The following is a 56257-nucleotide window of genomic DNA, read 5'->3' as shown; positions in this document are numbered from 1 at the left end:
GGTCGCTTGCAAAGCGATCGGCCGCAAGACCGGCGCCCGCGGGTTGCGCTCAATCCTCGAGGGCATATTGCTCGATACGATGTTCGACCTGCCGTCGATGGACGGGGTTGGCGAGGTCCATATCGATCGCGACGTCGTCGAAGGCCGCAAGGAGCCGGTCCGGGTCTACGCCAAGAAAGGCAAAGCCGGCGACGCCGCTTGACGCCTAACCGCGCTTAATTTCCCGCTACCGCCGCCAAGTCGCGCTCGCCGAAGTAGCGGGCGATGACCGCCGGATCGCGCCGATAGGGATCGAGCCGGAACGCGATGCCCTGCGGCGTTGCGGCCACCGTCAAATAGGTCACATAGACAGGTACCGGGTCGGGCAGGTCGACCCGGTCGGGCCGGTCGGGATCGTGGGGCTGGGGCAGGCCGCCGATCAGCCAGGCGCCGAGCCGCGGCGCATCTTCCAGCCGGATACAGCCGTTGCTGACCCACCGGTTATCGTCGGCGAACAGCTCCTTGTGCGGCGTATCGTGAAGATAGATGCCGAAGTCGTTGGGCATCATATATTTGACCTTGCCCATGGAGTTGGCCGGCCCGGGCAGCTGGCGCACGCGGATGATCTTGCGGCCATCGGCGGCGGCCTGCCAGTCGACCGTCGACGGGTCGAGCGCGGTGGCTTCGTCGCTCCAGTCGTTGAGGACTTCGTAGCGGCGGTCTTTCAAATAGGTGACCCCCTGCTTGATCACATTGGGCGCGATCAGCTTGATGACCAGCTCCGGCGGGACATTCCAATAAGGATTGACGCTGGCGTAGCGCAGCTGCGCGGCCATCATCGGCGTCGCCGTCTCCTCCTTGCCGACGATCACCTTCATGCTGTCGACGGGTCTGCCGTTCTCGTACATGTAGAGCCGGGCGGCGCCGACATCGACGAGGATGTAGCGATGGGTTTCGGTCGCCAGCGGCAAGCGCCGGGCGCGCTCGAGATTGACGATAATCAGCCGCTCATAATAGTTGGCGCCGAGGTTGAGCGAGGCGATGGTGCCGCCGCCCGCGATGCCGTCGGCCTTGAGGGCATGCGCCTGCTGATATTCCTTGACGACATTGGCCAGCGCGGGGTCGAAGCCGTTGCCCGGCGGCAGGCCAAGGCGGTCGCGCAACATGCTGGCGCGCTCGTCTTGCGACCCGGGTTTAAGCGTCGGCCCGGCTGGAATCTTGAGCTGGGGAAGGTCGCCCCAGCGCTGCTGGTAGCGCACCAGCCCGCGGCGCAAATCGGTATAAATCGGGTTGACTGGCAGGAATAAATCATATGGCGCGCCGGCCCATTCCTCGAAGGAAATCTGGTGCAAGGCGACGTCGTTTTCGCGCAGCTTCGGCGCGATTTCGGGGTCGATATAGATCATGTCCACGCCCTGCTCGACACTCGGCGGCAAGTCGATCGGCTCGATCGGCTGCTCGCGCTGGGCCAGCGCCGATCCCGAGACGCCAAGAGCGGCGACGGCAAGCAACACGCGAAAGCGTTTCATGGGACCCTGTGTCATGCCGGAATGCTTAGCATGCAAACCTGAACGGTAGCAGAATCAGTGATTAATTCGCCGTCCGGCGACTTGTCGCATATACAATGTGTTCCAAACGCGAGCGAACTCTGGGGATTGTTCTGGCGGATTTGTTGCGCCCGGCAGACCCGCCGCCCATATAGATCGCATGACACGCATGCTCCCCATTCTCCCGCTCCGCGATATCGTTGTCTTCCCGCAGCGGATTGTCCCGTTGTTCGTCGGCCGCGAGAAATCCGTGGCCGCGCTCGAAGCGGCGATGGCGACCGACAAGGAATTGTTCCTGGTCGCCCAGCTCGACCCGGGCGAGGACGATCCCGACCGCGACGCGCTGTACGACCTCGGCGTCGTGGCGACCGCGATGCAGCTGTTGAAGCTGCCCGACGGCACCGTGCGGGTGCTGGTCGAAGGGTTGCGGCGCGCCAAGCTGGTCGATCTGGTGCCGCGGGATGGTTATATGACAGCCGAGGTCGAGGACGTTGAAGAGCAGCCTGCCGAGGGTCCCGAATCGCAGGCGCTGATGCGCTCGGTCATCGACCAGTTCGAAAATTACGCCAAATTGAACAAGCGGCTGCCGCCCGAAACCGGGATTCAGCTGGCCGAAATCGAAAATCCGTCGGTGCTCGCCGACGCGGTCGCGTCCAACCTGTCGTTCAAGGTCGCCGACAAGCAGGCGCTGCTGAGCGAATTGAACCCGGTGCGGCGGATGGAAATGGTGTTCGCCTTTATGGAAGGCGAACTGGGCGTCCTCCAGGTCGAGAAGAAAATCCGCAGCCGGGTCAAGCGCCAGATGGAGAAGACCCAGCGCGAATATTATTTGAACGAGCAGTTGAAGGCGATTCAGCGCGAGCTTGGCAATGAGAGCGAGGAAGGCGGCGACGAACTCGTCGATCTGGCCGCCAAGATCCGCAAGACCCGTCTGTCCAAGGAAGCGCGTATCCGGGCCACGTCAGAGCTCAAGAAGTTGAAGGCGATGGCGCCGATGTCGGCCGAAGCCACCGTCGCCCGCAATTATCTCGACGTCTTGCTCGGCCTGCCGTGGGGCAAGAAATCGCGCATCAAGAAAGACATCGCCGAGGCCCAGGGGATTCTCGACGAGGACCATTACGGGCTGGAGAAGGTCAAGGACCGGATCGTCGAATATCTCGCGGTCCAGGCCCGCACCAACAAGTTGAAAGGGCCGATCCTGTGCCTGGTCGGGGCGCCGGGCGTCGGCAAGACGTCGCTCGGCCGCTCGATCGCGCGCGCCACGGGCCGCGAATTCGTCCGCCAGTCGCTGGGCGGCGTGCGCGACGAAGCCGAGATCCGCGGCCACCGCCGCACCTACATCGGCTCGTTGCCGGGCAAGGTTATCGCCAACCTCAAGAAGGCCGGGACCTCCAACCCGTTGTTCCTGCTCGATGAGATCGACAAGCTTGGCACCGATTTCCGCGGCGACCCAGCGGCGGCACTGCTCGAAGTGCTCGACCCCGAACAGAATTCGAAGTTCCAGGACCATTATCTCGAGATCGATTATGATCTGTCGGACGTGATGTTCGTGACGACCGCCAACTCGCTCGACATTCCGCAAGCGTTGCTCGACCGGATGGAAGTCATCCGCCTCGAAGGCTACACCGAGGATGAGAAGGTCGAGATCGCCAAGCGCCACCTGATCCCCAAGCAGATGGAAGCGCACGGCCTCAAGCCCGAAGAGCTCCAATATAGCGACGGCGCCTTGCGCGGGATCATGCGGCACTACACCCGCGAGGCCGGCGTCCGCACGCTCGAGCGCGAACTGGCCAAAGTGGCGCGCAAGTCGCTTCGCCAGATCCTTGAGGGCAAGGTCACGTCGGTTGCGCTGACCGAGGACAATCTCGGCGATTTCCTTGGGGTCATTCGCTACCGCTATGGCGTCGGCGAGGAAGAGGATCAGATCGGCGCGGTCACCGGACTGGCGTGGACCGAAGTCGGCGGCGAGCTGCTGACCATTGAAGCGGTGACCGTCCCCGGCAAGGGCCTGGTCAAGACCACTGGCAAGCTTGGCGAAGTGATGCAGGAATCGATCCAGGCGGCGATGAGCTTCGTCAAGGCGCGCTCGCCCAGTTATGGCGTCAAGCCGTCGATCTTCGCTCGCAAGGACATCCACGTCCATTTGCCCGAAGGCGCGGTGCCCAAGGATGGCCCGTCCGCAGGCGTCGGCATGGTCACGGCGATGATTTCAACACTGACCGGCATTGCTGTTCGCCGTGATGTGGCGATGACTGGCGAAGTGACGCTGCGCGGCCGGGTCTTGCCGATTGGCGGCCTGAAGGAAAAGCTGCTCGCGGCGCTGCGTGGCGGCATCACCACCGTGCTGATCCCGGCCGAGAATGAAAAGGATTTGGCCGAGATTCCGGCCTCCTTGAAGGAAGTGCTGAAAATCATTCCGGTCAGTCACGTTGACGAAGTTTTGGCCTTGGCTCTGACCGAACCGATGCGGCCGATCGAGTGGACCGACGCGGATGAGCATGCCGCCGAGCCTCCGGCGCCCCCTGCCGTGCCCGAATCCGGGACACCGATTCGCCACTAGCCTTTGACTTCGTCGCCGAGTCTTGCCTTAAAGACATTGGTCGGGCGCGTGCGAGTCTCACCAGTGTCCGGGGAGCAGCGAGCGTATGAACAAGCAGGAACTTATCGGTCACGTCGCGGATCGCGCGGGACTTAACCGCAATGATGCCGTGCGCGCGGTGGAAACCATGCTCGAAGTGATCACGTCGGCCCTGAAACGCGGCGATGAAGTGCGGCTGGTCGGTTTCGGCAATTTCACGGTCACGCGGCGCAAGCCGTCGACGGGCCGCAACCCGCGCACCGGCGAGCCCATCCAGATCAAGGCCAGCTCGCAGCCCAAGTTCCGCCCCGGCAAAGGGCTCAAGGACGCTGTCCAGTCGTAAACCGACGCTGATGTAGACAGCAGGCGAGGGCGGCTTTATGCGCCCCGTTCCGGCGTTAAATCTTTGGTCGGGAGCGTGGGCGCGTAGCTCAGTGGTAGAGCACTGTGTTCACACCGCAGGGGTCGCAAGTTCAATCCTTGCCGCGCCCACCACGCTCCGTCGTCGATCCATCGAACAAAGTTTTTGCCACCAGCGCAGCGCAGGCGGCGCCAAACAGCTGCGCGGCGATGAACAAGGGCACGTCGTGCGGCGCAATTCCGGCGAAGGTATTGGACAGGCTACGCACGATCGTGATCGCGGGGTTGGCAAAGCTGGTCGATGACGTGAACCAATAGGCTGCGGTGATGTACAGCGCGACGCTGGCCGCCACCGCCTGGGGCCGGAAGCGGACAGTGCCGAGGATGGTCAGGATCAGGCCGAAAGTTGCAATCGCTTCGCCAAGCCATTGGCCGCCGCCGGTGCGGGCTTTGACCGACAGCTGCAGCAACGGCAGCTCGAACATCCAATGCGCGGCCCAGGCGCCCAATATCCCGCACGCCAGCTGCATCGCGATATAGGCTGTCGCGTCCCGCCAGCTCAGCTCGCCCCGGGAAGCGGCGACCAGCGACACCGCCGGGTTCATGTGCGCGCCCGAGATCGGCCCGAGCATCGTGATCAGCACGAACAGCATCGCGCCAGTCGCCATGGTGTTGCCAAGCAGCGCGATCGCATCGTTCCCGGATGCCAGCTTTGCGGCCATGATGCCCGAGCCAATGACGGTCGCGAACAGGAAGAACGCGCCAAGCCCTTCCGCCGCAAGACGGCGCCCAAGCGGCGGTTGGTCAGGCTGCATTCTGGCCTTGGTCCGCGGTGTTTCCGATTTCGCGCAAGCGATGTTGCAGGCTCATTTCATCGATGCTGTCGAGGGGCAGAGCGAGGAACAGACCGATGCGGCGTTTAAGCGCGTGGAGCGCGGCCATAAATGCGCGCTCCTGGCTTTCACCTTCGACCGCGGCCGGGTCCTCAATGCCCCAGTGGGCGCTCATCGGCTGGCCCGGCCAAACCGGGCACACTTCGCCGGCGGCATTGTCACAGACGGTGAACACGAAATCGAGCGGCGGCGCTCCTGGCGCTGCAAACTCGCTCCAGTCCTTCGATCGATAGCCCTGGGTTGGGAGGCCGCCCTCGGCGAGGGCCGCCAACGCCATCGGGTGCACTTGACCCTTCGGATGACTACCGGCGGAGAAAGCGCGAAAGCGGCCTCCTCCGTCCTTGTTGAGAATGGCCTCGGCGAGGATTGAGCGCGCCGAGTTGCCGGTGCACAGAAAGAGGACGTTATAGACGCGGTCGCTCATGATACCTCCGTATGGGTCAGGCGCTGCCGTCGGCATCCAGCGAGTAGCCTTCGGACCGAACGGTCCGGATGAAGTCGAACTCCTCGCCCAAGGCGAGCGCGAGGCGCAGGCGGCGGACATGGACGTCGACCGTTCGCAATTCGATTTCCTCGCTGTGCGGCCAGACAGCTTCGAGCAGCTGTTGGCGGGAATAGACGCGCTGCGGATTTTCCAGCAGGTGCCGCAGCAATCGATATTCGGTCGGTCCGAGGGCAACCGGCTTGCCGTCGCGGCGGACGCGGTGGGCTACCAGGTCCATCTCGATGCCATGATAGGCGAGCTTCTTGGCCGACAGGTGCGGCCGCGAGCGGCGCAGCAATGCATTGGCGCGGGCGATCAGTTCTTTGGGGCTGAACGGCTTGGTGACGAAATCGTCGGCGCCGGTTTCGAGCCCGCGCACGCGGTCGTCTTCTTCGCCGCGCGCGGTCAGCATCATGATCGGCAGATTGGCGGTGGCCGGGCTACGCCGCAGGCGGCGGCAGACTTCGATGCCGCTGATCCCTTCGATCATCCAGTCGAGGATGACCAAATCGGGCTTGACCTCATCGATCAGGATTAGTGCTTCGTCGCCGACCGCGGTGCTGGTCACCGTGAAACCCTCACGTCCGAAATGATATTTGACTAGCTCGGCGAGCGCCCGATCATCCTCGACTAGCAGCAACCGTTTGGTGCCATTCTTGCCCATGTGTCAGGCGGCGCTTGTGTCGGTGCGGTTGCGGTCGGTCAGGTGCAGGCCGGTAGCTGCGTAATAAACCATCTCGGCGATGTTGGTCGCATGGTCGCCGACCCGCTCCAAATTCTTGGCGACGAACAGCAAATGCGTTGCGTGGCCGATGTTGTGAGGGTTTTCCATCATATGGGTCAGCAGGGCGCGAAAGATCGAATCGTAGAAGTCATCGACCGCGGCATCGCGTTCGACCACCTGGACCGCGACATCGGCGTCGCGCTGGACGAAAGCGTCGAGGACGTCGTGGACCATGGAAGTCGCGATCCGCGCCATCTCGGGGAGCAGCGAAATAGGCTCGATCTTGTTGGCGTTCTCGATCAGCGGGACGCGCTTGGCGATGTTCTTGCCATAGTCGCCGATGCGCTCGACGACGCCGGAGATCTTGAGCGCGGCGACGACGTCGCGAAGGTCGCCGGCCATCGGCGCCCGGAGCGCGATCAATTGCACCGCCCGGCGCTCGGTCTCGACTTCCAACGCGTCGAGCTTGCGGTCATTCTCGACCACTCGCAGCGCGCCTTCGGTGTCGCGCTGGATCAGGCAACGCATCGCCTCGCCGATCGCATGCTCGGCCAGCCCGCCCATCTGGCTGATGAGCGCGCGCAGCCGGTCGATGTCCTCATCAAACGCCTTGAGCGTATGTCCGCTGGTCTGTTCCATGGCTCTCGCTCCGATCAGCCGTAGCGGCCGGTGATGTAATCCTGCGTGCGTTTTTGCGTAGGATTGGTGAAAATTTCGCTGGTCTTGCCATACTCGATCATCTCGCCGAGGTGAAAGAACGCCGTGCGTTGCGACACGCGCGCCGCCTGCTGCATGTTGTGCGTAACGATAGCAATCGCATAGCGGCCGCGCAGTTCGTGGATCAGCTCTTCGATCTTGGCGGTGGCGATCGGATCGAGCGCCGAGCACGGTTCGTCCATCAGGATCACTTCGGGATCGACGGCGATGGCGCGGGCGATGCACAACCGTTGTTGCTGGCCGCCGGACAAGGAAATGCCGCTTTCGCTCAAGCGGTCCTTGACCTCATCCCAAAGCCCGGCCCGCTTCAATGATTTCTCGACGATCTGCTCGAGCTCCGCTTTCGAACTCCCGAGACCGTGGATGCGCGGTCCGTAAGCGACATTCTCGAAGATCGACTTGGGGAACGGGTTGGGTTTCTGGAACACCATGCCGACCCTAGCGCGCAGCTGAACCACGTCCATGTCGGCGCTGTTGATGTCTTCGCCGTCGAGCTCGATGTGCCCGGTCACTTTCGCCGTCGGGATAGTGTCGTTCATGCGGTTGAGGGTGCGCAGGAATGTCGACTTGCCGCAGCCCGACGGCCCGATGAAGGCGGTCACGCGGTCGTCGTGAATGTCGATCGAGACGTTATTCAGCGCCTGCTTGTCACCGTAGAAAACGCTGACGCCCTGCGCGCGCATCTTGGGCGTGCGTCCGGAATCCAGCTCGGGCGCTGTGACTGGCTCTTCGGCGGGCAGCGCTACACTGGGGACGCGCGGCACAGCGTCCTCACTCTCGTCGCCAGACAAAGTGACGGACGGGCTCGGCGGCGAAGTCGTCGATGTAAGGGGCATCTTGTCTTTCATCCTGGTCACCAGCGCTGCTCGAAGCGGTTGCGAAGATAGATGGCGAGGCCGTTCATCAACAGCATGAACAGCAATAGCACGATGATTGCAGCGCTGGTCTTCTCGACGAAGCCGCGGTCGACCTCGTCAGACCACAGGAAGATCTGCACCGGCAGCACGCTCGACGGGTCGGTAATGCCATTGGCCGGCGCGGCGATGAAGGCGCGCATGCCGATCATCAGCAGCGGCGCCGTCTCACCCAAAGCGCGGGCCATGCCGATAATCGTCCCGGTCAAGATGCCGGGGAGGGCGAGGGGGAGCACGTGATGGAACACAACCTGCATCTTGGACGCGCCGACGCCCAGCGCCGCATCGCGGATCGACGGCGGCACCGAGGTCATCGCGTTGCGCCCGGCGATGACGATCACCGGCATGGTCATCAGCGCCAGCGTCAGGCCGCCGACCAAGGGCGCCGAGCGCGGCAGGTGCATGATGTTGAGGAACACGGCGAGGCCGAGCAGCCCGAAGACGATCGACGGGACCGCGGCAAGATTGTTGATCGACACTTCGATGGCGTCGGTCCAGCGGTTGCGGCTGGCGAATTCCTCGAGATAGACGGCGGCCAGAACCCCGATCGGGAAGGCGAGCAGCATCGTCACCATGATGGTCAGGAACGTGCCTTTGAGCGCCCCCCAGATGCCGACCGCGGATGGGTCCGTCGCATCGGATTCAGTGAGGAAGTCGGTGTTGATGGTGCGGCGCAGCGCGTGCTTGGCCTGGAGCTGATGGACCAGGCTTTCGGTGGCGGCATTGCCGCCTTGCTTGGCCGCGACATCGACCTTGCTGCCGACCGGCAGCCACAAGGTCACGCTTCGGTTCAGCAGGTCGGGATCGCGAATCAGCTGGCGGCCCAGCGACCGCTCCGCCGCCGCGCCGAACATTTCCGCGGCGCCGGGCCCGAAGGCCCCGCTCGCGGCCTTCGACAAGGCGCCTTCGACGTCCGCGCCGGCAACGACTTCGCTGGCGTCGGGGCCCTTGAGCGCCGCGGGGTCGAGGATCAGGTCGGATCTTGGAAAATCGATCGGCAAGGCCGCTTCGTAATGGGTGAAGCCGCCGAGGCCTTTCCACGCCATGTTGGACAGCAGGAACGCCAGGAACAGCCCCGACAAGCCAACCGCGAACAGGCCGGCGAGGCGAAACCGGCGCTCGGCCGCATAGCGCCGCCGCAATCGCGCATCCTGGGCCGGTCCCGCCCGGCGCGGTGCTGGGGCCGCGCTACTCATACGCCTCCCGATACCGCCGGACGACGGTCAGCGCGATCAGGTTGAGGACCAAAGTAATCAGGAACAATGCCAGGCCGAGCGCGAACGCGGCGAGCGTCTTGGCGCTGTCGAACTCCTGGTCGCCGGTGAGCAATTGGACGATCTGGGTGGTGACCGTGGTCACGCTGGCGAACGGGTTGGCGGTCATGTTGGCGGCAAGGCCGGCGGCCATCACGACGATCATGGTTTCGCCGATCGCCCGGCTGACGGCCAGCAGCACGCCGCCGACGACGCCCGGCAAGGCCGCCGGGAGCACGACTTTGCGGATGGTCTCCGACTTGGTCGCGCCCATCGCCAGCGATCCGTCGCGCATCGCTTGCGGCACGGCGGCGATCGAATCATCGGCCATCGAGCTGATGAAGGGGATGATCATGATGCCCATGACGAGGCCAGCGGCGAGCGCGCTTTCGCTACTGGCCGACGAGATGCCGATCGCAATGCCGAAATCGCGAACGTGAGGAGCGACCGTCAGCGCTGCGAAATAGCCATAGACGACGGTCGGGATGCCGGCGAGAATCTCGAGCATCGGCTTCATCCAGGTGCGGACCCGCGGGTGGGCATATTGGGTGAGGTAGATGGCGCTCATCAGCCCCAGCGGGATGGCGACGATCATGGCGATGATGGCACCGATGAAGACCGTGCCCCAGAACAAGGGGATCGAGCCGAACGCGCCCGACGACCCGGCCTGGTCGGGGCGCAACGCCATTTGCGGGCTCCACTGGGTGCCGAACAGGAATTCGCTGACCGGCACCAGCTTGAAGAAGCGTAAGGATTCGAACATCAACGACAACAGGATGCCAAGCGTCGTCAGAATGGCGATCAAGGACGCGGCGATCAGCAATGCCATCAACCAGCGCTCGACCCCGGTGCGGGCGCGAAACTGCGGCGAGGCACGGCGCAAGGAAAACACCGCCGCCGCCAGCGCGAGCAGGATGGCGATGCCACCACCGATGGTCGCAAAGCGGGCTTCGGCTTCGGTGAAGCGCGGGACGAGTGCTGGGGATTCGGGATTGAACCCGGAATCGCGCTCGCCGCCGGCAATTTCGCGCGCTTCGGACATAATCGATTCGCGCTGCATATCGAACGCCGGCAAAGTGCGCCCTTCGGGGCTTGCCAGCACCGCTTGGTCGACGAAGTGCGACTGCACTGGCGACCAGACAGCGAGGAACAGCAAAGCGGGCAGGGCCGCCCACATCGCCGCATAAGCGGCGTGATAGATCGGCAGCGAATGGAGCCTGGTCGTGCCCCGCAGCCGACCGGCGCGCGAGAAGCCGAGCCAACCCGCAATGGCGGCGATGGCCAGCACTGCGGCAAGCGCAATGGTCAGCGACATTACGCCCCCCGGCCCGTGGCTTATTTCAGCGTCGTCGGATCGAGCGGGGTCAGCGCGGCGGCTTGTGCCGCGGCAGCACTGGCGTCGGCACCGCCGAACGGGACCAGGCCGATACGCTCAAGCGGTCCGCCTTTGGACCAGGCCTTGGCGTATGCCGCGACCAGATCCTTGAGCCGTGGCTTGGCCACCAGATGCTCGCCCTTGATGTAGATGTAGAGCTTGCGCGCGCCGGGGTAGGAGAGGTCGCTGATGGTCTGCTCGGACGGCGCGATGCCGGCGATCCGCACCGGGCGGACCTTGTCGGCATTTTCCTCAAGGTAAGAGAAGCCAAGCACGCCGAGCGTTCCCGGGTCGGCGGCGACCTTTTGGACCAGCAAATTGTCGTTCTCGCCGGCTTCGACATAGGCACCATCCTCGCGGATTTTGGTGCAAATGCCCTTGTGCTTGGCATCGTCCGACTTTTTCAGCTCTTTCATTGCCGGGTCGGTGTCGCAGCCCTTTTCGAGATAAAGGTCGGCCAGGCTGTCGCGAGTGCCCGACGTCGGCGGCGGGCCGAGCACCCGAATCTTGATCGCCGGCAGTGACGGATTGACGTCGTGCCAGGTCTGCGTGGTGTTGGCGCCCTTACCGAACGGATTGGCGGCAAGCGCCTGGTAGATATCCGCCTGAGTCAGGTTCATCGGGGTCGCGCCATTGGCTTCGATCAGCGTCAGGCCGTCGATCCCGATCGGGACTTCGATGATCGACTTGGCGCCGACTTTCGCGCACGCGTCATATTCGCTTTTCTTCATCGGCCGCGAGGCATCGACGATATCGGGAAAGGCTGCGCCTACGCCACCGCAGAACAATTTCATCCCCGCGCCGGTGCCGGTCGATTCGACAATCACCGTGGTGCCAGCGGTAGCCCGCTGAAAGCCTTCGGAGACGGCTTTGGTGAACGGATAGACGGTCGAGGAACCGACGATCTTGATCTGCTGGCCGGTGCCGCCGTCGGCGCCATTGCTACCGCACGCGGCGAGCAATCCAGTGACAGCGATCAGGGGGACGAATTTGGTCATTGCAATTCCTTGTTGAAGGGAAGCGATTGCCCGGCGCCTTAGCCGCGCCATCTGACGCCAGCGTGACAATCAGGTTACAGATTTATGACAGCCGCTATCGCCTAAGGCGCGATTGGCAGTCGCACCAGGACTTCGGTTCCCGCGCCGACGGTGCTGAGGATTTCGAGCGTCCCTTTATGGCGTTCGACGATGTGCTTGACGATCGCCAGGCCGAGCCCGGTCCCGCCCGATTCGCGGCTGCGCGCGGCGTCGACGCGATAGAAGCGCTCGGTCACCCGACGCAGATGCTCGCGCGGGATGCCCGGTCCGTTATCGGCGACCGACAGGCGGATCCAGCCGTCACCGCGACTCGCCGCGACGCGGATCACGCACTCGCCTTGCTCGCACCCATAACGGATCGCGTTGCTGAGCAGATTGTCGACCAATTGCAGCAATTGGGCCCGATCGCCGAGGACGGCCGGCAACTGTTGCTCAACGTCGAGCCGGATGCTGCAATGCTGGGCGCCCCGGCCAGCATTTTCGACTGCGCTGGCGGTCACTTCGGCAACCGAAACACGGTCGTCGGGGGTGACGAAACGAACCGCCTCGATCCGCGACAGGCTCATCAAATCCTCGATGATCCGCAGCATTCGTTTGGCTTCGCCGCGGATGATGGCACCGAACTTCGCGCGATGTTCGCTGTCGAGGTCGGCATCGTCGGCGAGCGATTCCGCATAACCCAATATAGTCGACAAGGGCGTGCGCAGCTCGTGGCTGGCGTTGGCGACGAAATCGACCCGCATTTTCTCCGCCGCGATCGCCGCCGAGCGGTCAATCAACCGAATGAGCAGCATGCCCTGGTCAATGGCGCGAATCGACAAGGTCCACGGCCGCCCGAACTGTCCGATGCCGGTGATTTCCACATCCCCGGCGGCGCCCGGCAGAATATGCTCGAGCGCCTGGGGGTGGCGGATCGCCAGTCGAACGTCCTTGCCATCGATGCCTACCCCCAACAGCTCTCGCGCCGCGGCATTCGAATGGCGAACGACACCATGGTCGATGGCCATCGCCGGTTCGTCGAGTGCATCAAGCAAGGATTGGGTATCGGCGGAAGCCATGGCTTGATCTGTAGCGTATCGGGCCATCGGAGCCATCCATATGAAGCGGAAAAAAAGACCCCCTCGCCCATTGGGACGAGGGGGCGCCTTTCGAGAGGGGAGTGGGACCGAAAGGCGTTAGAATTCGAGCTGAGCGCGAATGGCGGCGGTATCGACGCCATATTTGCGTTTGTTGACCGGCAGGGTTGAGGTCGGGTCGACCGCTGCCGCGCGCGGCCCGCCGGTGACGTCGACGTGGCCGAATTGGGCCATGAAGCGCAGATAATCCATCGGGTTCCAGATGACGCTGGCCTGAAAGCCGAGCTGCTTGCCACCGTTGACGTAGAATGGCGCCGCGACCGAGGACGAAGCGCTATCGACGTCATCGGACAGGTCCGTATAATCAACGCGGCCGTTGATCTGGATTGCGCCCCAGCCGCCATCCTGGAATGGCTTGAGCACCTTGGTCCGGTCCCATTTGCCGCCCTTGTAGCCGCGGGTTTCGCCGGTGAGATAATAACCAAGTTCGAAATAGCCGCCGGTGAAGCTCGGGTTGCCATTCAGCCCGACCGCGCCGGTCGGGATCGTGTCGTTGGTATTTGACACGAGATTGAACGCGGTGATTTGGGCCGGCGTGAACGTGCCCTTGGTCCACAGCTTTTGCGCTTCGGCGGCGACGTGCAGGCTTTTGTGGATGGCGGCAAATTCGAGGCCGATAGCGTTGTCGCTTTTGGCGGCGAGGTTGCCAGTATCGACGAAGCGCTGGTCGGTGATTTGGGTCAGCGGCCGTGAACGATATTGCTGGGCCAGCGATTCACGGGCATTTTCGCGGTGCTGGAAATTGGCCCCGAGGTGCAGGCGGGTGCTGCCGAGCATGGGCGAATAAACGCCGCGGATCGACGCTTGCCAACCGGTCCGATTGAAGTTGGTGTCGTTGATCGGCTGGCTGAACAGGCCGGCCTGGAGGATGTAGCTGTCGGCTTTCTTGTCCGATAGCTGGACGCCGATGCCGAGGCGCCGGTTGTAGTTGAACGCATCGGTGAACGAAGCGCGTTCAAGCATGCTGCCAAGACGCGAGCTCGTCATCGTTTCGAGGCTCGAATAAGGGTAGAAATTGCCGATGCTGACCTGGAGCGGGCTTTTCTTGAAGTCGTAAGTTAGGATGATGTCCTCATAATCGACCGTGCCCTGGGCGAAGTTGAATTCGGCCTTGTAACCGAAGCCGCCCGGGAGCGTACCCTCGGCGCCGAAGACGATGCGGCGGGCGCGGGTATTGAAGCCAAGGTTGGCGAAGTTCAATCCGCCCAGCGTGCCGCGACGTTCGCCATTCGGAAAGCCGACATAACCGGCATCGAATTGCATGAAGCCCTTGGGCTTGAAGCTGAAGCCGGCATCCTTGTCTTCGAGCTGCGGGCCGCCTTTCCAGGTCGGCGTGGCCTTGGCCATCTGCGTCTTTACGCCTTCCAGGGCTTCCTGAAGCGCTTCGACCTGGGCCTGGAGCAGCTCGATCTTGGCTTCGGCGTCGTCGGTCGGCGTGGCCGCGGCGATGGCGGCGTCAGCCGTCGCGTCGGACTGATCGGGCTCGGTCGGCTCCTGGGCGGCCGCCGGCGGCTCCTGGGCCGAAGCCGTCGTCGAAAACATGAGTGCGCTTCCCCCGAGGAGCGCGGCCAAAACTGTCTTGCGGATCATTGGAATTTCCTTTCCCCCGGCCTCTTTGTGGAGGCCTCCAGCGCCCGCCAAACATTGGCGGGCGCCCATTTTGTCATTGTGAACGGCGAGATTTATTTGAGGCTGGCGAGGTTGAGCGGCACCAGCGTGCGCGCCGCCGCCTGGCTACGCGCGCGGATTGCGTTAGGTGCCGCGATGAGTCCGGCGCGAAGCAGGTACCCGTTGGCGCCGAACGCGCTTTCCTTGGTGAATTCGGCAATGAATGCACGCACCGCCGGAATGGCGCCGACATGGGCGTTCTTGACATAGACGTAGAGCGGACGTGCGCCGGGATATTTGAACGAGCTAATTGCCTGATAGGTTGGCGAGACCCCGTTGATCTGGAGCCCCTTTAGCTTGTCGGCATTCTCTTCGAGGTAGGAGTAACCGAAGATGCCAATGGTGCCGGCGTTGGCCTCGAGCTTCTGGACGATGAGGTTGTCATTCTCGCCGGCCTCGATGAAGCCGCCATCCTCGCGCATTCCGGTGCAGACGGCCTTGTATTTGCTCTCGTCGCTTTTCTTCAAAGCGGTCATTCCCGGATTGCTCTCGCAGCCAGCGGACATGATCAACTCGCCCAAGGCGTCGCGCGTGCCGCTGGTTGGCGGCGGGCCATAAACGCGAATGGGAATGGCCGGATATTTGGCGCTGATATCTTTCCAGGTCTTGGCCCGGTTAGGCTTGCCGAACGGCGTTTTGGCCAACGCCATGTAGATTTCGCGCGTGGTAAGGTTTTGAAGCGGTGTGTTCTTCGCCGTCGCGAAGGCGATCCCGTCGATCCCCACCTGGATCTCGGTGATCTTGGTGACGCCATTGGCGGCACACAATTTCGCTTCGGAGGCTTTCATCCGGCGCGAAGCGTCCTCGACATCGGGGAAGCGCTCGCCGACGCCGGCGCAAAACAGCTTCATGCCGGCGCCGGTGCCGGTCGATTCGATAATCGGCGTGCCAAGGCGTGGATTGGCGCGGGCGACGCGCTCGGCGACCGCTTTCGCAAACGGATAAACGGTCGACGAGCCAACCGCGCGCATCTGGGTCCGGGCCTCGGCCGCGGTCGGCAGCGATACCGCCGCCAGCAGCGTCGCCGCGTAAGTGAATTTCTGGTTCATTTGAGTCCCCTGGTGGGCGGCCCAACGCCGTCCGACGACTCGCGATTTAGGGGGCAAAAGCTACGCGCGAATGACGCAGTCGTGACAGATTGGTGACAGGAAAGAGGGGTCTCGACTGGTTCGAAACTTACCCCAGATAGGTCGGCTGGAAGCCCGCCAGGCGCCGTATTTCGGCCCAGTCGCAGAACTGGATTTCGCGCCCCTTGCGCTCGATCAGGCCCTGGCGCTGCAGGTCGGCGAAGACGCGATTGACGTTGACCGACGTCTGCCCGGTAATGTCGGCGATCTGCTGCTGGGTGAAGGGATTGGTCATCCGGCGGAGCTCACCCCGCAAGCCACTTCGGGTCGCCGTTTCGCACAGCAAATGCGCCACCCGGGCGGTCGAATCTCGCCGTCCACAATTGACCAGCCATTCATAGCTGATCAGCTCGTTGCGCTGGATCAGGCGCCAGAAGAAACGGCACAGCTCGGGGTTGGTATTGACGATGCGATCGAAGTCCTCGGCTTTCCCGACCAGGATTTCGCTGCGGACGATGCCCTGGATGCCATAATCGGCAAGGCCTTCATGCGGCAGGATGCCTTCGCCCGGAAAACGCAACGCGACGATTTGGCGACGGCCGCTACCGTCGTTCTTATATTTGCACAGGATGCCCGAGCGCACGAAGATGACTTCGTCGCGCGATGCACCCGGGGCGCGAAACGGCCGGCGCGGGTCGATCTGCACGGCCTTTGCCGGGATTTCTTCGAGCAGCGCAACGAGGTGCGCGCCGAGTCCGGCGGCGCTCAACGCGTCGCGGAGTGAAACACCGGCAATCGCTGCCGTAGCGGAACGCCGACTGGCCGGCATCGCATTCTCCCACCAAGCTGATTCGCTCCTAGCCGTAACTTTACCGGATTGCGACTGGCAGCAGGCAGGGGCTAAATTAGCGTTCTTAGCTGGTCGGTCGTGCTCGAGCGCGTGCGAAGACCGATGGCCCCCCAGCTTGCCTTCGTTGACCCCCGACCTTAAGGACCGCGCGCGGCTTGGGGAACACTCACAGGCGCACCGTGGCGATCGTAGCTCAGCTGGTTAGAGCATCGGTTTGTGGTACCGAGGGTCGCGGGTTCAAGCCCCGTCGATCGCCCCATTTTTCGCCATTTCGGCAGCTCGTCTGAAGGTTGGAATTCACCCGCTTATGTCAACACCCTGGCGCTTCCCCGATTATGACGCGCACGAAATCCTGCATTTCGTCCATGACCAGGCATCGGGCCTGCGGGCGATCATCGCCATCCATTCGACCCATCTCGGCCCGGCGGCGGGTGGTGCGCGCTTCTGGCATTATGCCAAGGACGAGGATGCGATCACCGACGCGCTGCGACTGTCGCGCGGGATGAGTTACAAGAACGCCATGGCCGGGCTGCCATTGGGCGGCGGCAAGTCGGTCATTTTGGCCGACGACGCGCGGACCAAGACACCCGAGTTGCTGGCCGCGTTCGGGCGGGCCGTGGATAGCCTTGGCGGTCGCTACGTCACCGCCGAAGATGTCGGCATGAGCGTTAAGGACATGATCGAGGTCAACCGGCAGACCAAATATGTCGCCGGGCTGCCGGTCGAAGGCGGCGAAGTCGGCGGCGATCCCGGCCCGCACACCTCGCTCGGCGTGTTTCTCGGGCTAAAGGCGGCGGTCCGCTACAAGCTTGGCAAGGACAGCGTCGCCGGCCTGCACATCGCGCTTCAGGGCGCCGGTAGCGTCGCCAGCGGCGTCGCGCTGCACGCCGCGGCCGAAGGCGCAAAATTGTCGATCGCCGATATCGACCCGGCCAAGGTCAACAAACTCGCCGACATCACCGGCGGCAAGGTCGTGGAGACCAGCGATATCCTCGGGCTGGAAGCGGACGTGTTTAGTCCCAATGCGCTCGGCGGGATTTTCGACGCCGCGACGATCGCGGCGTTGCGGGTGCCGATCATCGCCGGCGGCGCCAATAACCAGCTGGCGACGCCCGATGACGGCGCCCGGCTGCACGCCCGCGGCATTCTCTACGCCCCCGATTATGTGATCAACGCCGGCGGTATCATCAACGTCTGCACTGAATATCTCGGCGACGGTGATGAGAGACTGGTGCGCGAGCGGGTTGAAGGCATCCCGACGCGGCTCGAGCATATCTGGGCGGAGAGCGAAACTTCGGGCCGCGACCCGGCGGCGGTCGCCGACGCCATGGCGCAGCGGCTGATCGGGCGAGGCTGACGCCGCCCGCCGCCATGCATTTCCTGGCTAATCCAGCGCGGTTTCTGAAATTCGCGCGGCCCGCGACCGCCTGGCTGCTGTGGCTTGGGCTGGCGTTGGCCGTCGGCGGGATCGCGGCGGGACTGACATTGACGCCGCCCGATTATTTGCAAGGCGAGACGGTGCGCATTCTCTACATCCACGTTCCCGCCGCCTGGCTGGGCATGGCGGGCTGGGCCGGGATTGCCGCCGCGTCGGTCAGCCAATTGGTCTGGCGCCATCCGCTGGCCGCGGTCGCCGGGCGCGCGATGGCGCCCGCCGGGGCGACGTTCGCTGTGATTTGCCTGATGACCGGATCGATCTGGGGCCGGCCGACCTGGGGCACCTGGTGGCAATGGGATGGGCGGCTGACGTCGATGCTGATCCTGTTCTTCCTCTATCTTGGCTATATCGCGCTGGCTTCGGCCGAGCGCGAGCGTGGCGGCGAAGGGCGGTTGGCGGCGATCTTTGGGCTGGTCGGCGCGATCAACCTGCCGATCATCCATTATTCGGTGCTGTGGTGGCGTACGCTCCACCAAGGCCAGAGCATCGGTCTTGGCGGGTCGAGCATCGATAGCTCGATCCTGTGGCCGTTGCCGCTGACGATGCTGGGTTTTACCGCGATTTTCGCCGCCGTGGTGCTGATGCTGATGCGGGCCGGTCTCGCCGAAGCCAAGGTCGAAGCGCGCCTGCGCCGGGCGGCCGCGCCATGAACCCGTGGCCGTTCGTCATCGCCGCTTATAGCGTCGCCATCGGTGCGACGGCCGCGCTGATCCTGTGGGCCTACGCCGCGATGCGCCGCGCCGAAGCCGCGGCCGACAAGCTGCGGCGATGAAGCCAAAGAACCAACGGCTGGCCTTGGTGGTCGCGGCGATGGTCGCGGTGCTGGCCGCGGTGGTGCTGGCGATGTGGGGGTTGAAGGATCGCGCCGCTTATTTCTACACGCCCGCCGACATCGCCGCTGGCCGCGCCGTCGACGGCAAGGCGATGCGGCTGGGCGGGATGGTCGAGCAAGGCTCGGTCCGGCGCGCGGGCGACGGCGTGACCATTCGCTTCGTCGTTGGTGATGGCGAAGCGCGCACGCCGGTCACCTATCGTGGCATCGTCCCCGATTTGTTTCGCGAAGGCAGCGGCGTCGTTGCCGAGGGTCGGATGGCGCGCGGGATCTTCATCGCCGACACCATCCTCGCCAAGCACGACGAACGCTATATGCCGCCGCAATTGGGCGACCAGGCCGCCGAACACCAGGCCGCCAAGACGCTCAAGCGATGATGGCCGAGGCGGGCCTGGCGGCGCTGTGGCTGGCGGCGGCGCTGTCGCTGCTCCAACTGCTGCTGACGGTCGGGCACTTGCGTAAGTGGGTCGAGGCCGCGCGCGCCGTTCGCGCTGTCGCCATCATCCAGGGCGCGCTGACGCTCACGGCGTTTGCGATGTTGTTATTGGTGTTCGCGCGGACCGATCTGTCGGTCGCTTTGGTCGCCGAGAATAGCCACAGCGCCAAGCCCTATATTTACAAGATCGCGGCGACGTGGGGGAACCACGAAGGATCGATGCTGCTGTGGGTGACGGTGCTGGCGTTGGCGGGAGCATTGTTGGCGATCGGGTCGCGGCGCCTGAACCACAGCACCTTGGTCGCCGCCTTGGGGGCACAGGGTGCGTTGGCGCTCGGCTTCTACGCCTTTCTGCTGTTCGCTTCGAACCCGTTCGCGCGGCTCGATCCGGCACCGCTGGAAGGCAGGGGCCTCAATCCGTTGCTCCAGGACCCGGGTTTAGCCTTCCACCCGCCGACGCTTTATCTTGGTTATGTTGGGCTGTCGGTGGCGTTCAGCCTGGCCGTCGGCGCCTTGCTGACCAGCGATGTCGACCGCGCGATTGGTCGGGCGATGCGGCCGTGGGTGCTGGGCGCGTGGATTTTGCTGACGCTTGGCATTACCGCCGGCAGTTACTGGGCTTATTATGAATTGGGCTGGGGCGGCTGGTGGTTCTGGGACCCGGTCGAGAATGCTTCGCTGATGCCGTGGCTGGCGGCGACGGCGCTCCTCCATTCGGTCAACGTGCTCGCCACGCGCGGCGCCTTGCGGGCGTGGACGATGATGCTGGCGATGATCGCTTTCTCGATGTCGATGGTCGGCACGTTTTTGGTTCGCTCGGGCATCCTGACTTCGGTCCACAGCTTCGCCATCGATCCGTCGCGCGGCACCTTCCTGCTCGCTCTGCTGGGGCTTTACGTCGGCGCGGCGTTCGCCTTGTTCGCGCTGCGCGCCGGCAAGCTCAAGGAAGGCGCGCCGTTCGAGCTGGTCAGCCGCGAAAGCGCGCTGGTGGTCAATAATCTGTTGCTCACCGTGATCCTCGGCATCGTCTTCTTCGGCACGCTTTATCCCTTGTTCGTTGAGGCGTTGAGCGGCGAGAAATTGTCGGTCGGGCCGCCCTATTTCAACGCCGTCGCCGGACCGTTGGCGTTGATCCTGGCTGCGCTCGTAATGGCCGGGCCGTTGCTCAGCTGGCGGCGCGAGACGCGCCCGGTGCTGAAAAAGCTCACGGTCCCAGCATTGCTCGCGGCAACGGCGCTGGTCATCAGCTTGCTCGCCGCGCCGCAGATCGGCTGGCTGCCGCGGTTCGGCCTGACCGTCGCGGCGGGATTGGCGGTGGCGAGCTGGGTTCCGCTCATCGGCCGCAATCCGCTGCGGACACCGCTGTCGACCTGGGGGATGGCGCTCGCCCACTTTGGCGTCGCGGTGGCGATTGCCGGCATGGCGACCGACAGCGCCTTTTCGCAGGAGAAGCTGGCCGCGGTGCGCCCCGGCGAAACGCTGGTGGTCGGTCCGTGGCTGGTCCGGCTGCAAGGGCTGGCGCCCGCCGTTGGCCCCAATTGGACCGCGATCGAGGCGGAGCTGCGCGCGTCACGCGGTGATGGGGTCCTGATCTTGAAGCCGCAAACCCGGTTTTTCACCGACCCTCCAACCGAAACCAACGAAGCCGCCATTGCCACCTTGTTCGGCGGTCAGCTTTACACCGTGGTCGGCAAGCCGGACGGGGAAGGACGCTGGCAATTGCGGCTGTGGTGGAAGCCGTTTGTCACATTGATCTGGCTCGGCGGTGTGCTGATCGCCTTGGGCGGCGCGCTCGCGCTGGTCGGCCGCGCGTGGCGCCGCTGGCGCAAGGAGCGCGACCTGTGAGCCGCTGGCTGCGCCTGACGCCGGTGCTATTGCTCGGCCTGTTGGTCGCCGCGCTGGTGTGGCGCCTCAGCCATCCCGAGGACACGACCATCCGCTCGCGCCTTGCCGGCCAGCCGGTGCCGGCCTTCGCGCTTCCCGCCGCGCTGCCGGGGCAGCCGGGGCTCGCGTCGACCGATCTCACGGGCCGCCCGCGCCTGATCAATCTGTTCGCCAGCTGGTGCGTACCGTGCATCGCCGAAGCGCCGGTGCTCCAGCAATTGCAGCGTCGCGGCGTGCTCATCGACGGGATCGCGATTCGCGACCGGCCCGAGGATCTCGCCGCGTTCGTCGCCACCAACGGCAATCCGTTCGAGCGCATCGGCGCCGACAATGCCAGCCGCGTTCAGCTGGCTCTGGGATCGGCCGGCGTGCCCGAAAGCTTTGTCGTCGATGGCCAGGGCATCATCCGCTACCAGCACGTCGGGCCGATCGAGCCCGCTGACGTGGCGTTGATCCTCGCCCAGCTGGAGCAAGCGAAATGAGGGCGTGGCTCCTCCCGATCGCGCTGTTAGTTGCCCAGCCCGCGCTGGCGGACTCGTCGCTGCCGCCGGCGCCATGGGCCAACCGCCAGCTGCCCGACCCGCGTCAGGAGGCGAAAGCGGAGGCGCTGATGGAGGAATTGCGCTGCCTCGTTTGCCAGGGCCAGTCGATTGCCGACAGCGATGCCGAGCTCGCCGGCGACATGCGCAATTTGGTCCGCACCCGCATCGCCGCCGGCGAAAGTCCCGGCGCGATCCGCGCCTGGCTGGTCGAACGCTACGGCAATTGGATCAGCTATCGCCCGCCGGCGAAGCCAATTGCCTGGCCACTGTGGGGCGCGCCGCTCATCTTGCTGCTGCTGGGGCTATTGCTGGCCCGCAAGCGCATCCGGCTGAAGCGTGCATGAGCAGCTGGGTCGTCCTTGCCTCGCTCGCCGCGCTGAGTCTGGCGGCTTTCTGGCTGCTCGGTTTGCGGGGGCCGATGTTCAAACTGATGACGGCGGCGATGCTGGTCGGCGCGTCGGGTTATGCTGTGCAGGGCCGGCCTGGTCTGGCCGGCTCCCCACGCACCGCCACTGCGGCAAACCAAGTCACCCAGCTGACCGGTGCCCGCCACGCCTTCTTTGGTGATTTTAGCGGGTCGGAGCATTGGCTGCTGATGTCGGAATCGATGGCCCGGCGCGGTAACACGGTCGACGCCGCGGGCATCCTTCGCTCGGCGGTGCGCGAGCATCCCGGCGATCCGCAGTTGTGGATCGGCCTTGGCAATGCGCTGGTCGATCATGCCGGGGTCCTGACGCCGGCGGCCGAATTCGCTTACCAGCAGGCTGAGCAACTGGCGCCCGGCCATCCGGCGCCGTCGTTCTTCCTCGGCCTGGCGCTGGCCCGATCGGGCGACCGCGAGGGCGCGGTTAGACTGTGGCAACAAACGCTTGCCGCCGCGCCCGCCGACGCCAGCTGGCGGCCGATGGTCGAAGATGCGATCGCCGCGCTCGGCGTGCCGCGCTAGGCGGGGTCGAACGGCAAATCGAGCGCTTCGGCCACCGCCTGGTGCCGAATTTTTCCGCCCGACACGTTGAGCCCGTTGGCGAGGTGCGGGTCCGCTTTCATCGCCTTGTCGGCGCCCAATTTGGCGATCTTGAGCGCGAATGGCAGGGTCGCGTTGTTGAGCGCGAAAGCGCTGGTCCGCGACACCGCGCCGGGCATGTTGGCGACGCAATAATGGATGATTCCTTCGACGACATAGACCGGGTCGTCGAAGGTCGTCGCGTGGCTGGTTTCGAAGCAACCGCCCTGGTCGATGGCGATGTCGACCAGCACCGAGCCGCGCTTCATCGTCTTGAGCATTTCGCGCGTGACAAGCTTGGGCGCGGCGGCGCCGGGGACCAGCACCGCGCCGATCACCAGTTCGGCCTTTTCGACCGCATTGGCGATCGCTGCCCGCGACGCGAAGGCGGTCTTGATCTGGCTCGAGAAGAACATGTCGAGCTCGGCCAGGCGGTCGTTGTTGATGTCGTAGATCGTCACGTCGGCGCGCATCCCGACCGCCATTTGCGCCGCGTTGACGCCGGCGACTCCGCCGCCGAGGATCGCAACCTTGGCTGGCGCGACACCGGGTACGCCGCCTAAGAGAACGCCGCGACCGCCTTGCTCTTTCTCGAGATAATGGGCGCCGACCTGAACCGACATCCGCCCCGCGACTTCGCTCATCGGCTTCAGCAGCGGCAGCGCGCCCGACGGGCTGGTGACCGTTTCATAGGCGATGCAAGTCGCACCCGATTGCATCAGGCCCAGCGCCTGATCCTTGTCGGCGGCGAGGTGGAGGTAAGTGAACAGGATGTGCCGCTTCTCGAGCAGCGCGATCTCCTGTGGTTGCGGCTCCTTGACCTTGACGATCATGTCGGCCGCCTTGAACACCGCCGGGGCATCGGCAAGGATCGTCGCGCCGGCTTTCTTATAGGCGGCATCGGGGCAATCGATGCCGGTGCCAGCGTGGGTTTCGACCACCACTTCATGGCCGGCGGCGACCAGTTCGGCGACCGATGCGGGCGTCAACCCGACACGATATTCGTGGTTCTTGATTTCCTTGGGCACGCCAATCCGCATCACTCGTTCGCTCCGTCAGTGGTATTCGGCGGCGCTATAGACGGGCGTCGCGCCCTTGTCCTCGCAAGATTGCAGCCCCCAACTGGCAGTGCTAGTGCGGCGCACCGCCTTCCAGCTCAACATGCTGGGACGGTGCGCGCTCGCGGACGGTCAAGGCTGAACTTCACGGAATGAACATTACCGCGACTGGAGGCGCCGAGGCTGACGCGCCGCACGACGCATCGCACGGCCACGCCAAGGGTCCGCTGTGGAAGCTGGCCGCGGGCGCGGTCGGCATCGTTTTTGGCGATATCGGCACGTCGCCAATCTATGCGTTCCGGGAGACTTTCTCCGGGCGCCACCTGCTCGCGCCCGATTTGCTCCACGTCTACGGCGTCCTCAGCCTAATTTTCTGGTCGATGATGATCATCGTGACCCTGAAATATGTCACCATCATCATGCGCGCCGACAATAAGGGGGAGGGCGGCAGTCTGGCCTTGCTGGCGCTGATCAACCGCAGCACCAGCGGCAAGAAACGCTGGACCGGCGGGATCGTATTGCTCGGCGTGTTCGCCTGCGCCCTGTTTTACGGTGATTCGATGATCACGCCGGCGATCTCGGTACTCTCGGCGGTTGAGGGCCTGACGACCGTCCAAGCGAGCTTTGCGCCGTTCGTCATCCCGGTCTCGATCGGCATCCTGGTTGGATTATTCTGGATCCAGTCGCGTGGCACGGCCCGGGTCGGGCTGATGTTTGGGCCGGTGATGGTGCTCTATTTCATAACCATTGCCGTGCTCGGAGTAATGCACATTCTCGACCATCCAGCGGTGATCATGGCGTCGATCAACCCGCTCAATGCGTTCTATTTTTTCGCGCAGGATCCGTTTCGCGCGTTCGTTGCGATGGGCTCCGTCGTGCTGGCGGTGACCGGCGCCGAAGCGCTTTACGCCGATATGGGCCACTTCGGGCGCAACCCGATCAAAATTGCCTGGATCTATTTTGTGCTGCCGGCCTTGCTGCTCAATTATATGGGGCAGGCGGCGATGCTGCTGTCGTTACCAGCATCCGAGGCGATCGAAACGGTCAAGAACCCGTTCTTTTACCTGGCGCCGGAATTCCTCCGCCTGCCGCTGGTCCTGCTGGCCACGGCCGCTACCATCATTGCCAGCCAGGCGGTCATCTCAGGCGCTTTTTCGGTTACCCAGCAAGCGATCCAATTGGGTTTCATGCCGCGTTTGCGGATCGCCCACACCAGCGAAAGCGCCGCCGGCCAGATCTACATTCCGGTGATCAACTGGGCGCTGATGATCATGGTCATCATCCTGGTCCTGACCTTCCGCAGCTCGTCCAACCTCGCCGCCGCTTATGGCATCGCGGTGACTGGGGCGATGATGATCGACACGGTGCTGATCGCCGTCGTCTTGCTCACCATGTGGAAGTGGAACCGCTACGTCGTTGCCGGGCTGCTGCTGCTCTTCGCCACCGTCGACCTTGGCTATCTGTCGGCCAATTTGCTCAAGGTTCCCCAAGGCGGCTGGTTTCCGTTGCTGGTTGGCGCCATCGCTTTCACTTTGCTCACCACCTGGGCCAAGGGCCGCCAGCTGATGATCGACCGGATGCAGGAAGCAAGCCTGCCGATGGAGATTTTCATCAAGTCGGCGGCGTCGAGCGCGGCCCGCGTGCCCGGCACCGCGGTGTTCATGACCAGTTCGGGGACCGGCGTCCCGCACGCGCTGCTGCACAATCTCAAGCACAATAAGGTGCTTCACCAGCGGGTGATCCTGCTGACCGTGCGGATCGAGGACGTGCCTTATGTCCCGGACGAAAAGCGTGTTGAATCGCAGGAATATGGCCAGGGCTTCTACCGGTTGAAGCTGCGTTATGGCTTCATGGAGGAAATCAACGTTCCCGAGGTGCTGTCGAACCTCAAGGCCTGTGGCCCGGTGTGCAAGATGATGGACACCAGCTTCTTCCTCGCGCGCCAGACGTTGATCGCCTCGGCTCGCCCGGGGATGGCGATCTGGCGCGAGAAATTGTTCGCCTGGATGCTGCGCAATGCGGAAAGCGCGATGGAATTCTTCAAGCTGCCGACCAATCGCGTGATCGAACTCGGCAGCCAGCTCGAAATCTGACGGCGCGATGAGCGGCGCGCTGATCGTTACCGCCGAGCTCGGCGGGGAAGACTTCGCCTGGCTCGACGGATTGCGCCGGCGAAATTTCCCGCTCGATCGCAACCAGGTCCCCGCGCACTTGACCGTATTTCATGCGGTTGCGCCGTCGGCCGAGCAGGAATTGCGCCGTCGGCTGGCCGAACAGGTGGGCGGTGTCGCGCCCAAAGCAAGCATCGCCGGCATCATGGACCTGGGCGGTGGCGTGGCCTTTCGCATCGTATCGGATGATCTTGACGAACTTCGGGCCGAGCTGGCCGACGCCCTTCGCGGTTTGCTGGGCGCGCAGGATGCGGGCGGCTGGCGACCGCACATCACCATCCAGAACAAGGTGGCGCCGAAGGTCGCGCGGGAGTTGGTCCTCGCGCTTGAGGGGGATTTTCAGCCGAGGCCGTTGCGCATCGCCGGGCTTGGCCTGCATCGCTACCTCGGTGGCCCGTGGGAAACGCTCGGCGTCTTCCCGTTCCGCAAGCCTAGCTGAGGTCGCCGATTCCGTCGCAGCTCAATTCGAACGCCGCCATGCCGGCTTCGAGGACCGAGGCGAGCATCGGCATGTCCATCAGCTCATCGATCGCCGCCGCGCTGCCGCCGCTGGACAGCGCCGACGCTTCTTCCATCGCCTCGTCCCAGTCGGCCGCCTCATAAGTGCCTTGCCCGACCCAGCAGAAGGCGACCACTTCGGCCAACTGATCCTCGCCGAGGTCGTCGAGGATCGCGCGCAATTCTTCCTCGACGCTGTCGTTGAGGGTGTCGTCGAGCACCGACAAGGTGCCGGCGTCCTCATCGTCGACATCGTCGGGCGTTTCGTTGCCGTCATAGTCGCTCGGTGTTTGCGCTTCATACTCGCGGCCCCGCAGAATGATTCGGCAGAGGGTGTCGAGCGGGGTCAACGGGTCCATTCGTGGGCACTCCAGTCTGATCGGTTTAACGAGGCCGGCGTTCAGCGGTTCCTCGCGTTGACCGGCTTGACGACGCCACCTATATCCGCCGCCGTTCCCGCTTGGGCGGTAGCAAGATATTGCCCTTGGTGAAATCCGCGGTTTTGCTCGGTTTGGACAAGAATGGGGCGGAGTAGCTCAGCTGGTTAGAGCAGCGGAATCATAATCCGCGTGTCGGGGGTTCAAGTCCCTCCTCCGCTACCACACCCTGGTCACACGCCACGGGTGGTTTACGAAAACCGCAACTCATTGCGCCCCTGAGTCGTTGCGGGCTCGGAAGGAATATTCCGGCACCCTATGGCCCTACCGCGCTTTTTGAATTTCGCGTCTCGCGCCCTCGCGATCGACCTTGGTACCGCTAATACCGTGGTCTACCTCGCCGGCCGTGGAATCGTGATTAGCGAGCCGTCGGTGGTGGCGATGGAAACGCACAATGGCGTCCGGCGAGTGCGCGCCGTCGGTGCTGGCGCCAAGCTGATGATGGGCAAGACGCCCGATTCCATTAACACCATCCGGCCCTTGCGCAACGGCGTCATCGCCGACCTCGAAGTCGCCGAGCAGATGATCAAATATTTCGTCGAGAAAGCGCAGGGTGGCCGCAGCCGCTTTTCGCGCGGGGTCGAGATTGTGCTGTGCGTGCCATCGGGGTCGACCTCGGTCGAGCGCCGCGCGATCCGCGATGCCGCCTCCCACGCCGGCGCCAGCCAGGTGTGGCTGATCGACGAGCCAATGGCGGCGGCGATCGGCGCCGGCTTGCCGGTGACCGAGCCGATCGGGTCGATGATCGTCGATATTGGCGGTGGCACCACCGAAGTCGGCGTGATTTCGTTGCGCGGCCTCGCCTACAGCCAGTCCGCCCGCGTCGGCGGTGACAAGATGGACGAAGCCATCACATCCTATGTGCGGCGCAACTATAATCTGCTGATCGGCGAAGCGACCGCCGAGCGGGTCAAGCATGAAATCGGCACGGTCAAAGCGCCGCCCGAAGGCACCGGCCTGATCGCGCACGTCCGCGGGCGTGATGTGGCGCGGGGCGTGCCGACCGAGATTAGCTTGAACCAGGCCGAGATCGCCGAGGCATTAGCCGAGCCAGTCGCGCGCATCGTTCACGTCGTTCGAGTCGCGCTCGAGCGCTGCCAGCCGGAAATCGCCGCCGACATCATCGATGAAGGCATCACCATGAGCGGCGGCGGATCATTGCTGCGCGATATCGCGACCTTGCTCGCCGACGAGACCGGCTTGCCGGTGAAAATCGCGGAAAACCCGATGAGCTGCGTCGCCTTGGGCGCCGGCAGCGCGCTCGAAGATCCGGATTACCGCGGCGCGCTGCACCCGGTTTGATCAAACTGGGTCGGGGCTGAGCGGGATCGAGCTGACGAAGCGCGCGCCGGCTCGGTTCATGAACGACCAGCGGATTTGCGCCGAGAGCATGCCGACGCGCGGGATCTTCAGCCGGATTTGCTCGCCGATCTTGAAAGCACCCGACAAGCAGCAGCCTTCGAGCGATAGATCGGTAACGCTGGACGTGACAACTTCGCCGCCGTCCCGAGTAACGGCGGCTTCGAGCCGCACAGCATGACGCGGCCGGCGTTCAGGCCAAATTCCACTTTTCATCGTCCACGCAGCACAAATTAACCTCCAGGAATTGACGGAAGTTTGACGCACATGGTTAAGGCGCTTGCGAAAATGCGCATTGAGGGTGCTTGCCGCATTTGCTCTTAGGGTGTGTGACCCGAGTCTGGACCTTTGCGATCGACCGCGGCGGCACCTTCACCGACATCGTCGCGTCGTCATCGGATGGTCGCCGCCGGGTCGAGAAATTGTTGTCCGAGAATCCTCATCATTATTCAGATGCCGCGGTCGAAGGGATTCGCCGGGTGCTCGAAGCCGAAGGCGGCACGATGGGCGAAGTCCGCATGGGGACCACGGTCGCAACCAACGCCTTGCTCGAACGCAAGGGTGAACGGCTGGCCCTGGCGATCACGCGGGGTTTCGGCGACGCGCTCAGGATCGGCTACCAGGCGCGACCGGAAATCTTCGCACGCCACATCGTGCTGCCTTCGATGCTCTACGAAACCGTGGTTGAAATCGACGAGCGGGTCGGCGCCGATGGCGACGTTTCGACGCCGCTTGACGAGACGGCTGCCCGGTCCGCGCTCGAACCAATCCGCGCCGACGGCATCGACGCGCTGGCCATCGTCCTGATGCACGGCTGGGCGTTTCCCGACCATGAGGCGAGACTGGCGCGGATCGCCCGCGACATCGGTTTCGCGCAGGTATCGGTCAGCCATGAAGTCGCGCCGCTGATCAAGCTCATCAGCCGCGGCGACACCACCGTGGTGGATGCGTACCTGTCGCCGGTTCTGCGTCGCTACGTCCAGCGGGTGGCGAGCGGGCTGGGAAGGGGCAACCGACTGCACTTCATGCAATCGAACGGCGGCCTGGCCGAGGCACGCTCGTTCCGCGGCAAGGACGCCATCCTGTCGGGACCAGCCGGCGGCGTGGTCGGCATGGTCGCGGGCAGCGCGGCGCACGGTGGCGAGAAGCTGATCGGCTTCGACATGGGTGGCACCTCGACCGACGTTTCGCACTTCGCCGGGCGTTTCGAGCTCATTGACGAGAGCGTCGTCGCCGGCGTGCGCATCCGCGCGCCGATGATGCAGATCCACACCGTCGCGGCAGGGGGCGGGTCGGTCTGCCGATTCGACGGCATGCGTTTCCGCGTCGGGCCGGAATCGGCGGGGGCGCAGCCGGGGCCGGCTTGTTATCGCAATGGGGGACCGCTGACGGTCACTGACTGTAACCTGTTCCTGGACCGGATCGTGCCCGAGCGGTTCCCAGCGGTATTCGGGCCGGGCGGTGACCAACCACTAGACCCAGACGCGTCACGGGCGAGGCTCGAAGAGGTGGCGACGGCGCTCGGCAGCGGGCTGACGCTAGCGAAGATCGCCGAGGGCTTCCTGGAAATCGCGGTCGACAATATGGCTGCCGCCATCCGCAAAATATCGATCGCGCGCGGCCATGACGTCAGCCGCTACGCGCTCGCCTGCTTCGGCGGTGCCGGAGGCCAGCACGCCTGCCGGGTAGCCGATGCTCTGGGCATGGAGCGCATCCTGATCCACCCGCTCGCCGGCGTGCTGTCGGCCTACGGTATCGGCCTCGCGGATGTGAAAGCAATCCGCGAGCAAAGCTGGCTCAAGCCGCTGGACGAGGATTTTGGCGAAGCACTCCGCATTCTTGAAGCGGCGGCGCGCGGCGCGCTCATCGAGCAAAGTATCGAGCCCGATCGCATCGGCATTCACCGCCGCGCCCGATTGCGCATGCCGGGGAGCGACATGACGATTGAGGTCGAGATCGAACCGATTGCAGCTATGCGAGCGAAGTTCCAGGCGGTGCACCGCCAGCGCTTCGGTTATGTCGAGGAACAAGCGGAACCAGTGATCGATGCGCTGGCGGTCGAAGCAGTCTCCTCCTCGGAACAGCGAGGGGGACCAGTGCAGCTGGTGGAGGGGGCTGGCCAGGTTACGGAAGGTCCGGCGCTGATCTTCGACGCAACCTCGACGATCGTCGTCGAGCCAGGCTGGAGCGCGGTCCGCGCCGGTGACGGCACACTGATTCTGACCCGCACCACGCCGCTCCAACGCAGTAAGGCGATCGGCACCGACGTCGATCCGGTCCGCCTCGAGATATTCAACAATCTCTTAATGGCGATTGCCGAGGAGATGGGTGTCGCGCTCCAGTCGACCGCGACCTCGGTCAATATCAAGGAGCGGTTCGATTTCTCCTGCGCTTTGTTCGACGCGGGCGGAGCGCTGATCGCCAACGCACCGCACATCCCGGTGCATTTGGGCTCGATGGGCGAAAGCATTCGGACGATTCTCGACAGTCGGGGCCCAGATAATCGTGGAAGGGGCCGGGACGGGCGCGGCATCCGGCGCGGCGACGCTTATGTGCTCAACGACCCCTATCGCGGCGGCACCCATCTGCCCGACATCACGGTGATTGTGCCGGTGTTCTACGCCGACTCAGACGAAGCGCCGTCGGCCTTCGTGGCCGCACGCGGTCATCATGCCGACATCGGCGGGATCGCGCCGGGATCGATGCCGCCCGACAGCCGCACGATCGAGGAAGAAGGCGTCCTGATCGACAATGCATTGCTGGTCGACGAGGGTCATTTCCGTGAGGCCGAGATTCGCGCGTTGCTTGCAGCGGCCCGTTTTCCGGCGCGCAATCCCGACCGCAACCTGTCCGACCTGCGCGCCCAACTGGCCGCCTGCGTCCACGGCGCCGGGGCGCTGGTTGGCACCGTCAAGGACTATGGCGCCGACGTCGTAGCGGCTTACATGGGCCATGTGCTCGCCAATGCCGAGGAGTCGGTGCGGCGGCTCCTGGACCGGCTCGACGATGGAGCGTTCGATTATGCGATGGACAATGGCGCCCACGTCTCGGTCGCGATTACGATCGACAAGCCGGCTCGCTCCGCGACTTTCGATTTCACCGGCACCAGCGCCCAGCTCCCCGACAATTTCAACGCGCCGTTCTCGATCGCCCGCGCCGCTTCGCTCTATGTCGTGCGCACCTTGATCGACGACGCCATCCCGATGAATGACGGCTGCCTGCGGCCGATCACGTTGGTCATTCCCGACGGATCGATGCTGAGCCCGGCTTTCCCCGCGGCCGTGGTCGCCGGCAATGTCGAGACCAGCCAGGTCGTCACCGACGCTTTGTTTGCCGCCACCGGCCGGCTCGCGCCAAGCCAGGGGACGATGAACAATTTCACCTTCGGCAACGACCAGCACCAATATTATGAGACTATCGCCGGCGGGTCGGGCGCCGGCCCTGACCATGACGGCACCGATGCCGTGCAGACCCACATGACCAACAGCCGCCTGACCGACCCTGAAATCCTCGAAACGCGGCTGCCGGTTCGGCTCGACACCTTCGCCATCCGCCGCGGCTCGGGCGGCGGGGGCGCGCATCGGGGTGGGGACGGGGTCATTCGCCGAGTGACCTTCCTCGAACCGATGCGCGCCAACATCCTTGCCAATCGCCGCCGGGTGGCGCCGCGCGGCCTCGCCGGTGGCGGCGATGCCGCAGCAGGCCGAAACTGGGTCGAGCGCGCCGACGGCAGCGTCGAAATGCTCAGCGCCACCGCCTCGGCCGACGTCGAGCCCGGTGACGCCTTCATCATCGAAACGCCCGGCGGCGGCGGTTACGGGAAAGCAGGCGCATGACCCATTACTGGCCGCTGCTCGGCATCGCTTTGGTCGTCCTAGGCTTCGCACTTAAGTTCAACCCGATGCTGGTTGTCACCGCCGCGGCGATCGTCACCGGCCTGTTGGGCGGCATGGACCTGGTCCATGTCATTGCGACCTTCGGCAAGGCGTTCAACGACAACCGCATCATCGCCATCGTCTGGATCGTGCTTCCGGTCATCGGCCTGCTCGAACGTTACGGCTTGCAGCAGCGCGCAGCGGCACTGATCCGCGGCTTCAAGAACGCCACGACCGGGCGATTGCTGATCCTCTATTTGCTCTACCGGCAGATCACTTCGGCAATTGGCTTGCAATCGACCGCCGGCCACCCGCAGACGGTGCGGCCCCTGGTCGCGCCGATGGCGCTTGCGGCGGCCGAAAAGCAGCACGGCGAGCTCGACGAGGAGACGGCGGAAACGGTCAAGGCCTACGCCGCCGCGACCGACAATGTCGGCCTGTTCTTCGGTGAGGACATCTTCATCGCCATCGGCTCGATCGTCCTCATCCAGCAGACCCTGGCGACTTACGGTTATAGCCTAGCGCCGCTCGAGCTCGCGGTGTGGTCGATCCCGACCGCGATCTGCGCGTTTCTGATCCATGGGCTCCGGCTGCTGCTGCTCGACCGCCGCCTCAGGAAGCCCGCGCCATGATCACGCTCCATTGGCTCTATGCGCTCGCCGGGGCGATGTTTGCGGCGTTTGCTGTGCTGTCCGCCTTCGACCGCACCAACCCCAAGCATTTCGGCAATGCCGCGTTCTGGGCGCTGATGGCGATGAGCTTGCTCGCCGGCGACTGGATCGGCGATTTCGCCAACGGCTTGCTGGTCCTCGGCCTCGCGGGTCTCGCCGGGCTCGGCTTGATCGGCCGCAGTCATCCCCCAACAACCTCTGACGCGGAGCGTCAAACATGGTCCAACCAGCTCGGCAACAAGCTTTTTCTGCCGGCGTTGATCATCCCGATCACCGCGCTGGTTGGCACATTGCTGTACAATTATACGCCGCTGGGCAGCCACGGCTGGATTGAGGCAAAACGCGAGACTTACGTCTTTCTTGGCCTCGGCGTCCTGCTGGCAGTGGCGACCATCTTCATCTGGCTCAGGCCGCCCATCCTGGCGCCGCTACAGGAAGGCCGCCGCTTGATCGACGCGATTGGCTGGGCGGCGGTCCTGCCGCAGATGCTCGCGGCGCTGGGCGTTGTTTTCGCCGCCGCCGGCGTCGGCACCATCATCGGCGAAATGGCGCAGGCGATCATCCCGCACGGCAACGTCTTTGTGACGGTCGTCGTGTTCGGGCTCGGCATGGCGATGTTCACGATCATCATGGGCAATGCCTTCGCTGCCTTCCCGGTGATGGCGGCGGCGATCGGCGTACCGCTCTTGATCCAGGGCTATGGCGGCAATCCCGCGGTGGTCGGCGCGGTGGGCATGCTGGCGGGCTTTTGCGGGACGCTGATGACGCCGATGGCCGCCAACTTCAATCTGGTCCCGGCGGCGCTGCTGGAATTGAAGGACCAATATGGCGTGATCCGGGTGCAAGTCGCTACCGCGCTGCCGTTGCTGGCGATTAACATTTTGATCATTTACTTCGCCGGCTTCCGGTGACGCTCGATCAGGCCATGGCCGAGCGGTTCGCCGGCATCGCGCTTGGTCACGTCACCAAGGAATATCCGCACAAGCTCGATCATGTCCTGCACAGCGACGCCTACGCGCAGACGCCGCGCGCCTTGCACCCAGTCTTCTACGGCAGTTTCGACTGGCATAGCTGCGTGCACGGTTGGTGGACGCTGCTCACCTTGCGGCGGCGGTTCCCGAACATGTCGATGGCGCAGGATATTTCCGCGCTCGCCGATGCCAGCTTCACGGCGGAAAAACTGGCCGCCGAACTCGCCTATCTCGACCGGCCGCTGTCGGCAGGGTTCGAGCGGCCGTATGGCTGGGCGTGGCTGCTATCGCTGCACCTCGAGGCGTCACGGCACGATTCGCCCTGGGCGGCGCAACTGGAGCCGCTCGCGGGCGCGTTCGCCGACCGGCTGCGCCATTATCTCGATATTCTGACTTACCCAATCCGCGTCGGCACCCATTTCAACACTACGTTCGCGCTGATCCTGTCGCTCGAATGGGCCGAGCAATTCGACATTCCACTCGCTGGGTTGATCCGCGACCGCGCCCGGCATTGGTTCGGCGCCGACCGCGATTGTCAGGCATGGGAGCCGGGCGGCGACGAGTTCCTGTCATCGGCGTTGACCGAGGCTCTGTGCATGGCGCGAGTGCTCCCGCCCGCCGAATTCGAGCGCTGGTTCGCGGCGTTCCTGCCGCGCCTGCTGGACCGGGAGCCCGCGACCCTATTCACGCCGGCCACGGTCAGCGACCGCAGCGACGGCAAGATCGCCCATCTCGACGGCCTGAACCTCAGCCGCGCTTGGGGCTGGCGAGCAATTGCTCCGTTGCTTTCACCTGGCAGCGCCGAGCTTGCCCGCGACGCCAGCCTTGAACATTTGGCCGCCGCCATGCCGCAAGTCGCCGGCGATTATGCCGGGGAGCATTGGCTGGCGACTTTTGCGCTGCTGGCGCTGCTGGCTTAGCCGCGGCGGCGGCCGAGCAGTCCGATCAGGCCGACCAAGCCGATGACGCCCCATGGGAACGGGCGGCTCGGCGGAGCCGGCGCCGGCATTGCAGCCGCATCATTGGCCATGGCGGTTTCGGCTGGCGGAGCCATGTCGCTGACCGCATTAGCATCGGCCGCCGCCATATTCGCGTCCGCCGGGGCGGGCGCCACGATATTGGCGGCATCGGCGGCCATCGCGGCGTTATTGTCCTGTGCCAGCGCCGGTATGGGCGCGGCCGCAACGCCTGCGGCAAGCATCATGGCGATGAAAATTCGCATATCCTGTTTCCTCCAGTTCGAAGCCGGGCTTAGTCGAGGTTGGATGGGTGATAGCTGTCGTCGGGATGGCTGGTGCGCAGCCCGAACAGGCCAATCAGCCCAAACAGCCCGAGCAGATCCCACGGCAGCGGGTCATCCTGATGCGCCATGCGTTGCTGGGTTTCGGTGGGTATCCCGCCTTTGTCCTGCGCTTTTTGGGCGAGGGCGGGGGTGCTTGTCGCAGAGACCATGAGCAAGGCCGCGACCATCAGCTTGGTGCGCATATCCAACCTCCTGTTCGCGATCGCGCGGGGTAAGGAAGGTGCGAAATCGCCAACGGAAATAGATGTCATCCATTCCGTCGCCGAACGCGTCTGCCACATTCAGGGCAATTGCAAGTCCGCAGCGATGCGCGCGCGGTTTGCCGGCACAAAAAACGCCCGGATCGACTGGCGACCCGGGCGTCTTGCCTGACAATGATTGGTCGGAACTAGGCCCGTTTGCGCCCCATCAGGCCGACCAGTCCGAGCAGTCCGAGCACGCCCCAGGGGAAGCCGCTTGGCTTGGCTGGCGCGGGCTCGGTTGCCATTTCGACCGGCTGATCCATGGCCGGTGCCGCGCCCATGTCGTTGGACATCATGGTGGGATCGGCCGCCATATTGTCGGTGGCGACCGCCATGTCGTTGCTCGCCGGCGCCGCGACCGCGGCCGCGTTCACAGTGTTATCAGTGCCTTGGGCAGCGGCCGGTGTGGCGGCAGTCAGCGCAATGGCAATCATCAACGGAAAAGTGGTCCGCATCTCAATGCTCCTTATGAAAATAGTTCAAATGGGATCGTCCGTGTAACCGTCATTGTCGCTGGCGCGCCAAAGGCCGAAGGCGCCGGCAAGGCCGAACAGTCCAAGCACATTCCACAATGTATCGTAATCCAGTGCCCGACCGTTGCGTTGCTGCGTTTCGGTCTGAACGCCGCCGTCGTTGCCGACCTGGGCGGCCGCGGGCGAACCGAAGAAGATCGCCGCCGCGACAATCACTGCTTTGCGTCGATGGTGCATTGTTCCCTCCTGTGCTGACAGAATTAGCGGCCAATTGGGCGCGTGCATAGCCAATTAGAGGCGGTTGAAAAAGCAAACGCCCGGACCGTTGCCGATCCGCCTTGCCTGCCGGACAAATGCAAACGCCCGGACCGTTGCCGGTCCGGGCGTCCTTGCGTGACGATTGCTCGTCAGCCCCCTTGAACCGAAACGCTAGTCCGTGTTTCGTTGATTTGTCACCTACCTTGTTCCCTCCAAACAGTTTTTGTGCACCGGCTGTGGCGGTCGAGCCACAGCGCCCAGGGACGTCGTCCGCATTGCCTTGGCCACCCCACCACCGTAGGGGAGGCGGCCCATCAACGACCCCAGCCGGAAGGCATTCAGACTTTGCGCGTTTCCCGCTGTTTCCTCCCGGTCCTCAAGGAAAGCCCGGCCGACGCCCAGATCGTCAGCCACAAACTGATGCTGCGCGCCGGCCTGGTCCGCCAGACCGCGGCCGGGATCTACGCCTGGCTGCCGATCGGCTTTCGAGTCTTGAAGAAGATCGAACAAATCGTCCGCGAGGAGCAGGACCGCGCCGGCGCGCAGGAAATGCTGATGCCGACCATCCAGTCGGCCGATTTGTGGAAGGAGAGCGGCCGCTACGACGCCTACGGCCCCGAAATGCTGCGCATCAAGGACCGTCACGACCGCGAGATGCTGTACGGCCCGACCAATGAGGAAATGCTGACCGCGATCGTCCGCGACGATTTGAAAAGCTACCGCGACCTGCCGCGCAATCTCTATCACATCCAGTGGAAGTTCCGCGACGAGGTCCGCCCGCGGTTCGGAGTCATGCGCGGCCGCGAATTCCTGATGAAGGATGCTTACTCGTTCGACCTGGACGAGGAGGGCGCGCGGCTCAGCTACTACCGGCAATTGCTCGCTTATCTGCGCACCTTCCAGCGGATGGGCATCCAGGCGGTGCCGATGAAAGCCGATTCAGGGCCGATTGGCGGCGATCTCAGCCACGAATTCATCGTCCTTGCCCCGACCGGGGAGAGCGAAGTCTTCTACGACGCGGCGTTCGAAGCGATCGACTGGAACCAGAAGCATCTCGATTATACCGACGAAGCCGGGCTCCACGGCTTGTTCGCGCAAGTCAGCGCGACCTACGCCGCGACCGACGAGACCCACGACGAAGCGCGCTGGGCGGAACTGCCCGAAGAGCGGCGCCGCACCGGCCGCGGCATCGAAGTCGGCCACATCTTTTATTTCGGTGATAAATATTCGGCGGCGATGGGGCTCAAAGTCTCTGGCCAGGACGGCAATATGGTGACGCCGATGATGGGCAGCTACGGCATCGGCGTGTCGCGCCTGGTCGGGGCGATCATCGAAGCCAGCCACGACGACGCTGGCATCGTCTGGCCAGAGGAAGTCGCACCGTGGCAAGTGGGTCTGGTCACCATGCGGGCCGATGATGCAACGAGTGTCGATGTCGCCGAGGACCTTTATGCCCGCCTGACAGCCGCCGGGGTCGAAACGCTCTACGACGACCGCGACGAGCGGGGCGGGGTCAAATTGGGCTCGATGGACCTGATCGGCCTGCCGTGGCAGGTGATCATCGGTCCGCGTGGGCTCGCTCACGGCGTCGTCGAACTCAAGAACCGGCGCACCGGCGAGAAGATCGAGATTTCGCCCGACGCGGTGGTCGGGCGCCTGACGTCATGATTTGCCCTGTCATTGCGAGGAGCGATATCGACGTGGCAATCCAGCCAGGACAAGAAACTGGATTGCCGCGCTTCGCTCGCAATGACGGTTTAAGAAAGCCGTCATGATCCTCAACCGCTACGAGCGCATGATCGCCCGCCGCTATCTGTTGCCGGGCAAGGGCGAGGGCTTCATCTTCCTGGTCGCCGCGATCAGCCTCGCCGCGGTCGCTTTGGGCGTCGCCGCGTTGATCATCGTCATGAGCGTCATGAACGGCTTTCGCGCCGAGCTGTTCGACAAGATCGTCGGCTTGAACGGTCATGCGATCGTCCAGGGCTATGAGGGCCGCCTCGCCGACTGGCAGCAGATCGCCGATGTCGCCCGCAAGACGCCCGGGGTGACCTCCGCCTTGCCGTTGATCGAACAGCCGCTGATGGCTTCGACCAACGGCCGCGTCGAAGGCGTGCTGGTGCGCGGCATGCGGATGGAGGATTTGCGCGCCAACGCGACGATCAACGAAAACATCAAATCGGGCAACATGGCCTCGATCACCCCGGGCAGCGGCCGCATCGCGATCGGTTCCCGCCTGGCCGAGGAATTGGGCGCTTATCCCGGCAGTGAGATCAGCCTGATCAGCCCCGAAGGCCGCTCGACCGTGGTCGGCACGGTCCCGCGGATCGTCTCCTACACCGTCGGTGCGGTGTTCGAGGTCGGGGTCTATGATTACGACAAGGCATTCGTGATCATGCCGATGCAGGACGCGCAGTCGCTGCTGATGCTGGGCGATCAGGTCGGCATGATCGAAATCCAGTCAAACAACCCCGACAAGGTCGGCGAGATCCTGGCGCCATTGGAGCCCTATGTTCGCGGTCGCGGCATCATCGTCGACTGGCGGCAGATGAATGCGGCGCTGTTCGAAGCGCTCGAGGTCGAGCGGATCGCGATGTTCGTCGTCCTGTCGCTGATCGTGCTGGTGGCGGTGTTCAACATCCTGTCGTCGCTGATCATGCTTGTCCGCGCCAAGACCCGCGACATCGCCATCCTGCGCACCATGGGCGCCAGCCGGCGGGGCATGATGAAGGTGTTCGTCACCGTCGGCGTGACGATCGGCTCGCTGGGCATCGTCCTGGGCTTGATCCTGGGTGCGATTTTCCTGTTCTTCCGCCAGGGCGTGATCGACGCGATCCAGTTCCTGACCGGGCAGAATTTGTGGGACCCGTCGGTCCGCTTCTTGAGCGAATTGCCGTCCAAGACCGACCCGGTCGAAGTCACCGCGATCGTCCTCATCGCGCTCATTCTGTCCTTCCTCGCGACGCTCTATCCGGCGTGGAAGGCGGCCAGTACCGACCCCGTCCAGGTGCTCCGTTATGAGTGAGCCGGTCCTGCGCACCCAGGGGCTCAAGCGCAGCTTCACCCAGGGCGACGTCACCATCCACGTCCTTCGCGGCGTCGACCTCGAGGTCCAGCCGGGCGAAATCGTCGCGCTCCTCGGCCCGTCGGGCTCGGGCAAGTCGACCCTGCTGCAAGCGGTTGGCCTCCTCGAAGGCGGGTTTGAAGGCTCGATCCAGCTCGTCGGCCGCGAAGCGTCGGAGCTCGACAATGATGCCCGCACCGAGCTTCGCCGCGAGGCGCTGGGTTTCGTCTACCAGTTCCACCATTTGCTGCCCGATTTCGACGCGCGCGAGAATGTGATGTTGCCGGTGCTGATCAAAGGCGGCGACAAGGCGGCGGCGAAAGCCCGCGCCGAACAAGTGCTGAGCGCGCTCGGTCTCGCCGCCCGTCTCGATCATCGCCCGGCCAAGCTCTCTGGCGGCGAGCAGCAGCGGGTCGCGGTCGCCCGCGCGCTCGCCAACCGTCCACCGCTGGTGCTCGCCGACGAGCCCACCGGCAATCTCGACGAAGCCACCGCCGATGTGGTGTTTGCCGAATTCCTCAACCTCGTACGCGGTGAGGGCAGCGCGGCGCTGGTCGCCACCCACAACGAGCGCATCGCCGCCAAGATGGACCGAGTCCTCCGCCTCCACGACGGCAGATTGGAGTGAACGGACCCGACGCCGGATCGACGCGTTAGCGCCCCGATGAACCGTCTCAATCCGACCGCGATGACCTTGATCGGCGGCGTCCTTGTCCTGCTCTTGCTGCTGTTCGTTTTCACCCGCAGCGGGAATGAGAATTCGGACCGGCTGAGCGACGACCAGATTGCCGCGCGGGCCGCCGCGACTGACCCTGAGAAGGCGTGCGCGTCGCAGGCGACTTACGACCTCATCAAAGGCCAATTGTTCCGCAGCGCCGCTCAGCTTCGCGGGTCCGACCAGCCGGCGTTCGACAAGCTCGCCGCCGCGTCGGTGGCGCGGATGGACGCGCCGATGCTCAAGAGCCACGACGAGCAGCGTGGCGCGATCGCCTGTTCCGGCACGCTTTCGCTCGACCTGCCGCCGGGCGTCGCCGTGGTCGGTGGACGGCGCACGCTCAGCGCCGACATCGACTATACGCTGCAGGCGAGATTGGACGGCAACAGCGCGCTCACCCTGACCAACGCCGACGCGATTATTACGCCGTTATCGACGCTCGCCAAGGTTGGTACTCCGCTCGAGGATCCGCTCGCGCCCACCAATCAGGCGGACCCAATAGACGCACCGCCGTTCGTGGCCGAGCCGCTGCCAACTGAGCCGGCACCAGCGGCGCCGGCGCCCCGGGCGAGACCGAGCTTCAATTGCCAAAATGCACGCACCGCCGGTGAGATCGCCGTGTGTAACGACCCAGGATTGGCCGCGCTCGACCGACAGATGGGGGCCCAGTTCAACACAGCGGTTGCCGACGCCGATGCCGAACAGCGGATCGCCCTCCAGAACACGCGCGGGCGTTTCCTCGACTTTCGCGACCGCTGCCGTGCCGACGATTGCATTGCCGACGCCTATCGCGGCCGCATGAACGAGATTCGCGACATCATGGCCGGCCGCTGGCACGCGCCCTGAACCAGCAACTGGTTATTTGCATTCGCGCGAAACTGGATATTGGAAGATGCAGCCGCATGACGACAGTCATGTCTCCGTTGCCCGAGGATCAGGAGCGAAAGTGAAACTATCATCGAGGATACTGGCCATCGCGTCCGCCGCGGCGGTGATCGCCAGTCCGGCAAGCGCCCAAACTGCGCCCGCGCCCAGGGTTCCGCCGCCCCCGGCCTGCGCCGGACCCGAGCATCGGCAGTTCGATTTCTGGGCGGGCTATTGGGATGTCTATCCGACCGGCAAGCCCAAGCTGGTCGCGCACAGCCTGATCGAAAAACTGTATAGCGGCTGCGTGATTCGCGAGAATTGGATGCCGCTCAATCATCAGGACGGCGGCAGCCTCAACAATTACATGACCGAGGACAAGCGCTGGCACCAGACTTGGCTTGATGCGGGCAACGGTCGCATTGAATTCATCGGTGGACTGGTCAGCGGCAAGATGGTGTTGATGGGCTTCTGGCCGGGCGTGAACGGTCCTGGCCAGGACGCGCTGGTACGGATGAGCTACACGCCCAATGCCGACGGCTCGGTACGCCAGTTCGGCGAAGCTTCGAGCGACCACGGCCTGACCTGGCAGCCCAACTTCGACTTCACCTACAAGCCGAGCAAGGACCCGCCGCCCAAATAAGGGCTGAAGTAACTGTGGAAAACCGCTCTCGGTGGCTTCCTTCAACTGACATAAGCGCCATATTGGCGGCGTGACCGCGCCCTACGTTCCGCTTCGCAACTTGTCCTGCTTCACCATGCTCGAGGGAGCGATGGAGCCTAAGACGATTGCCGAGCGGGCAGCGGCATTGGATTTCCCGGCGATTGCGCTGGCCGACCGCAACGGCTTGTACGCGGCGATGCCGTTCAGCGATGCCTGCGCGGCCAAGGGTGTGCAGCCGATCATTGGCGCGATGCTGGCCATCGCCCGGCCAGCGGACGTTGGCGGCGGCGGGATGCTCGACTGGCTGCTGCTGCTGGCCAAGGACGATGACGGTTACGCCAACCTTTGCAAACTGGTCTCGCAAGCCCATCTCGACCGGCCACTGTCGGAGGAGCCGCATGTTGCTATGTCGGCGCTGGAAGGCGCCAGCGACGGCCTGATCGCGCTCACCGCCGGATCGGAAGGTGCGCTCGCCCGGCTGATCGAGGGCGGCCAGGATAGCCAGGCGCGGCTCTATCTCGACCGGCTCCAGGTCCTGTTCCCCGATCGCTTGTACATCGAGCTCAGCCGCCGCGGTGACGCGATCGAGGATGCGGCCGAAGCGGCGCTGATCGAGCTCGCTTTTGCGCGCAACCTGCCGCTGGTCGCGACCAACCCCGCCGCTTACACCGACCCCAGTTTTCACGCCGCGCACGATGCCATGCTGTGCATCGCCAATTCGGCCTATCTCGAAAGCAACGACCGCGTCACCTCGTCGCCCGAAGCCTGGCTCAAGGACGGCGCGGCGATGGCCGAATTGTTCGCCGATGTCCCCGAGGCGATCGCCAACACCGCCGTCATCGCCCAACGCTGCGCTGTCGCCGCGCCGCAGCGCCAGCCGATCCTGCCGCGCCTGTCCGACGACGAGGACGAGACGCTGCGCCGCGACGCCCACGCCGGCCTGGACGAACGGATGGCCGGCCGCACCCCCGAGGACCGGCAGCGCTACGGCGAGCGGCTCGATTTTGAGCTCGATGTGATCACCGGCATGGGCTTTGCCGGCTATTTCCTGATCGTCGCCGACTTCATCAAATGGGCCAAGGGCGAGGGCATCCCGGTCGGGCCGGGCCGCGGTTCCGGTGCTGGTTCGGTCGTCGCCTGGGCGCTGACCATCACCGACCTCGACCCGATCGCCTTGAACCTATTGTTCGAGCGCTTCCTCAACCCCGAACGCGTGTCGATGCCCGATTTCGACATCGATTTCTGCGAAACCCACCGCGACGAAGTGATTGCCTACGTCCAGCGCAAATACGGCCGCGACCGGGTGGCCCAGATCATCACCTTCGGGCGCCTGAAAGCCCGCGCCGTCTTGAAAGACACCGGCCGCGTGCTGCAGATGAGCTACGGCCAGGTCGACCGCCTCGCCAAGCTGATCCCCAACCACCCGACCGAGCCCTGGGATCTCAAGCGGGCGCTGAACGGCGTCACCGAGCTCGCCGCCGAATATCGCGACGATGCCGACGTCCGCCGGCTGTTCGATCTGGCGATGAAGCTCGAAGGCCTGCCGCGCCATGCGTCGACCCATGCCGCCGGCGTGGTCATCGGTGACCGCCGGCTCGACGAATTGGTGCCGCTGTACCGCGATCCGCGCTCCGACATGCCGGTCACCCAGTTCGACATGAAATATGTCGAGGCGGCGGGGCTGGTGAAGTTCGATTTCCTCGGCCTGAAGACTTTGTCGGTGTTGAAGCGGGCGCGGGAAATGCTCGCCGCGCAGGGCGTCAACGTCGATCTCGACGCGCTCGCCTGGGACGATCCAGACGTCTACGAACTGCTCCAGCGCGGCGACACCGTCGGCGTCTTCCAGCTGGAATCCGAAGGCATGCGGCGGACCCTGTCGGCGGTCCGCCCGACCGCGTTCGGCGACATCATCGCGCTGGTCGCGCTCTACCGTCCCGGCCCGATGGACAATATCGGCATGTTCGGCGACCGCAAGAACGGCCGCGTCGCGCTCGCCACGCCGCATCCCTTGCTCGAAGAGTTGCTTAGCGAGACCTATGGCATCTTCGTTTACCAGGAGCAGGTGATGGAGGCGGCCAAGGTGCTCGCCGGCTACAGCCTCGGCGAGGCCGATTTGCTGCGCCGCGCGATGGGCAAAAAAATTCAGAGCGAAATGAACGCGCAGCGCGCCGGTTTTGTCGCGGGATGTGAACGATTGAACGGCATCCTGCCCACCAAGGCCAACGAATTGTTCGATCTCATCGACAAGTTCGCCGGCTATGGTTTTAACAAGAGCCACGCCGCCGGCTACGCGCTGATCGCTTATCAGACCGCCTGGCTCAAAACCCATCACCGGGCGGAATTCTACGCCGCGTCGATGAGCTTCGACATGGCCCAGACCGACAAGCTCGCTTTGTTCGTCGAGGACATGCGCCGCGCCGGCGTCGATTGCCTGCCGCCCGACATCAACGCCAGCCGCGCCGATTTCACGGTGGCCACTGTGTCAAATGGGGGCGAGGCGGTGCGCTACGCTCTGGGGGCGCTCAAAGGCGTCGGCGAAAAAGCGATGGAATCGCTGGTCGCCGAGCGCGAGGCAGAAGGACCGTTCGCCAGCTTGGAGGATTTCGCCGCGCGGATCGACCCGCGCCTGCTTAACAAGCGTCAGATCGAGAGCCTGGTCGGCGCCGGCGCGTTCGATACGATCGTTCCCGACCGCCCGGCGCTTTACGCCGCCGCCGAAACATTGCTCGCCCACGCGATCAGCGCCGCCGACGAACGATCGAGCGGGCAGGCGGCGCTGTTCGGCGGCGATGCCCATGCCGGCGTCGCCCCGATCCGCCTGCCGCGCGATGCCAGCTGGACGATCGCCCAGCGGATGGCCGCCGAGCATGACTCGTTCGGTTTCTATTTTTCCGCCCACCCGGTCGACGCGCAGAAGCATTTGCTCGCCGCGCACAAGGTCCGGACCTTCGCCGAGCTGGCCTCGATCCCGGTCCCGAGCGACGGCGGCCGCTCGTCGGCGATGATGGCTGGGCTGGTCGAGGACGCGCGCTGGCGCACTTCGGCCAAGGGGCGGCGGTATTTGATGGCGACGTTGAGCGACGCGTCGGGCCAATATTTCGCCACCGCCTTCGACGATGAACCCTCCGCGGCGCTGGAAGCCGCGGCGAAATCGGGCGGCTGCGGGCTGATGACCGTCGAACTCGACCGCCGCCCGGGCGACGAAGTGCCGCGCGTGGCCGTCAAGCGTTTCCAGCCATTGGCGGACCTGGCCAAGCGCACCCGATTGGAAATGATCGTCCGCGTGCCCGACACCGACGCGGTGCTGCGCCTGACCCGCGAGCTGACCGGCGCCGACGGCGGCACCGGCGCCATCCGCGTCATCGTCCAGCGGGAAGGGGGCGGCGACGCGACCATCCTGATTGGCCGCGACTATGTCCTCGACGCCGAACTCGCGGCGCGGATCGCGCGCATCACCGGCGACGGCACCGTCGACTTGTCGGTCCAGGAACCGCCGAAACTCGCCCTGGTCGGCTAAAGGCCGTTTTCGGGTTGCTGCTCGGTTGGCGGGGTCTCGGGTGCGGCCGTTTCCGGCACCGTCGCGGGCCCTGCGCCATTGGCCGACGGTTCCGGTAACACCGGCACGTCGGATCCCGCCGGCAGCTCCGACACCGCATTCTCGAGCGGCGGCAGCGGCTGCGCGGTCTCATACTCCTCGCCCGGCAGCTTGGCCGGGGCCTTGCTTGGCGGCGGGGTCTTGTTCACCGGCGCGGTCGTGCCCTGGTAGACGCAGGCGTCGAGCCCGTCGCGCCCGACGACCCCGATCCGCGCCGCGATGGTGCCGCCATAGCGCCGTGTGAAGCCCTTGGGCGCCACCGCGCCGCGTTTCTTGGGCAGCGGCAGGACCGCCGCGATCCGCGCCGCCTCGATGGCGCTCATCGCGCTCGCGTCATGGCCGAAATAGCGCTGCGACCCGGCGTTGACGCCATAGGTGCCGATGCCGGTCTCGGCGAGGTTGAGATAGACTTCCATGATCCGCTGCTTGGGCCACAGCGCCTCTTCGAGCACGGTGAACCAGGCTTCGAAGCCCTTGCGGACATAGCCGCCGCCTTGCCACAGGAAGGCGTTCTTGGCGGTCTGCTGGCTGATCGTCGATCCGCCGCGAATCCGCCCGCCCGACGCGTTGCGCTGCATCGCATCCTCGATCGCTTCATAATCGAAGCCGTTGTGGCTGCAGAATTTGCTGTCCTCGCCGGCGATCGCCGCGCGCACCATGTCGCGGTCGATTTCCTTGATGCTCATCCAGTCCTTGGTCACGCCGCGCCCGGCCAGCACGTCGCCCAGCATGGTCACGGTGATCGGCGGATTGATGAAGCGGTAAGCCAGCACCCACAGGACCGAGCCGATCAGGAAGGCCAGCACCAGCTTGATGATCCAGCCGAATATCCGCGCGGGCAGGGACCGCTGGCGCCGTCGTCTGTACATGGGGATGGTGGACTTGGGACGTTTCGCCATGGCCGCGCACTAGCGGCGGCTCTTGAACCGTGCAAACCCGCCCCGCCTTGCCGCGGTGCAGCATCGCATTTACATCGCCTGCATATGACCTCGACCAACGACATCCGCCGCGGGTTTCTCGATTTCTTCGAGCGGGAAGGGCACCGGCGCGTGCCGTCGGCGCCTTTGGTCCCGCACAACGACCCGACATTGATGTTCGTCAACGCCGGTATGGTGCCGTTCAAGAACGTCTTTATCGGCCTGGAATCGCGGCCTTATTCGAGTGCCGTCAGCTCGCAAAAGTGCGTCCGCGCCGGGGGCAAACACAACGACCTCGACAATGTCGGTTACACCGCCCGCCACCACACCTTTTTCGAAATGCTCGGCAATTTTGCGTTCGGCGACTATTTCAAGGACCGCGCTATCGAACTGGCGTGGAATTTGCTGACCAAGGAATGGGGGCTCGCCGCCGACAAGCTGACGGTCACCGTTTATCACACCGACGACCAGGCGTTCGACCTGTGGCGCAAAATCGCGGGCCTGCCCGAGCACCGCATCATCCGCATCGCCACCAAGGACAATTTCTGGGCGATGGGGCCGGACGGGCCGAGCGGGCCGTGCTCGGAGATTTTCTACGACCATGGCGACCATCTCGCCGGCGGGCCGCCGGGATCGCCGGACGAGGATGGCGACCGCTTCGTCGAGATCTGGAACCTCGTGTTCATGCAGTTCCTGCAGGAAAACGATAAAATCGTTAGCGATCTGCCCAAGCCGCAGATCGATACCGGCATGGGGCTCGAGCGCATCGCCGCGGTGCTGCAGGGCGTCCACGACAATTATGACACCGATACTTTCAAGGTGCTGATCCACGCCAGCGAGGAACTGACCCGGACCAAAGCGCAAGGCGAGCAGCAGGCGTCGCACCGCGTTATCGCCGATCATCTCCGCGCCTCGGGCTTCCTCGTCGCCGACGGCGTCCTGCCGGCCAATGAGGGCCGGGGCTATGTCCTGCGTCGGATCATGCGCCGGGCGATGCGCCACGCGCATTTGCTGGGCGCGAAGGAGCCGCTGATGCACCGCCTGGTGCCAGCGTTGGTGGCCGAAATGGGCGCCGCTTCCCCCGAATTGGTCCGCGCCCAGCCGCTGATCGAGGCGACGCTGGCGCAGGAGGAGACCCAGTTCCGCCGCACTCTGGTCAACGGCTTGCGGCTGCTCGACGAAGAGGTTTCCAATCTCACGAATTACCTCGGCGCAAACTGGTTGAAGGAGAAGATGCCTCCACCGGTATTTCCTGGCGAAGTAGCCTTTAAGTTATATGACACCTTTGGTTTCCCCTACGACCTCACCGAGGATGCATTGCGGATGCGTGGCCTCGCCGTCGATCGCGCCGGGTTCGACACCGCCATGGCCGCGCAGAAGGCCGCCGCGCGCGCCGCGTGGAAGGGCTCGGGCGACCGCGCTTCCGACGACATCTGGTTCGACCTTGCCGAAGCGCATGGCAGCACCGAATTCACCGGCTTCTCGGGCGACGAGGCCGAGGGCGTGGCGCTGGCGATCGTCAAGGATGGCAAGCCGGTCGACAGCGCCAAAATCGGCGAAACGGTGCAGGTCTTGCTCAACCAGACGCCGTTCTACGGCGAGAGCGGCGGGCAGGTCGGAGACGCCGGAAAACTGACTGCACTCAACGGCTTCAAAGGCAATGTTGAGGACACATCGAAGCCGCTAGGCCGCCTCCACGCGTTGCTGACCAAGGTAGTAAAAGGAAGCCTCAAAGTCGGCGACACACTGCATCAAAACGTGGACTCGGACCGCCGCGACCGGATTCGCGCCAACCATAGCGCGACTCACTTGCTCCACGCCGCGCTGCGCCATCGCCTCGGCGATCACGTCACCCAGAAAGGCAGTCTGGTCGCGCCGGATCATTTTCGCTTCGATTTCTCGCACCCCACGGCGCTGTCGCGCGCCGACATCGCCGCGGTCGAGGCCGACGTAAATGCCCAGATTCGCGCCAACCAGCCGGTGACGACACGGTTGATGACTCCGGATGAGGCGATTGCCGCCGGCGCGATGGCACTGTTCGGCGAGAAATACGGCGATGAAGTCCGCGTCCTGTCGATGGGCCGCGACGCCGAGACCGATTATTCGGTTGAGCTGTGCGGCGGCACCCACGTCCGCGCGCTGGGCGACATCCAATTGCTCAAGATTATCAGCGAAAGCGCTGTTTCGTCCGGCGTAAGGCGCATCGAAGCCCTTACCGGCGAAGCGGCGCGGCAATGGCTGGGCGAGCGCGATGCCAAGCTCCGCGAAGCCGCGGCCACGCTCAAGGCGTCGCCCGACGAAGTGCCAGCCCGGGTCTTGGCCCTGGTCGAAGACCGCAAGCGGCTTGAGCGCGAACTGGCCGACGCCAAGAAGGCGCTGGCGATGGGAGGTGGATCGGCGAAGTCGGAGGCTGAAGCGCCCGAGCAGGTCGGCGGCCATGCCTTCCTCGGCCAAGTGGTCGAGGGGCTTGATCCCAAGGACTTGCGCGCCGCGGTCGACACGATGAAGCAGCGCCTCGGTTCGGGGGTTGCGGCCTTGGTCGCCGTCAACGACGGCCGCGCCAGCGTCGCCGTCGGGGTCACCGACGACCTTGCCAAGCAAGTCAGCGCGGTTGAACTGGTCAAGGCGGCTGTGGCGGCGCTGGGCGGGCAGGGCGGCGGCGGCCGTCCCGACATGGCCCAAGGCGGCGGGCCGGACGGCGCGAAGGCGGAAGACGCCGTCGCCGCTGTCCGTAACGCGCTGGAACAGGTGGCGGCTTAAGTCGGCGGAGAGGAGTCTCGCAGCTTCCGGCGCCCGAGCTTCGGCTCCACATCCAGCTCGGCCTCCTGCTTTATCTCGGCCCTCAACTGGCTGCGTTTTTCGTGGATGCTGGCGATCACCGGACCCATCGCCAGGCCGATGTCGACCAGCACCGCCTCGGACAGTTGTAGCGACGCTTCGACGGTCTCGGGCACGGCGTCGGTCACGCCGGCCTTGTAGAGCATCGCGGCGTGGGCGGTGTCGCGGGCGCGGGCGATGATCGCGAGGTTGGGCCATGATTTGCGCACCCGCCGCGCGAGGCGCGCCACCAGCACCGGATCGTCCATCGTCAGCACCAGCGCGGCCGCATGGCCGAGGTGCAGTTTGTCGACCAATTCGCCACGCGCGACATCGCCGAACAACACATGGAACCCGGCTTCGCGCGCGGCCATCACCGCGTCGATGTCGCTTTCGACCGCGAGATACGTCCGCTTGTGCTCGGCAAGCATGGTCGCGACCATTTGCCCGACGCGGCCGAAGCCGAAGATCACGGTGCGGCCTTTCGCCTCGCTTTCCAGAACCGGTTCGGGCGCGCGGCGATCGACGCCTCGCGCCGCCAGCTTGCCGACGGTGGCGAGCAGCGGCGTAATCGTCAGCCCGACCGCGGTCACCGCCTGCCAGAAAGTTGCCGTGTCTGCTGAGATCGCACCCGACGCAGCCGCCGCACCGAGCAGGATCAGCGTCGTTTCCGACGGTGAGGCCATCAGCAGTCCAGTCTCCGCCGCCATGCCGAGCCGCGACCCGCTAAGCCTGAGCAACAGCGCGGTCACGGCCGCTTTGATCACCAGCACCGCGACCAAGGCAGCGAGCAGCTGCGGCCACATCGCGGCAAGCGCATGGAAATCGATCCGCATGCCGACGGTGATGAGGAAAATGCCGAGCGCCAAACCCCGGAATGGCGCGGTAACCACCTCGACTTCGCTGCGATACTCGGTCTCGGCGATCAGCACGCCGGCGATCAATGCGCCGAGGATCGGCGACAGCCCGACCGCGCCGGTCGCCATGCTCGCCAGGATCACGACGAGCAGGCTGACGGCGAGGAAAAGTTCGGGGCTTTTGGTCCGTGCCGCCTGCGCAAACAGCGGCGGCAGCAGCAGCCGGCCCGCGACCAGCATTCCGGCGATGACCAGCGCACCCTTCCAGACGACGTCGGCCAGGCCTTGAGCTGCGCCCGCCCCGGCGCTGCCGAGCAGGAACAACAGCGGCACCAGCGCCAAATCCTCGAACAGCAGCATCGCGAACGCGGCCTTGCCGACCGGCGACGTGGTACCGGCAATCGGCAACACCAGCGCGGTCGACGACATCGCCAGCGCGAAGCCGAGGACAATGGCGCTGGTTGACGCCGTGCCGGTGACGATTAGCCCGCCACCGATCAGCAAAGCCCCGAGGAACAGTTCGGCGGCGCCGACCCCGAACACCGCCTTGCGCATCGCCACCAACCGCCGGAAACTCAGCTCCAGCCCGATCGAAAACAGCAAGAGGACGATGCCTAGTTCGGCGTAGGGCTCGATCGCCGCGCGGTCGCTGATCGTCAGTACGCTGAGCCAGGGATGGCTTGGCGCCAGGCCGCCGAGTCCGAATGGGCCGGCGATCATGCCGACGACAATGAAGCCGATCACCGGCGAAATTCTGAGCCGCGCAAAGGCCGGGATGACGATCCCCGCCGCGCCGAGGATGACCAGCGCGTCGCGCAATCCGGTGCCGCTGATCTCGCCCGCCATGCGCCAGCTTAAGCAGGCAAGGCGCGGCTTGTCACGGTGCGCCTATCCGCATTAGGGCTGACGTCATGACGCCAGATGCCGACCTGATTATCGTTGGCGGTGGGCCGGCCGGGGTGATGGCCGGCCTGTTGTTTGCACGGGCTGGCTGCAGCGTTCGGATCCTCGAGAAACATGCCGATTTCTTCCGCGATTTCCGCGGCGACACGGTCCACCCGTCGACCATGGAAATCCTCGACCAACTGGGGATGTTGCAGCGTTTTTTGAGCCGTGCCCATAACCGGCTGAATTCGGCGGAGCTGAGGATGGCGGGCCGGACCTACACCATCGGCGACCTGTCGCACCTCAACACGCCAGCTCCGTTCATCGCCATGATGCCGCAGTGGGATTTCCTCGATTTCCTGCGCGACGAAGCCAAGGCGTTCCCGGGTTTCCAGGTCGACATGGAAGCGTCGGTCGCAAGCTTCATCGAGGACCAGGGCAGGGTGAACGGCGTCCGCCTCGCCGACGGGGAAGAGCTGCGCGCTCCGCTGACCATTGCCGCCGACGGCCGCGCGTCGATTGTCCGCGGCGCCATGCTACCGGTCGAGGATCTCGGCGCGCCGATGGACGTCTTCTGGTTCCGGGTCGGCAAACGCGAAGACGAAAGCGGCGGATTGCGCGGCAATGTCGCGCGTGGGCGGCTGCTGGTGATGATCGATCGCGGCGATTATTGGCAGTGCGCGTTTCTGATCCCCAAGGGCATGGCCGCGCAATATCAGGCGCGAGGGATCGCGGCGATCCGCGAAGAAGTGGCGGCGGCGGCGCCGGAAATCGACCTCGCCGAGCTCGACGATATTTCCGACCTCCATTTGCTCAGCGTGAAGGTCGACCGGTTGACCCGCTGGCACCGGCCCGGGCTGCTGGCGATCGGCGACGCCGCCCACGCCATGTCGCCGATCGGCGGCATCGGCATCAATTTGGCGGTCCAGGACGCGGTCGCCTCCGCGAACATCCTTGGCGGCCCGCTGGTGCGTGGTGAGTTGGTCGATGGATTGCTCAGCAAAGTGCAGGAACGGCGGATGTTTCCCACCCGGGTCATTCAGGCGGCGCAGGTCATCGCCCAGGATCGCATCATCGGCCGCCTGTTGAAGCCCGGACCGCCGCTGACCAAGGCGCCACTCCTCGTCCGCTTGCTCAACCGCTTCCCGCTACTGCGCCGCATCCCCGGCCGGCTCATCGGCCTTGGCGTCAGGCGCGAACGGGTTCGGTCTCCTGAAGCTAGCCGGCGCTCCCCATAGCCGCTTCCAAATTGGTGCGGATGGCTTCGAAGAATTGCTCGGTGGTCATCCATGGCTGCTGCGGACCGACGAGGATCGCCAGATCCTTGGTCATGTGGCCCGCCTCGACCGTCTCGATGCACACCCGCTCGAGCGTCTCGGCGAAACCGACGACGTCGGGCGTATCGTCGAATTTGCCGCGGTATTTCAGGCCGCCAGTCCAGGCGAAGATCGAGGCAATCGGGTTGGTCGAAGTCGCCTTGCCTTCCTGATGCATGCGATAGTGGCGGGTGACCGTGCCGTGCGCCGCTTCGGCCTCAATGGTCTTGCCGTCGGGTGACATCAGCACCGAGGTCATCAGCCCAAGGCTGCCGAAGCCTTGCGCGACCTGGTCCGACTGGACGTCGCCGTCGTAATTCTTGCAGGCCCAGACGAATTTGCCGCTCCATTTGAGGGCGGAGGCGACCATGTCGTCGATCAGCCGGTGCTGATATTCGATCTTTGCTTCCGCGAATTTGTCTTTGAATTCGCTATCGAAAACTTCCTGGAAGATATCCTTGAAGCGGCCGTCATAGGCCTTGAGAATGGTGTTCTTGGTCGACAAATAGACCGGCCATTTGCGGTTCCAGCCGTAGGTCAAGCAGGCGCGGGCGAATTCGCGGATTGAATCGTCGAGGTTGTACATGCCCATCGCGACGCCGGCGGACGGGTAATCGAATACTTCATGCTCGATGATTTGGCCGTCGTCGCCAACCCATTTCATCGTCAATTTGCCCTTGCCGGGGATGAGGAAATCGGTGGCTTTATATTGGTCGGCAAAAGCATGGCGGCCGATGACGATTGGGTCGGTCCAGCCGGGGATCAGCCGGGGAATGTTGGAAATCACGATCGGTTCGCGAAATACCACGCCGCCGAGGATATTGCGGATCGTGCCGTTGGGCGACTTCCACATTTTCTTGAGGCTGAATTCCTTCACCCGGGCTTCGTCTGGTGTGATGGTCGCGCATTTTACCCCGACGCCATATTGCTTGATCGCTTCGGCGGCCTCGACCGTGATGGTGTCGTCGGTCTCGTCGCGCTTTTCGATGCCGAGGTCGAAATAGATGAGGTCGACGTCGAGATAGGGCAGGATCAGCCGCTCGCGGATCCATTGCCAGATGATCCTGGTCATTTCGTCGCCGTCGAGCTCGACGAGCGGGGTCTTCACCTTGATCTTGGTCATGCGTTTGCCTGTTCCCGAAAGGATCGCGGGCGCCTTAGGACGCGCCCCAAGCCCGCGCAACCGCGGCGTTGTGCGCGCGCAGCGCGACCACTAAGGAGCTGGCATGCCTGAAATAGACAAGCCCGACAGCCCGCCCGGCACGCCACCCGCCACGACCGTCAAATGGCGTTTCCCGTCAGTCCATCCCGAAGGGCGTAAGTTCGTCGTCCTCGCCGCCGCGATCACCTTGGTCGCTTTTTGGATCAACTGGGATTTCCTTACTTTCCTGTTGGTCGGCTTCACGATCTGGGTCGCGGCCTTCTTTCGCGACCCCGTCCGCACCACGCCGCGCGGTGCCAACTTCATTATCGCCCCGGCGGACGGTCTGATTACGCTCATCGCCAAGGTGCCGCCACCGCCAGAACTGCGCGGCAGTGACGGACTTGGCGACGCCGAGATGGTCCGCGTGTCGATTTTCATGAGCGTGTTCGATGTTCACATCAATCGCTCGCCGATTTCCGGCCGGGTGCGCCGGATCGCTTATGTGCCGGGCAAATTCCTCAATGCCGATCTCGACAAGGCCAGCGAGGACAATGAACGGCAGCATTTCCTGGTCGAGGGCGCGGACGGCGTGAAGATCGGCTTCACCCAGATTGCTGGTTTGGTCGCGCGGCGCATCCTGGGGTTCGTGCACGAAGGCGATAATGTCGAGGCCGGCCAGCGGATCGGGATGATCCGATTCGGTAGCCGGGTCGACGTCTACCTGCCCGCTGGAACGGGCCCTCGCGTCCTGCTTGGGCAGCGCTGCATCGCCGGCGAGACGATTGTGGCCGAGATCAGCACCGACCCGGGCCTGGTCGGCGTTAGCCAATGACCGGCAAGCCGCCGCCCGAGCGGGGCATGGCGTTTCGGGCTCTGATCCCCAATGCGGTGACCGCTTTGGCGCTGTGTTTTGGCCTCACCGGGGTCCGTTTCGCGGTCTCGGCGGCGCAGGGCAACGACAATCATTGGGAGCTGGCGCTGGCCTGCGTCGTCGGCGCCGGCGTGCTCGACGGCATGGACGGGCGGATTGCCCGCTTGCTGCGTGCCCAAAGCCGCTTCGGGGCCGAGCTCGACAGTTTGTCCGACGTCAGTGCGTTCGGCGTGGCGCCGGCGCTGATCATGTTCTTGTGGTCGCTCCATGCCGCGCCGCAGTTCGGCTGGATTGCCTCACTGGCATTGGCGGTTTGCTGCGCCCTAAGGCTGGCGCGGTTCAATTCGCGCATGGATGCTGATGATCAGCCGCACAAATCGGCCGGCTATTTAACCGGCGTCCCCGCGCCGGCGGGGGCTGGGCTGGCGTTCGTCCCGGTCTATCTGTGGCTAGTCACCGGCCACAATGAAATCTTCCGCGCCTGGTACGTGGTCATGCCGTGGGTCATCTTCATCGCGCTGCTGCTGATTTCGAGTGTCGCCACCTTCAGCTGGTCGAGCCTGCGCATCCGTCGCGGGTCGCGGCTGTTCGTGATTGCCGGAATTGGCTTGTTAGGCGCCGCGTTGATCACCCAGCCCTGGATAACGCTGCTAGCGATTTCCCTGGTCTATATCGCGATGGTGCCGTTCAGCATCGCTTCGTATGCCCGGGTCAGGCGGCGGCGCGCAGCTGGGGCTGCACACGCAGCGGCCGTAGTGAGCGGGAACGCAGGCTGAGCCGCATTGCCACCGGGCCAACCCTCGGAGCTACGGCAAGCAGTGACGAGCCCTTCAAAGCCGCGCCAATCTTTGCCGACTGACCTAGCTGGCCAGCGAAGAAGAAGGCGATGAGCCAAAGCACAACGAGGAAGGCGAGGGTAGCGAGCGGTGCGAGCATGATCTTGTTCCCTGTTTGAGCGCCAAACCCACTTGCGGTCATTTCGTTCCGGAAATGGCTTGGTGCAGTCCCTTGATCTTTACCAATGTTCATCTTTTGTTCCGCACCTGTCAAGCCCCAAAGTCGGCCAACTTGAAACCTGGCACCGCTTGGGCTAGTGCGCGGCCATTCCACAGACGGAGCCACTCATACCGGTGCCGATCGCATGATCGGTTGCATGGGTTCCGTCGAGGCCTAACCGGAAGGAGAAATACTATGGCGGCACCCGTCGTCACGATTCAGCAATTGCTTGAGGCCGGAGCGCATTTCGGCCACCAAACCCACCGCTGGAACCCGCGAATGAAGCCGTATTTGTTCGGCGATCGCAACGGCGTCCACATCATCGATCTGTCGCAGACCGTCCCCTTGTTCGCGCGAGCGCTCGATTTCGTCGGCCAGAGCATTGCTCGCGGCGGCAAAATCCTGTTCGTCGGGACCAAGCGCCAGGCGCAAGACGCGGTCGCGGCGTCGGCTGCGGCCAGCGGCCAGCATTTCGTCAACCACCGTTGGCTCGGCGGCATGCTGACCAACTGGAAGACGATTTCCAACTCGATCAAGCGCTTGAAGAGCCTCGAGGAGCAGCTGTCGGGTGACACCGCCGGCCTGACCAAGAAGGAAGTCCTGCAGCTCACGCGCGAACGCGACAAGCTCGAGAAGAGCCTCGGCGGTATTCGCGATATGGGCGGGCTTCCCGACGTCATGTTCGTGATCGATTCGAACAAAGAAGAACTGGCGATCAAGGAAGCCAATGTGCTCGGCATTCCGGTCGTCGCGATCCTCGATTCGAACAGCGATCCGCAGGGCATCGCCTTCCCGGTTCCGGGCAATGACGACGCCAGCCGGGCGATCCGCTTGTACTGCGACGCGATTGCCGAGGCGGCGAACAATGGCCGGGCCGGCAATGCCGCGGCCCGCGGCGAGGACATCGGTGCGATGGCCGAACCACCGGTCGAGGCCGCGCTGGAAGCCTAACCGGCCACGCCCCATCTATCGCTCGGCCGTCCGGACAATTCGGGGCCGAGCGGACTTAAATTCAAAGAGGAAGCATGAATGGCTGAGATTACGGCCGCGGCAGTCAAGGAACTGCGCGAGCGCACCGGCGCTGGAATGATGGATTGCAAGAAGGCGCTAGCCGAGAACCAGGGCGAAATGGAAGCGTCGGTTGATTGGCTGCGTGCCAAAGGCCTCGCCGCTGCTGCTAAGAAGGCCGGCCGCACCGCCGCCGAGGGCCTGGTCGGAGTCGCTGTTGAAGGTACCCGCGGCGCCGTTGTCGAGGTCAATTCCGAGACCGATTTCGTCGCCAAGAACGAGCAGTTCCAAAACTTCGTCCGCGAAGTCGCCAAGCTGGCCTTGACTAGCGGCGGCGATATCGACGCGCTCGGCGCGGCGCCATTCCCGGGCGGCGGCACGGTCGCCGAAGCGCTGACCGAAAGCATTGCCAAGATCGGCGAGAACCAGTCGCTGCGCCGCACCGCGGTGGTCGAAGTGACCAAGGGCGCCGTCGTTTCCTACGTCCACAATGCGGCCGCCCCCGGGCTCGGCA

Annotated in this window: 52 protein-coding genes, 3 tRNA genes and 1 pseudogene (2 of these 56 only partly in view); 33 read left to right on the top strand and 23 right to left on the bottom strand. The window is 64.4% G+C overall.

Going from position 1 to position 56257, the window contains the following annotated elements; translation table 11 throughout:
* Positions 1 to 202: the 3' portion of an ATP-dependent Clp protease ATP-binding subunit ClpX gene (gene clpX / locus RMO25_RS00945; protein WP_309660717.1), read on the top strand. 1061 nt of this gene lie to the left of the window's left edge; 202 of the gene's 1263 nt are visible here — the last part of the coding sequence; its start codon lies beyond the left edge, outside the window; its stop codon occupies positions 200 to 202.
* 13 nt (positions 203 to 215) lie between these two features.
* Here clpX and RMO25_RS00940 read toward each other — a convergent pair whose 3' ends face one another.
* Complete coding sequence (locus RMO25_RS00940) at positions 216 to 1508, bottom strand: L,D-transpeptidase family protein (protein ID WP_309660716.1); 1293 nt, start codon at positions 1506 to 1508, stop codon at positions 216 to 218.
* A 178-nt stretch (positions 1509 to 1686) separates the two neighbouring features.
* On the opposite strand from RMO25_RS00940, the gene lon reads away from it, so the two are divergent.
* The 3 genes from lon (at position 1687) to RMO25_RS00925 (ending at position 4599) form a co-directional block, all read left to right on the top strand.
* Positions 1687 to 4086 carry an endopeptidase La gene (gene lon, locus RMO25_RS00935; protein WP_309660715.1) on the top strand — a complete coding sequence of 800 codons (2400 nt, stop codon included), beginning with the start codon at positions 1687 to 1689 and terminating at the stop codon, positions 4084 to 4086.
* Positions 4087 to 4171: 85 nt separating this feature from the next.
* Positions 4172 to 4447: an HU family DNA-binding protein gene (locus RMO25_RS00930; protein WP_309660714.1), complete on the top strand. Its 276-nt coding sequence runs from the start codon at positions 4172 to 4174 to the stop codon at positions 4445 to 4447.
* 77 nt (positions 4448 to 4524) lie between these two features.
* Positions 4525 to 4599, top strand: a tRNA-Val gene (locus RMO25_RS00925).
* On the opposite strand, the gene RMO25_RS00920 is transcribed toward RMO25_RS00925, so the two are convergent.
* The 12 genes from RMO25_RS00920 to RMO25_RS00865 all read right to left on the bottom strand — a co-directional run bounded on the left by RMO25_RS00920 (position 4578) and on the right by RMO25_RS00865 (position 16561).
* Entirely contained in the window at positions 4578 to 5279 is a 702-nt protein-coding gene (locus RMO25_RS00920; RefSeq protein WP_309660713.1) for an MIP/aquaporin family protein, read from the bottom strand. The genes RMO25_RS00925 and RMO25_RS00920 overlap by 22 nt on opposite strands.
* Entirely contained in the window at positions 5269 to 5781 is a 513-nt protein-coding gene (locus RMO25_RS00915; RefSeq protein WP_405051812.1) for an arsenate reductase ArsC, read from the bottom strand. The genes RMO25_RS00920 and RMO25_RS00915 overlap by 11 nt, the downstream gene beginning before the upstream one ends.
* A 16-nt stretch (positions 5782 to 5797) precedes the next feature.
* A complete protein-coding gene (gene phoB / locus RMO25_RS00910) occupies positions 5798 to 6505 on the bottom strand; it encodes a phosphate regulon transcriptional regulator PhoB (RefSeq protein WP_309660712.1) in 708 nt (235 codons plus the stop codon).
* A gap of 3 nt (positions 6506 to 6508) precedes the next feature.
* Positions 6509 to 7204: a phosphate signaling complex protein PhoU gene (gene phoU / locus RMO25_RS00905; protein WP_309660711.1), complete on the bottom strand. Its 696-nt coding sequence runs from the start codon at positions 7202 to 7204 to the stop codon at positions 6509 to 6511.
* Between the two features lie 14 nt (positions 7205 to 7218).
* Entirely contained in the window at positions 7219 to 7965 is a 747-nt protein-coding gene (pstB, locus tag RMO25_RS00900) for a phosphate ABC transporter ATP-binding protein PstB (RefSeq protein ID WP_309660800.1), read from the bottom strand.
* A 170-nt stretch (positions 7966 to 8135) separates the two neighbouring features.
* Positions 8136 to 9392 (bottom strand): phosphate ABC transporter permease PstA, encoded by a 1257-nt coding sequence (gene pstA / locus RMO25_RS00895; RefSeq protein WP_309660710.1) that lies wholly within the window; start codon positions 9390 to 9392, stop codon positions 8136 to 8138.
* Complete coding sequence (gene pstC / locus RMO25_RS00890; protein WP_309660709.1) at positions 9385 to 10764, bottom strand: phosphate ABC transporter permease subunit PstC; 1380 nt, start codon at positions 10762 to 10764, stop codon at positions 9385 to 9387. The genes pstA and pstC overlap by 8 nt, the downstream gene beginning before the upstream one ends.
* A 20-nt stretch (positions 10765 to 10784) precedes the next feature.
* Entirely contained in the window at positions 10785 to 11822 is a 1038-nt protein-coding gene (locus tag RMO25_RS00885) for a substrate-binding domain-containing protein (protein WP_309660708.1), read from the bottom strand.
* A gap of 101 nt (positions 11823 to 11923) precedes the next feature.
* Positions 11924 to 12919 (bottom strand): ATP-binding protein, encoded by a 996-nt coding sequence (locus RMO25_RS00880; protein WP_309660707.1) that lies wholly within the window; start codon positions 12917 to 12919, stop codon positions 11924 to 11926.
* Between the two features lie 117 nt (positions 12920 to 13036).
* Positions 13037 to 14587, bottom strand: a complete 1551-nt coding sequence (locus RMO25_RS00875) for a porin (protein ID WP_309660706.1) — start codon at positions 14585 to 14587, stop codon at positions 13037 to 13039.
* A 92-nt stretch (positions 14588 to 14679) separates the two neighbouring features.
* Positions 14680 to 15714, bottom strand: coding sequence for a substrate-binding domain-containing protein (locus RMO25_RS00870; RefSeq protein ID WP_309660705.1), 1035 nt, complete (start codon positions 15712 to 15714; stop codon positions 14680 to 14682).
* 127 nt (positions 15715 to 15841) lie between these two features.
* Positions 15842 to 16561 (bottom strand): Crp/Fnr family transcriptional regulator, encoded by a 720-nt coding sequence (locus RMO25_RS00865; protein WP_309660704.1) that lies wholly within the window; start codon positions 16559 to 16561, stop codon positions 15842 to 15844.
* Between the two features lie 203 nt (positions 16562 to 16764).
* Here RMO25_RS00865 and RMO25_RS00860 point away from each other — a divergent pair.
* The 9 genes from RMO25_RS00860 (at position 16765) to RMO25_RS00820 (ending at position 22660) form a co-directional block, all read left to right on the top strand.
* Positions 16765 to 16841, top strand: a tRNA-His gene (locus RMO25_RS00860).
* Between the two features lie 48 nt (positions 16842 to 16889).
* A complete protein-coding gene (locus tag RMO25_RS00855; RefSeq protein ID WP_309660703.1) occupies positions 16890 to 17939 on the top strand; it encodes a Glu/Leu/Phe/Val dehydrogenase dimerization domain-containing protein in 1050 nt (349 codons plus the stop codon).
* 14 nt (positions 17940 to 17953) lie between these two features.
* The gene (gene ccmC, locus RMO25_RS00850) at positions 17954 to 18670 is read left to right on the top strand and encodes a heme ABC transporter permease CcmC (protein WP_309660702.1); all 717 of its coding nucleotides are present in this window, start codon (positions 17954 to 17956) and stop codon (positions 18668 to 18670) included.
* Complete coding sequence (locus RMO25_RS00845; RefSeq protein ID WP_309660701.1) at positions 18667 to 18792, top strand: hypothetical protein; 126 nt, start codon at positions 18667 to 18669, stop codon at positions 18790 to 18792. The genes ccmC and RMO25_RS00845 overlap by 4 nt, the downstream gene beginning before the upstream one ends.
* A complete protein-coding gene (gene ccmE / locus RMO25_RS00840) occupies positions 18789 to 19229 on the top strand; it encodes a cytochrome c maturation protein CcmE (RefSeq protein ID WP_309660700.1) in 441 nt (146 codons plus the stop codon). The genes RMO25_RS00845 and ccmE overlap by 4 nt, the downstream gene beginning before the upstream one ends.
* A complete protein-coding gene (locus RMO25_RS00835) occupies positions 19226 to 21133 on the top strand; it encodes a heme lyase CcmF/NrfE family subunit (protein WP_309660699.1) in 1908 nt (635 codons plus the stop codon). Before ccmE ends, RMO25_RS00835 begins: the two co-directional genes overlap by 4 nt.
* The gene (locus RMO25_RS00830) at positions 21130 to 21654 is read left to right on the top strand and encodes a redoxin family protein (RefSeq protein ID WP_309660698.1); all 525 of its coding nucleotides are present in this window, start codon (positions 21130 to 21132) and stop codon (positions 21652 to 21654) included. The genes RMO25_RS00835 and RMO25_RS00830 overlap by 4 nt, the downstream gene beginning before the upstream one ends.
* Positions 21651 to 22058, top strand: coding sequence for a cytochrome c-type biogenesis protein (locus RMO25_RS00825; RefSeq protein ID WP_309660697.1), 408 nt, complete (start codon positions 21651 to 21653; stop codon positions 22056 to 22058). The genes RMO25_RS00830 and RMO25_RS00825 overlap by 4 nt, the downstream gene beginning before the upstream one ends.
* Positions 22055 to 22660: a tetratricopeptide repeat protein gene (locus tag RMO25_RS00820; RefSeq protein ID WP_309660696.1), complete on the top strand. Its 606-nt coding sequence runs from the start codon at positions 22055 to 22057 to the stop codon at positions 22658 to 22660. The genes RMO25_RS00825 and RMO25_RS00820 overlap by 4 nt, the downstream gene beginning before the upstream one ends.
* Here RMO25_RS00820 and ald read toward each other — a convergent pair.
* On the bottom strand, positions 22657 to 23757 hold the full coding sequence (gene ald / locus RMO25_RS00815; RefSeq protein ID WP_309660799.1) for an alanine dehydrogenase: 1101 nt from the start codon (positions 23755 to 23757) through the stop codon (positions 22657 to 22659). The two genes, RMO25_RS00820 and ald, sit on opposite strands and share 4 nt — an antisense overlap.
* Before the next feature lie 170 nt (positions 23758 to 23927).
* On the opposite strand from ald, the gene RMO25_RS00810 reads away from it, so the two are divergent.
* Complete coding sequence (locus RMO25_RS00810) at positions 23928 to 25868, top strand: potassium transporter Kup (RefSeq protein WP_309660695.1); 1941 nt, start codon at positions 23928 to 23930, stop codon at positions 25866 to 25868.
* Between the two features lie 7 nt (positions 25869 to 25875).
* Positions 25876 to 26385, top strand: coding sequence for a 2'-5' RNA ligase family protein (locus RMO25_RS00805; protein ID WP_309660694.1), 510 nt, complete (start codon positions 25876 to 25878; stop codon positions 26383 to 26385).
* On the opposite strand, the gene RMO25_RS00800 is transcribed toward RMO25_RS00805, so the two are convergent.
* The gene (locus RMO25_RS00800; protein WP_309660693.1) at positions 26378 to 26803 is read right to left on the bottom strand and encodes a DUF3775 domain-containing protein; all 426 of its coding nucleotides are present in this window, start codon (positions 26801 to 26803) and stop codon (positions 26378 to 26380) included. The genes RMO25_RS00805 and RMO25_RS00800 overlap by 8 nt on opposite strands.
* Before the next feature lie 166 nt (positions 26804 to 26969).
* Here RMO25_RS00800 and RMO25_RS00795 point away from each other — a divergent pair.
* Both RMO25_RS00795 and RMO25_RS00790 read left to right on the top strand, forming a co-directional pair.
* Positions 26970 to 27046, top strand: a tRNA-Met gene (locus RMO25_RS00795).
* Positions 27047 to 27139: 93 nt separating this feature from the next.
* Positions 27140 to 28183 (top strand): rod shape-determining protein, encoded by a 1044-nt coding sequence (locus tag RMO25_RS00790; RefSeq protein ID WP_309660692.1) that lies wholly within the window; start codon positions 27140 to 27142, stop codon positions 28181 to 28183.
* On the opposite strand, the gene RMO25_RS00785 is transcribed toward RMO25_RS00790, so the two are convergent.
* On the bottom strand, positions 28184 to 28456 hold the full coding sequence (locus RMO25_RS00785) for a PilZ domain-containing protein (protein WP_309660691.1): 273 nt from the start codon (positions 28454 to 28456) through the stop codon (positions 28184 to 28186).
* Between the two features lie 113 nt (positions 28457 to 28569).
* Between RMO25_RS00785 and RMO25_RS00780 the strand changes: the two genes are divergently transcribed.
* Genes RMO25_RS00780 through RMO25_RS00765 form a run of 4 tightly spaced genes read left to right on the top strand, consistent with a single transcriptional unit; the run spans position 28570 to position 34677 of the window.
* Positions 28570 to 32076: a hydantoinase B/oxoprolinase family protein gene (locus RMO25_RS00780; protein WP_309660690.1), complete on the top strand. Its 3507-nt coding sequence runs from the start codon at positions 28570 to 28572 to the stop codon at positions 32074 to 32076.
* Positions 32073 to 32747, top strand: a complete 675-nt coding sequence (locus RMO25_RS00775; RefSeq protein ID WP_309660689.1) for a DUF969 domain-containing protein — start codon at positions 32073 to 32075, stop codon at positions 32745 to 32747. Before RMO25_RS00780 ends, RMO25_RS00775 begins: the two co-directional genes overlap by 4 nt.
* Entirely contained in the window at positions 32744 to 33697 is a 954-nt protein-coding gene (locus tag RMO25_RS00770) for a DUF979 domain-containing protein (protein WP_309660688.1), read from the top strand. Before RMO25_RS00775 ends, RMO25_RS00770 begins: the two co-directional genes overlap by 4 nt.
* 14 nt (positions 33698 to 33711) lie before the next feature.
* Positions 33712 to 34677: a DUF2891 domain-containing protein gene (locus RMO25_RS00765; protein WP_309660798.1), complete on the top strand. Its 966-nt coding sequence runs from the start codon at positions 33712 to 33714 to the stop codon at positions 34675 to 34677.
* Here RMO25_RS00765 and RMO25_RS00760 read toward each other — a convergent pair.
* The 4 genes from RMO25_RS00760 to RMO25_RS00745 form a co-directional block, all read right to left on the bottom strand.
* The gene (locus tag RMO25_RS00760) at positions 34674 to 34979 is read right to left on the bottom strand and encodes a hypothetical protein (protein ID WP_309660687.1); all 306 of its coding nucleotides are present in this window, start codon (positions 34977 to 34979) and stop codon (positions 34674 to 34676) included. The genes RMO25_RS00765 and RMO25_RS00760 overlap by 4 nt on opposite strands.
* A 29-nt stretch (positions 34980 to 35008) precedes the next feature.
* Positions 35009 to 35242: a WGxxGxxG family protein gene (locus RMO25_RS00755; protein WP_309660686.1), complete on the bottom strand. Its 234-nt coding sequence runs from the start codon at positions 35240 to 35242 to the stop codon at positions 35009 to 35011.
* A 206-nt stretch (positions 35243 to 35448) separates the two neighbouring features.
* Positions 35449 to 35757 (bottom strand): hypothetical protein, encoded by a 309-nt coding sequence (locus RMO25_RS00750; protein WP_309660685.1) that lies wholly within the window; start codon positions 35755 to 35757, stop codon positions 35449 to 35451.
* A gap of 24 nt (positions 35758 to 35781) precedes the next feature.
* Positions 35782 to 36012, bottom strand: a complete 231-nt coding sequence (locus tag RMO25_RS00745; RefSeq protein WP_309660684.1) for a hypothetical protein — start codon at positions 36010 to 36012, stop codon at positions 35782 to 35784.
* A 366-nt stretch (positions 36013 to 36378) separates the two neighbouring features.
* Between RMO25_RS00745 and proS the strand changes: the two genes are divergently transcribed.
* From proS to dnaE, 6 genes are all read left to right on the top strand, one after another.
* A complete protein-coding gene (gene proS, locus RMO25_RS00740) occupies positions 36379 to 37701 on the top strand; it encodes a proline--tRNA ligase (RefSeq protein ID WP_309660683.1) in 1323 nt (440 codons plus the stop codon).
* Positions 37702 to 37804: 103 nt separating this feature from the next.
* Positions 37805 to 39055, top strand: a complete 1251-nt coding sequence (locus tag RMO25_RS00735) for a lipoprotein-releasing ABC transporter permease subunit (RefSeq protein ID WP_309660682.1) — start codon at positions 37805 to 37807, stop codon at positions 39053 to 39055.
* Entirely contained in the window at positions 39048 to 39722 is a 675-nt protein-coding gene (locus RMO25_RS00730) for an ABC transporter ATP-binding protein (protein WP_309660681.1), read from the top strand. Before RMO25_RS00735 ends, RMO25_RS00730 begins: the two co-directional genes overlap by 8 nt.
* 36 nt (positions 39723 to 39758) lie before the next feature.
* Positions 39759 to 40655 carry a hypothetical protein gene (locus RMO25_RS00725; RefSeq protein ID WP_309660680.1) on the top strand — a complete coding sequence of 299 codons (897 nt, stop codon included), beginning with the start codon at positions 39759 to 39761 and terminating at the stop codon, positions 40653 to 40655.
* A gap of 100 nt (positions 40656 to 40755) precedes the next feature.
* A complete protein-coding gene (locus RMO25_RS00720; RefSeq protein WP_309660679.1) occupies positions 40756 to 41316 on the top strand; it encodes a hypothetical protein in 561 nt (186 codons plus the stop codon).
* A 70-nt stretch (positions 41317 to 41386) separates the two neighbouring features.
* On the top strand, positions 41387 to 44854 hold the full coding sequence (dnaE, locus tag RMO25_RS00715; protein ID WP_309660678.1) for a DNA polymerase III subunit alpha: 3468 nt from the start codon (positions 41387 to 41389) through the stop codon (positions 44852 to 44854).
* Between the two features lie 248 nt (positions 44855 to 45102).
* Here the strand turns inward: dnaE and mtgA are convergent.
* Positions 45103 to 45801 (bottom strand): annotated as a pseudogene (mtgA, locus tag RMO25_RS00710) (monofunctional biosynthetic peptidoglycan transglycosylase); the annotation flags it as partial.
* Positions 45802 to 45915: 114 nt separating this feature from the next.
* On the opposite strand from mtgA, the gene alaS reads away from it, so the two are divergent.
* Positions 45916 to 48609, top strand: a complete 2694-nt coding sequence (alaS, locus tag RMO25_RS00705; protein ID WP_309660677.1) for an alanine--tRNA ligase — start codon at positions 45916 to 45918, stop codon at positions 48607 to 48609.
* On the opposite strand, the gene RMO25_RS00700 is transcribed toward alaS, so the two are convergent.
* A complete protein-coding gene (locus RMO25_RS00700) occupies positions 48606 to 50369 on the bottom strand; it encodes a cation:proton antiporter (RefSeq protein ID WP_309660676.1) in 1764 nt (587 codons plus the stop codon). The two genes, alaS and RMO25_RS00700, sit on opposite strands and share 4 nt — an antisense overlap.
* Before the next feature lie 65 nt (positions 50370 to 50434).
* Here RMO25_RS00700 and RMO25_RS00695 point away from each other — a divergent pair, with 65 nt between their 5' ends.
* The gene (locus tag RMO25_RS00695; RefSeq protein WP_309660675.1) at positions 50435 to 51646 is read left to right on the top strand and encodes an FAD-dependent oxidoreductase; all 1212 of its coding nucleotides are present in this window, start codon (positions 50435 to 50437) and stop codon (positions 51644 to 51646) included.
* Here the strand turns inward: RMO25_RS00695 and RMO25_RS00690 are convergent.
* Positions 51627 to 52847 carry an NADP-dependent isocitrate dehydrogenase gene (locus tag RMO25_RS00690; protein WP_309660674.1) on the bottom strand — a complete coding sequence of 407 codons (1221 nt, stop codon included), beginning with the start codon at positions 52845 to 52847 and terminating at the stop codon, positions 51627 to 51629. The genes RMO25_RS00695 and RMO25_RS00690 overlap by 20 nt on opposite strands.
* 103 nt (positions 52848 to 52950) lie before the next feature.
* Here RMO25_RS00690 and RMO25_RS00685 point away from each other — a divergent pair, with 103 nt between their 5' ends.
* The 4 genes from RMO25_RS00685 to tsf form a co-directional block, all read left to right on the top strand.
* Entirely contained in the window at positions 52951 to 53700 is a 750-nt protein-coding gene (locus RMO25_RS00685) for a phosphatidylserine decarboxylase (protein ID WP_309660673.1), read from the top strand.
* A complete protein-coding gene (locus RMO25_RS00680; RefSeq protein ID WP_309660672.1) occupies positions 53697 to 54515 on the top strand; it encodes a phosphatidylcholine/phosphatidylserine synthase in 819 nt (272 codons plus the stop codon). Before RMO25_RS00685 ends, RMO25_RS00680 begins: the two co-directional genes overlap by 4 nt.
* 415 nt (positions 54516 to 54930) lie before the next feature.
* Positions 54931 to 55686 carry a 30S ribosomal protein S2 gene (rpsB, locus tag RMO25_RS00675; RefSeq protein ID WP_309660671.1) on the top strand — a complete coding sequence of 252 codons (756 nt, stop codon included), beginning with the start codon at positions 54931 to 54933 and terminating at the stop codon, positions 55684 to 55686.
* A gap of 78 nt (positions 55687 to 55764) precedes the next feature.
* Positions 55765 to 56257, top strand: partial view of a translation elongation factor Ts gene (gene tsf / locus RMO25_RS00670; RefSeq protein WP_309660670.1) — the 5' portion only. Its footprint extends 449 nt past the window's final position; 493 of the gene's 942 nt are visible here — the first part of the coding sequence; the start codon lies at positions 55765 to 55767; the stop codon falls past the right edge of the window.

Source organism: Sphingomonas sp. (assembly GCF_031361285.1).
GTDB lineage: Bacteria > Pseudomonadota > Alphaproteobacteria > Sphingomonadales > Sphingomonadaceae > Sphingomicrobium.
Note: the sequence above shows the minus strand (reverse complement) of the source record. Positions and strands in the feature narration are given on the sequence as shown.

What these genes read in the sequence shown, in the direction of transcription:
- RMO25_RS00940 (WP_309660716.1), bottom strand. Translation starts at nt 1,508, where the DNA reads ATGAAACGCTTTCGCGTGTTGCTTGCCGTCGCCGCTCTTGGCGTCTCG.
- lon (WP_309660715.1), top strand. Translation starts at nt 1,687, where the DNA reads ATGACACGCATGCTCCCCATTCTCCCGCTCCGCGATATCGTTGTCTTC.
- RMO25_RS00930 (WP_309660714.1), top strand. Translation starts at nt 4,172, where the DNA reads ATGAACAAGCAGGAACTTATCGGTCACGTCGCGGATCGCGCGGGACTT.
- RMO25_RS00920 (WP_309660713.1), bottom strand. Translation starts at nt 5,279, where the DNA reads ATGCAGCCTGACCAACCGCCGCTTGGGCGCCGTCTTGCGGCGGAAGGG.
- RMO25_RS00915 (WP_405051812.1), bottom strand. Translation starts at nt 5,781, where the DNA reads ATGAGCGACCGCGTCTATAACGTCCTCTTTCTGTGCACCGGCAACTCG.
- phoB (WP_309660712.1), bottom strand. Translation starts at nt 6,505, where the DNA reads ATGGGCAAGAATGGCACCAAACGGTTGCTGCTAGTCGAGGATGATCGG.
- phoU (WP_309660711.1), bottom strand. Translation starts at nt 7,204, where the DNA reads ATGGAACAGACCAGCGGACATACGCTCAAGGCGTTTGATGAGGACATC.
- pstB (WP_309660800.1), bottom strand. Translation starts at nt 7,965, where the DNA reads ATGCGCGCGCAGGGCGTCAGCGTTTTCTACGGTGACAAGCAGGCGCTG.
- pstA (WP_309660710.1), bottom strand. Translation starts at nt 9,392, where the DNA reads ATGAGTAGCGCGGCCCCAGCACCGCGCCGGGCGGGACCGGCCCAGGAT.
- pstC (WP_309660709.1), bottom strand. Translation starts at nt 10,764, where the DNA reads ATGTCGCTGACCATTGCGCTTGCCGCAGTGCTGGCCATCGCCGCCATT.
- RMO25_RS00885 (WP_309660708.1), bottom strand. Translation starts at nt 11,822, where the DNA reads ATGACCAAATTCGTCCCCCTGATCGCTGTCACTGGATTGCTCGCCGCG.
- RMO25_RS00880 (WP_309660707.1), bottom strand. Translation starts at nt 12,919, where the DNA reads ATGGCTTCCGCCGATACCCAATCCTTGCTTGATGCACTCGACGAACCG.
- RMO25_RS00875 (WP_309660706.1), bottom strand. Translation starts at nt 14,587, where the DNA reads ATGATCCGCAAGACAGTTTTGGCCGCGCTCCTCGGGGGAAGCGCACTC.
- RMO25_RS00870 (WP_309660705.1), bottom strand. Translation starts at nt 15,714, where the DNA reads ATGAACCAGAAATTCACTTACGCGGCGACGCTGCTGGCGGCGGTATCG.
- RMO25_RS00865 (WP_309660704.1), bottom strand. Translation starts at nt 16,561, where the DNA reads ATGCCGGCCAGTCGGCGTTCCGCTACGGCAGCGATTGCCGGTGTTTCA.
- RMO25_RS00855 (WP_309660703.1), top strand. Translation starts at nt 16,890, where the DNA reads ATGTCAACACCCTGGCGCTTCCCCGATTATGACGCGCACGAAATCCTG.
- ccmC (WP_309660702.1), top strand. Translation starts at nt 17,954, where the DNA reads ATGCATTTCCTGGCTAATCCAGCGCGGTTTCTGAAATTCGCGCGGCCC.
- RMO25_RS00845 (WP_309660701.1), top strand. Translation starts at nt 18,667, where the DNA reads ATGAACCCGTGGCCGTTCGTCATCGCCGCTTATAGCGTCGCCATCGGT.
- ccmE (WP_309660700.1), top strand. Translation starts at nt 18,789, where the DNA reads ATGAAGCCAAAGAACCAACGGCTGGCCTTGGTGGTCGCGGCGATGGTC.
- RMO25_RS00835 (WP_309660699.1), top strand. Translation starts at nt 19,226, where the DNA reads ATGATGGCCGAGGCGGGCCTGGCGGCGCTGTGGCTGGCGGCGGCGCTG.
- RMO25_RS00825 (WP_309660697.1), top strand. Translation starts at nt 21,651, where the DNA reads ATGAGGGCGTGGCTCCTCCCGATCGCGCTGTTAGTTGCCCAGCCCGCG.
- RMO25_RS00820 (WP_309660696.1), top strand. Translation starts at nt 22,055, where the DNA reads ATGAGCAGCTGGGTCGTCCTTGCCTCGCTCGCCGCGCTGAGTCTGGCG.
- ald (WP_309660799.1), bottom strand. Translation starts at nt 23,757, where the DNA reads ATGCGGATTGGCGTGCCCAAGGAAATCAAGAACCACGAATATCGTGTC.
- RMO25_RS00810 (WP_309660695.1), top strand. Translation starts at nt 23,928, where the DNA reads ATGAACATTACCGCGACTGGAGGCGCCGAGGCTGACGCGCCGCACGAC.
- RMO25_RS00805 (WP_309660694.1), top strand. Translation starts at nt 25,876, where the DNA reads ATGAGCGGCGCGCTGATCGTTACCGCCGAGCTCGGCGGGGAAGACTTC.
- RMO25_RS00800 (WP_309660693.1), bottom strand. Translation starts at nt 26,803, where the DNA reads ATGGACCCGTTGACCCCGCTCGACACCCTCTGCCGAATCATTCTGCGG.
- RMO25_RS00790 (WP_309660692.1), top strand. Translation starts at nt 27,140, where the DNA reads ATGGCCCTACCGCGCTTTTTGAATTTCGCGTCTCGCGCCCTCGCGATC.
- RMO25_RS00785 (WP_309660691.1), bottom strand. Translation starts at nt 28,456, where the DNA reads ATGAAAAGTGGAATTTGGCCTGAACGCCGGCCGCGTCATGCTGTGCGG.
- RMO25_RS00775 (WP_309660689.1), top strand. Translation starts at nt 32,073, where the DNA reads ATGACCCATTACTGGCCGCTGCTCGGCATCGCTTTGGTCGTCCTAGGC.
- RMO25_RS00770 (WP_309660688.1), top strand. Translation starts at nt 32,744, where the DNA reads ATGATCACGCTCCATTGGCTCTATGCGCTCGCCGGGGCGATGTTTGCG.
- RMO25_RS00765 (WP_309660798.1), top strand. Translation starts at nt 33,712, where the DNA reads ATGGCCGAGCGGTTCGCCGGCATCGCGCTTGGTCACGTCACCAAGGAA.
- RMO25_RS00760 (WP_309660687.1), bottom strand. Translation starts at nt 34,979, where the DNA reads ATGCGAATTTTCATCGCCATGATGCTTGCCGCAGGCGTTGCGGCCGCG.
- RMO25_RS00755 (WP_309660686.1), bottom strand. Translation starts at nt 35,242, where the DNA reads ATGCGCACCAAGCTGATGGTCGCGGCCTTGCTCATGGTCTCTGCGACA.
- RMO25_RS00750 (WP_309660685.1), bottom strand. Translation starts at nt 35,757, where the DNA reads ATGCGGACCACTTTTCCGTTGATGATTGCCATTGCGCTGACTGCCGCC.
- RMO25_RS00745 (WP_309660684.1), bottom strand. Translation starts at nt 36,012, where the DNA reads ATGCACCATCGACGCAAAGCAGTGATTGTCGCGGCGGCGATCTTCTTC.
- RMO25_RS00735 (WP_309660682.1), top strand. Translation starts at nt 37,805, where the DNA reads ATGATCCTCAACCGCTACGAGCGCATGATCGCCCGCCGCTATCTGTTG.
- RMO25_RS00730 (WP_309660681.1), top strand. Translation starts at nt 39,048, where the DNA reads ATGAGTGAGCCGGTCCTGCGCACCCAGGGGCTCAAGCGCAGCTTCACC.
- RMO25_RS00725 (WP_309660680.1), top strand. Translation starts at nt 39,759, where the DNA reads ATGAACCGTCTCAATCCGACCGCGATGACCTTGATCGGCGGCGTCCTT.
- alaS (WP_309660677.1), top strand. Translation starts at nt 45,916, where the DNA reads ATGACCTCGACCAACGACATCCGCCGCGGGTTTCTCGATTTCTTCGAG.
- RMO25_RS00700 (WP_309660676.1), bottom strand. Translation starts at nt 50,369, where the DNA reads ATGGCGGGCGAGATCAGCGGCACCGGATTGCGCGACGCGCTGGTCATC.
- RMO25_RS00695 (WP_309660675.1), top strand. Translation starts at nt 50,435, where the DNA reads ATGACGCCAGATGCCGACCTGATTATCGTTGGCGGTGGGCCGGCCGGG.
- RMO25_RS00690 (WP_309660674.1), bottom strand. Translation starts at nt 52,847, where the DNA reads ATGACCAAGATCAAGGTGAAGACCCCGCTCGTCGAGCTCGACGGCGAC.
- RMO25_RS00685 (WP_309660673.1), top strand. Translation starts at nt 52,951, where the DNA reads ATGCCTGAAATAGACAAGCCCGACAGCCCGCCCGGCACGCCACCCGCC.
- RMO25_RS00680 (WP_309660672.1), top strand. Translation starts at nt 53,697, where the DNA reads ATGACCGGCAAGCCGCCGCCCGAGCGGGGCATGGCGTTTCGGGCTCTG.
- rpsB (WP_309660671.1), top strand. Translation starts at nt 54,931, where the DNA reads ATGGCGGCACCCGTCGTCACGATTCAGCAATTGCTTGAGGCCGGAGCG.